General features: G+C 36.8%; 61 protein-coding genes, 1 tRNA gene and 2 pseudogenes (2 of these 64 cut by a window edge). 29 read left to right on the top strand and 35 right to left on the bottom strand.

The window, feature by feature from the left end; genetic code table 11:
• The 4 genes from ASC84_RS00505 to ASC84_RS00520 all read right to left on the bottom strand — a co-directional run.
• On the bottom strand, positions 1–1413 hold the 5' portion of the coding sequence (locus tag ASC84_RS00505) for a hypothetical protein (protein ID WP_227515069.1). 546 nt of this gene lie to the left of the window's left edge; 1413 of the gene's 1959 nt are visible here — the first part of the coding sequence; it begins with the start codon at positions 1411–1413; the stop codon falls past the left edge of the window.
• Positions 1376–1810 (bottom strand): hypothetical protein, encoded by a 435-nt coding sequence (locus ASC84_RS23015; RefSeq protein WP_201784130.1) that lies wholly within the window; start codon positions 1808–1810, stop codon positions 1376–1378. The genes ASC84_RS00505 and ASC84_RS23015 overlap by 38 nt, the downstream gene beginning before the upstream one ends.
• Positions 1811–1869: 59 nt before the next feature.
• The gene (locus ASC84_RS00515) at positions 1870–3066 is read right to left on the bottom strand and encodes a site-specific integrase (RefSeq protein ID WP_056510626.1); all 1197 of its coding nucleotides are present in this window, start codon (positions 3064–3066) and stop codon (positions 1870–1872) included.
• A 112-nt stretch (positions 3067–3178) separates the two neighbouring features.
• Complete coding sequence (locus ASC84_RS00520) at positions 3179–3802, bottom strand: hypothetical protein (RefSeq protein ID WP_056510628.1); 624 nt, start codon at positions 3800–3802, stop codon at positions 3179–3181.
• 252 nt (positions 3803–4054) lie between these two features.
• Here ASC84_RS00520 and ASC84_RS00525 point away from each other — a divergent pair, with 252 nt between their 5' ends.
• The gene (locus ASC84_RS00525; protein ID WP_056510632.1) at positions 4055–4504 is read left to right on the top strand and encodes a hypothetical protein; all 450 of its coding nucleotides are present in this window, start codon (positions 4055–4057) and stop codon (positions 4502–4504) included.
• A 123-nt stretch (positions 4505–4627) separates the two neighbouring features.
• On the opposite strand, the gene ASC84_RS00530 is transcribed toward ASC84_RS00525, so the two are convergent.
• From ASC84_RS00530 to ASC84_RS00555, 6 genes are all read right to left on the bottom strand, one after another.
• The gene (locus ASC84_RS00530; protein WP_004861155.1) at positions 4628–4906 is read right to left on the bottom strand and encodes a hypothetical protein; all 279 of its coding nucleotides are present in this window, start codon (positions 4904–4906) and stop codon (positions 4628–4630) included.
• A gap of 59 nt (positions 4907–4965) precedes the next feature.
• Complete coding sequence (locus ASC84_RS00535) at positions 4966–5307, bottom strand: hypothetical protein (protein WP_056510634.1); 342 nt, start codon at positions 5305–5307, stop codon at positions 4966–4968.
• A complete protein-coding gene (locus ASC84_RS00540) occupies positions 5282–5851 on the bottom strand; it encodes a hypothetical protein (protein ID WP_056510640.1) in 570 nt (189 codons plus the stop codon). The genes ASC84_RS00535 and ASC84_RS00540 overlap by 26 nt, the downstream gene beginning before the upstream one ends.
• 75 nt (positions 5852–5926) lie before the next feature.
• Complete coding sequence (locus ASC84_RS00545; protein WP_056510642.1) at positions 5927–6376, bottom strand: hypothetical protein; 450 nt, start codon at positions 6374–6376, stop codon at positions 5927–5929.
• Positions 6377–6403: 27 nt separating this feature from the next.
• Positions 6404–6706, bottom strand: coding sequence for a hypothetical protein (locus ASC84_RS00550; protein WP_056510646.1), 303 nt, complete (start codon positions 6704–6706; stop codon positions 6404–6406).
• Positions 6707–6725: 19 nt separating this feature from the next.
• Positions 6726–7241 carry a hypothetical protein gene (locus ASC84_RS00555; RefSeq protein WP_056510649.1) on the bottom strand — a complete coding sequence of 172 codons (516 nt, stop codon included), beginning with the start codon at positions 7239–7241 and terminating at the stop codon, positions 6726–6728.
• Positions 7242–7354: 113 nt separating this feature from the next.
• Here ASC84_RS00555 and ASC84_RS00560 point away from each other — a divergent pair, with 113 nt between their 5' ends.
• Positions 7355–7609 (top strand): helix-turn-helix domain-containing protein, encoded by a 255-nt coding sequence (locus ASC84_RS00560; protein WP_056510651.1) that lies wholly within the window; start codon positions 7355–7357, stop codon positions 7607–7609.
• Between the two features lie 4 nt (positions 7610–7613).
• Here the strand turns inward: ASC84_RS00560 and ASC84_RS00565 are convergent, their stop codons facing one another.
• Both ASC84_RS00565 and ASC84_RS22855 read right to left on the bottom strand, forming a co-directional pair.
• Positions 7614–7835: a helix-turn-helix transcriptional regulator gene (locus tag ASC84_RS00565; RefSeq protein WP_050598865.1), complete on the bottom strand. Its 222-nt coding sequence runs from the start codon at positions 7833–7835 to the stop codon at positions 7614–7616.
• Between the two features lie 12 nt (positions 7836–7847).
• Entirely contained in the window at positions 7848–8006 is a 159-nt protein-coding gene (locus ASC84_RS22855; RefSeq protein WP_171252518.1) for a hypothetical protein, read from the bottom strand.
• A 329-nt stretch (positions 8007–8335) separates the two neighbouring features.
• Here ASC84_RS22855 and ASC84_RS00570 point away from each other — a divergent pair, with 329 nt between their 5' ends.
• Positions 8336–9577 (top strand): AAA family ATPase, encoded by a 1242-nt coding sequence (locus tag ASC84_RS00570; RefSeq protein ID WP_056510654.1) that lies wholly within the window; start codon positions 8336–8338, stop codon positions 9575–9577.
• Positions 9574–10323 carry an HNH endonuclease gene (locus tag ASC84_RS00575; protein WP_056510657.1) on the top strand — a complete coding sequence of 250 codons (750 nt, stop codon included), beginning with the start codon at positions 9574–9576 and terminating at the stop codon, positions 10321–10323. Before ASC84_RS00570 ends, ASC84_RS00575 begins: the two co-directional genes overlap by 4 nt.
• 508 nt (positions 10324–10831) lie before the next feature.
• On the opposite strand, the gene ASC84_RS00580 is transcribed toward ASC84_RS00575, so the two are convergent.
• Positions 10832–10908: transfer RNA gene (locus ASC84_RS00580), tRNA-Ile, on the bottom strand.
• Between the two features lie 148 nt (positions 10909–11056).
• Here ASC84_RS00580 and ASC84_RS23535 point away from each other — a divergent pair.
• Positions 11057–11249, top strand: a pseudogene (locus ASC84_RS23535) (integrase); the annotation flags it as partial.
• Positions 11250–11652: 403 nt separating this feature from the next.
• Here ASC84_RS23535 and ASC84_RS22860 read toward each other — a convergent pair.
• Positions 11653–11799 carry a hypothetical protein gene (locus ASC84_RS22860; RefSeq protein ID WP_004721032.1) on the bottom strand — a complete coding sequence of 49 codons (147 nt, stop codon included), beginning with the start codon at positions 11797–11799 and terminating at the stop codon, positions 11653–11655.
• A gap of 311 nt (positions 11800–12110) precedes the next feature.
• Here ASC84_RS22860 and ASC84_RS22865 point away from each other — a divergent pair, with 311 nt between their 5' ends.
• Complete coding sequence (locus tag ASC84_RS22865) at positions 12111–12278, top strand: hypothetical protein (RefSeq protein WP_004721030.1); 168 nt, start codon at positions 12111–12113, stop codon at positions 12276–12278.
• Positions 12279–12751: 473 nt separating this feature from the next.
• A complete protein-coding gene (locus ASC84_RS00590; RefSeq protein ID WP_227515070.1) occupies positions 12752–12988 on the top strand; it encodes a hypothetical protein in 237 nt (78 codons plus the stop codon).
• A gap of 115 nt (positions 12989–13103) precedes the next feature.
• Here ASC84_RS00590 and ASC84_RS00595 read toward each other — a convergent pair whose 3' ends face one another.
• The 3 genes from ASC84_RS00595 to ASC84_RS00605 form a co-directional block, all read right to left on the bottom strand.
• On the bottom strand, positions 13104–13337 hold the full coding sequence (locus ASC84_RS00595; protein WP_004721027.1) for a DUF2171 domain-containing protein: 234 nt from the start codon (positions 13335–13337) through the stop codon (positions 13104–13106).
• A gap of 211 nt (positions 13338–13548) precedes the next feature.
• Positions 13549–14655, bottom strand: coding sequence for an OmpW family protein (locus ASC84_RS00600; protein WP_056510659.1), 1107 nt, complete (start codon positions 14653–14655; stop codon positions 13549–13551).
• A 466-nt stretch (positions 14656–15121) separates the two neighbouring features.
• Positions 15122–15550, bottom strand: a complete 429-nt coding sequence (locus ASC84_RS00605) for an MAPEG family protein (RefSeq protein WP_056510661.1) — start codon at positions 15548–15550, stop codon at positions 15122–15124.
• A 745-nt stretch (positions 15551–16295) separates the two neighbouring features.
• Between ASC84_RS00605 and ASC84_RS00610 the strand changes: the two genes are divergently transcribed.
• Positions 16296–16859 carry a 1-acyl-sn-glycerol-3-phosphate acyltransferase gene (locus tag ASC84_RS00610; protein ID WP_056510664.1) on the top strand — a complete coding sequence of 188 codons (564 nt, stop codon included), beginning with the start codon at positions 16296–16298 and terminating at the stop codon, positions 16857–16859.
• 106 nt (positions 16860–16965) lie between these two features.
• Entirely contained in the window at positions 16966–17715 is a 750-nt protein-coding gene (locus ASC84_RS00615; protein WP_056510667.1) for a YebC/PmpR family DNA-binding transcriptional regulator, read from the top strand.
• Between the two features lie 54 nt (positions 17716–17769).
• Here the strand turns inward: ASC84_RS00615 and ASC84_RS00620 are convergent, their stop codons facing one another.
• Both ASC84_RS00620 and ASC84_RS00625 read right to left on the bottom strand, forming a co-directional pair.
• Positions 17770–18243: a GrpB family protein gene (locus ASC84_RS00620; RefSeq protein ID WP_056510671.1), complete on the bottom strand. Its 474-nt coding sequence runs from the start codon at positions 18241–18243 to the stop codon at positions 17770–17772.
• Between the two features lie 164 nt (positions 18244–18407).
• Complete coding sequence (locus ASC84_RS00625) at positions 18408–18881, bottom strand: Lrp/AsnC family transcriptional regulator (protein ID WP_004721004.1); 474 nt, start codon at positions 18879–18881, stop codon at positions 18408–18410.
• 299 nt (positions 18882–19180) lie between these two features.
• Between ASC84_RS00625 and ASC84_RS00630 the strand changes: the two genes are divergently transcribed.
• From ASC84_RS00630 to ASC84_RS00650, 5 genes are all read left to right on the top strand, one after another.
• Complete coding sequence (locus ASC84_RS00630; protein ID WP_056510673.1) at positions 19181–19963, top strand: HesA/MoeB/ThiF family protein; 783 nt, start codon at positions 19181–19183, stop codon at positions 19961–19963.
• Positions 19964–20002: 39 nt separating this feature from the next.
• Positions 20003–21301 carry an AarF/ABC1/UbiB kinase family protein gene (locus ASC84_RS00635; protein ID WP_004721001.1) on the top strand — a complete coding sequence of 433 codons (1299 nt, stop codon included), beginning with the start codon at positions 20003–20005 and terminating at the stop codon, positions 21299–21301.
• Positions 21302–21408: 107 nt separating this feature from the next.
• A complete protein-coding gene (folB, locus tag ASC84_RS00640; protein ID WP_004720998.1) occupies positions 21409–21789 on the top strand; it encodes a dihydroneopterin aldolase in 381 nt (126 codons plus the stop codon).
• The gene (locus ASC84_RS00645; RefSeq protein WP_016539512.1) at positions 21746–22177 is read left to right on the top strand and encodes a 2-amino-4-hydroxy-6-hydroxymethyldihydropteridine diphosphokinase; all 432 of its coding nucleotides are present in this window, start codon (positions 21746–21748) and stop codon (positions 22175–22177) included. Before folB ends, ASC84_RS00645 begins: the two co-directional genes overlap by 44 nt.
• Positions 22178–22204: 27 nt before the next feature.
• Complete coding sequence (locus ASC84_RS00650; protein WP_056510676.1) at positions 22205–22729, top strand: hypothetical protein; 525 nt, start codon at positions 22205–22207, stop codon at positions 22727–22729.
• A 120-nt stretch (positions 22730–22849) separates the two neighbouring features.
• Here ASC84_RS00650 and coq7 read toward each other — a convergent pair whose 3' ends face one another.
• Positions 22850–23485 carry a 2-polyprenyl-3-methyl-6-methoxy-1,4-benzoquinone monooxygenase gene (gene coq7, locus ASC84_RS00655; RefSeq protein WP_004720993.1) on the bottom strand — a complete coding sequence of 212 codons (636 nt, stop codon included), beginning with the start codon at positions 23483–23485 and terminating at the stop codon, positions 22850–22852.
• 1 nt (position 23486) lies between these two features.
• The gene (locus tag ASC84_RS00660) at positions 23487–24806 is read right to left on the bottom strand and encodes an MFS transporter (protein WP_056510679.1); all 1320 of its coding nucleotides are present in this window, start codon (positions 24804–24806) and stop codon (positions 23487–23489) included.
• A 175-nt stretch (positions 24807–24981) separates the two neighbouring features.
• On the opposite strand from ASC84_RS00660, the gene ASC84_RS00665 reads away from it, so the two are divergent.
• Positions 24982–27726, top strand: a complete 2745-nt coding sequence (locus tag ASC84_RS00665) for an autotransporter assembly complex family protein (protein ID WP_056510681.1) — start codon at positions 24982–24984, stop codon at positions 27724–27726.
• Between the two features lie 35 nt (positions 27727–27761).
• Complete coding sequence (locus tag ASC84_RS00670; RefSeq protein ID WP_056510684.1) at positions 27762–32303, top strand: translocation/assembly module TamB domain-containing protein; 4542 nt, start codon at positions 27762–27764, stop codon at positions 32301–32303.
• A gap of 331 nt (positions 32304–32634) precedes the next feature.
• Here ASC84_RS00670 and ASC84_RS23100 read toward each other — a convergent pair.
• From ASC84_RS23100 to ASC84_RS00695, 6 genes and pseudogenes are all read right to left on the bottom strand, one after another.
• Positions 32635–32784 (bottom strand): annotated as a pseudogene (locus ASC84_RS23100) (IS982 family transposase); the annotation flags it as partial.
• A gap of 51 nt (positions 32785–32835) precedes the next feature.
• Positions 32836–33306, bottom strand: a complete 471-nt coding sequence (locus ASC84_RS00675) for an aspartyl protease family protein (protein WP_056510687.1) — start codon at positions 33304–33306, stop codon at positions 32836–32838.
• Positions 33294–33539 (bottom strand): hypothetical protein, encoded by a 246-nt coding sequence (locus ASC84_RS00680; RefSeq protein WP_056510690.1) that lies wholly within the window; start codon positions 33537–33539, stop codon positions 33294–33296. Before ASC84_RS00680 ends, ASC84_RS00675 begins: the two co-directional genes overlap by 13 nt.
• Positions 33540–33661: 122 nt before the next feature.
• On the bottom strand, positions 33662–33868 hold the full coding sequence (locus ASC84_RS00685; protein WP_056510692.1) for a hypothetical protein: 207 nt from the start codon (positions 33866–33868) through the stop codon (positions 33662–33664).
• Between the two features lie 24 nt (positions 33869–33892).
• Positions 33893–34300 carry a hypothetical protein gene (locus tag ASC84_RS00690; protein WP_056510695.1) on the bottom strand — a complete coding sequence of 136 codons (408 nt, stop codon included), beginning with the start codon at positions 34298–34300 and terminating at the stop codon, positions 33893–33895.
• A gap of 1 nt (position 34301) precedes the next feature.
• Positions 34302–35039, bottom strand: coding sequence for a hypothetical protein (locus ASC84_RS00695; protein WP_056511859.1), 738 nt, complete (start codon positions 35037–35039; stop codon positions 34302–34304).
• 239 nt (positions 35040–35278) lie between these two features.
• Here ASC84_RS00695 and ASC84_RS00700 point away from each other — a divergent pair, with 239 nt between their 5' ends.
• Positions 35279–36493 (top strand): M48 family metalloprotease, encoded by a 1215-nt coding sequence (locus ASC84_RS00700; protein WP_155860307.1) that lies wholly within the window; start codon positions 35279–35281, stop codon positions 36491–36493.
• A gap of 137 nt (positions 36494–36630) precedes the next feature.
• Here ASC84_RS00700 and ASC84_RS00705 read toward each other — a convergent pair whose 3' ends face one another.
• The gene (locus ASC84_RS00705; protein WP_056510699.1) at positions 36631–38259 is read right to left on the bottom strand and encodes a long-chain-fatty-acid--CoA ligase; all 1629 of its coding nucleotides are present in this window, start codon (positions 38257–38259) and stop codon (positions 36631–36633) included.
• 730 nt (positions 38260–38989) lie between these two features.
• Between ASC84_RS00705 and ASC84_RS00710 the strand changes: the two genes are divergently transcribed.
• The 6 genes from ASC84_RS00710 (at position 38990) to ASC84_RS00735 (ending at position 43740) form a co-directional block, all read left to right on the top strand.
• A complete protein-coding gene (locus tag ASC84_RS00710) occupies positions 38990–39202 on the top strand; it encodes a hypothetical protein (protein ID WP_056510702.1) in 213 nt (70 codons plus the stop codon).
• Between the two features lie 152 nt (positions 39203–39354).
• The gene (locus tag ASC84_RS00715) at positions 39355–40062 is read left to right on the top strand and encodes a hypothetical protein (RefSeq protein WP_056510706.1); all 708 of its coding nucleotides are present in this window, start codon (positions 39355–39357) and stop codon (positions 40060–40062) included.
• A 34-nt stretch (positions 40063–40096) separates the two neighbouring features.
• On the top strand, positions 40097–41062 hold the full coding sequence (locus ASC84_RS00720) for a D-glycerate dehydrogenase (protein WP_056510709.1): 966 nt from the start codon (positions 40097–40099) through the stop codon (positions 41060–41062).
• 172 nt (positions 41063–41234) lie between these two features.
• Positions 41235–42632, top strand: a complete 1398-nt coding sequence (locus ASC84_RS00725; protein WP_227515086.1) for a M48 family metalloprotease — start codon at positions 41235–41237, stop codon at positions 42630–42632.
• 149 nt (positions 42633–42781) lie between these two features.
• A complete protein-coding gene (locus ASC84_RS00730) occupies positions 42782–43141 on the top strand; it encodes a hypothetical protein (protein ID WP_056510711.1) in 360 nt (119 codons plus the stop codon).
• A 38-nt stretch (positions 43142–43179) separates the two neighbouring features.
• Positions 43180–43740 (top strand): GNAT family N-acetyltransferase, encoded by a 561-nt coding sequence (locus ASC84_RS00735; RefSeq protein ID WP_056510714.1) that lies wholly within the window; start codon positions 43180–43182, stop codon positions 43738–43740.
• 124 nt (positions 43741–43864) lie between these two features.
• Here ASC84_RS00735 and ASC84_RS00740 read toward each other — a convergent pair whose 3' ends face one another.
• Both ASC84_RS00740 and rpsU read right to left on the bottom strand, forming a co-directional pair.
• On the bottom strand, positions 43865–44311 hold the full coding sequence (locus tag ASC84_RS00740) for a GatB/YqeY domain-containing protein (protein ID WP_004720970.1): 447 nt from the start codon (positions 44309–44311) through the stop codon (positions 43865–43867).
• 38 nt (positions 44312–44349) lie between these two features.
• On the bottom strand, positions 44350–44565 hold the full coding sequence (gene rpsU / locus ASC84_RS00745; RefSeq protein ID WP_001136722.1) for a 30S ribosomal protein S21: 216 nt from the start codon (positions 44563–44565) through the stop codon (positions 44350–44352).
• 145 nt (positions 44566–44710) lie between these two features.
• On the opposite strand from rpsU, the gene tsaD reads away from it, so the two are divergent.
• On the top strand, positions 44711–45727 hold the full coding sequence (gene tsaD / locus ASC84_RS00750) for a tRNA (adenosine(37)-N6)-threonylcarbamoyltransferase complex transferase subunit TsaD (protein ID WP_056510717.1): 1017 nt from the start codon (positions 44711–44713) through the stop codon (positions 45725–45727).
• Between the two features lie 69 nt (positions 45728–45796).
• On the opposite strand, the gene ASC84_RS00755 is transcribed toward tsaD, so the two are convergent.
• Positions 45797–46336 carry a hypothetical protein gene (locus tag ASC84_RS00755; RefSeq protein WP_056510718.1) on the bottom strand — a complete coding sequence of 180 codons (540 nt, stop codon included), beginning with the start codon at positions 46334–46336 and terminating at the stop codon, positions 45797–45799.
• Positions 46337–46446: 110 nt separating this feature from the next.
• On the opposite strand from ASC84_RS00755, the gene ASC84_RS00760 reads away from it, so the two are divergent.
• Positions 46447–47793: an esterase-like activity of phytase family protein gene (locus ASC84_RS00760; RefSeq protein ID WP_056510722.1), complete on the top strand. Its 1347-nt coding sequence runs from the start codon at positions 46447–46449 to the stop codon at positions 47791–47793.
• A 127-nt stretch (positions 47794–47920) separates the two neighbouring features.
• Here ASC84_RS00760 and ASC84_RS00765 read toward each other — a convergent pair whose 3' ends face one another.
• Complete coding sequence (locus tag ASC84_RS00765; protein WP_004720964.1) at positions 47921–48979, bottom strand: type II asparaginase; 1059 nt, start codon at positions 48977–48979, stop codon at positions 47921–47923.
• 308 nt (positions 48980–49287) lie between these two features.
• Positions 49288–50523, bottom strand: coding sequence for a pyridoxal phosphate-dependent aminotransferase (locus ASC84_RS00770; protein ID WP_004720962.1), 1236 nt, complete (start codon positions 50521–50523; stop codon positions 49288–49290).
• 151 nt (positions 50524–50674) lie between these two features.
• Here ASC84_RS00770 and msrB point away from each other — a divergent pair, with 151 nt between their 5' ends.
• From msrB to ASC84_RS00790, 4 genes are all read left to right on the top strand, one after another.
• Positions 50675–51094, top strand: a complete 420-nt coding sequence (msrB, locus tag ASC84_RS00775) for a peptide-methionine (R)-S-oxide reductase MsrB (protein WP_004821128.1) — start codon at positions 50675–50677, stop codon at positions 51092–51094.
• Entirely contained in the window at positions 51091–51573 is a 483-nt protein-coding gene (locus ASC84_RS00780) for a glutathione peroxidase (RefSeq protein ID WP_056510724.1), read from the top strand. Before msrB ends, ASC84_RS00780 begins: the two co-directional genes overlap by 4 nt.
• A gap of 35 nt (positions 51574–51608) precedes the next feature.
• Entirely contained in the window at positions 51609–52454 is an 846-nt protein-coding gene (locus ASC84_RS00785) for an AraC family transcriptional regulator (RefSeq protein WP_056510727.1), read from the top strand.
• A 72-nt stretch (positions 52455–52526) separates the two neighbouring features.
• On the top strand, positions 52527–53147 hold the full coding sequence (locus ASC84_RS00790; protein WP_056510731.1) for a LysE family translocator: 621 nt from the start codon (positions 52527–52529) through the stop codon (positions 53145–53147).
• Between the two features lie 99 nt (positions 53148–53246).
• Here ASC84_RS00790 and ASC84_RS00795 read toward each other — a convergent pair whose 3' ends face one another.
• Together ASC84_RS00795 and ASC84_RS00800 are read right to left on the bottom strand one after the other, a co-directional pair.
• The gene (locus ASC84_RS00795) at positions 53247–56417 is read right to left on the bottom strand and encodes an efflux RND transporter permease subunit (RefSeq protein ID WP_056510732.1); all 3171 of its coding nucleotides are present in this window, start codon (positions 56415–56417) and stop codon (positions 53247–53249) included.
• Position 56418: 1 nt separating this feature from the next.
• Positions 56419–56728, bottom strand: partial view of an efflux RND transporter periplasmic adaptor subunit gene (locus ASC84_RS00800; protein ID WP_056510736.1) — the 3' portion only. Its footprint extends 884 nt past the window's final position; the window shows 310 of its 1194 coding nt (coding positions 885–1194); the start codon falls outside the window, past its right edge — the gene reads right to left on this strand; its stop codon occupies positions 56419–56421.

Consider the following 56728-nt stretch of genomic DNA (forward strand, 5'->3'; position numbering starts at 1 on the left):
ATTGCCAATGTGTTGAGCTAAGTAGACAATTTCATTCAAAATTTGGGCAACTTTGTCAGGGTAAGGAGCAGGATTGCTTCCACGATAAGCTAAGTTATTAATGTATTCCTCATCTTGCTGTTTATGCTCAATAAACTTAGTGGATAACTGCTTTAAGGATTCAGGTTTTTTTAACCCTATTTGAAAGTTTTCCAAAAAAATTTTGAGCGCAGGGTTAATACTTTCAGCATAAGCCTTGTCAGCATTAACTTTTCGCTCATCAAAAAAATGAGTGATATAGCTAGGTGTAGCTGTTGTATCTTCGCAGAATTGAATTTTACAGTTCGGCAAGAATTGCTTAATACGCCACGCCATATATTCATAGCTACTATAAAAGTAGCTTGTGTCAATTAAATACAAGGCTGAAACAAGACTGGCCGTATTCTGAATTGATTTCCCTTGATATACAGCAAAAAGTTTACAATCAAACCAATCTTTGAAACTTTCATTCATTCGATTGACTTTATCATAAATGCTTGGTTTATCATTATCTTGAAAATCAAACTTATAGTCCTCGGCTAAACTTGCTAATGCATGAGCAATATCATTGACACGAGTAATAAAGTCATTCAAGCGTTTTTGGTGCTTACGGTGTAGTTTTTCAGGGTCTTGTTCAGATCTAGTCAAACCTGTGTGCAATAAGATGTGGCAGGGTACATTTGCAATGCGCAATCGACCAATAAATTGTACCAATTCTTCAACATGAGCCTGTTTACCCAAAACAAATACTGAATCAATTTCAATTTCAGGATTATTCAGATTGACAGCTTCATCCATGATTGAGGTTGTAAATACGATATCTACACCAGTTGGAATTTTTTGTGTTTCAAAAATATCTTTAACATCTGCTAAACCCTTGGTTTTACTATGTACCACAATACAGTTAAGTTTATAGCGTTGCTCAAAGTATTGCTTAAAACTTTCGCATTTATCCCTAGAATTCACACGTACAATAACTGTTTTACCGCATTTTCCTTTTGATGAATCCGATGATTTGATAAGTTCTCTAACTTTTTGCTCAATAATTGCGATAGCTGTGTATTGGTCCCCATTTGGTAAAGAGGTAACACGGATATCACGTACAGGAGGATTTTTATGTTTCACAAAAATTTCTTGATCAATCTCTATTTTAAGCTGATCAAATAGCTCTGCCGTTTTGGTTGCAGTTAAGAATAGACTCGTAGGAATCGAACGTTTTTGTAGATGCCAAATTATAGGCGTTAAAGCATCATCCCTAAATGAACCAGCAGAATATAATTTATGGGTTTCATCAATGACGAGTAGAGCTTCTTTCTTTTGTGAATTGCTCATTAATTGAAAGATTTTGTCGAATTTATCATATGTCGCAACAATAACACCTTTCCTCAAATTCATCCTCAAATTCATCCTCAAATTCATCCTCAAATTCATCCTCAAATTCATCCTCAAATTCATCCTCAAATTCATCCTCAAATTCATCCTCAAATTCGTCCTCAAATTCGTCCTCAAATTCGTCCTCAAATTCGTCCTCAAATTCATCCTCAATATGGTTATGGGGCACACAATTAGACTCGCACTCAACCAGATATTGATTTTGTAATTCAATGACTTTAGCTTGTGTAGGTACTAGAATGAGTACCAGTTTGAATTGAGCTTTTAAGTCCTCCATAGTGAACGTAGTCTTTCCTGCACCAGTGGGTGCAACTAGAAATGTTGATTTATTTGGCTCAATTTCCAAATATAAATCAGTTAAATATTGATTTTTGCAAAGCTGTAATTGGGATTTAAGCATGAGAACTCCTTAGAGCATATCGATTTACGATATGCTCTGATAGTTATAAAAATTAAGATTTAGAGATTTGGACGAGCGCTATTTATACGTTCAGCGAGCATTTCAGAAGCATTACGCAACGTATCTTGACGTAAATGTGCGTAACGCTGAGTCGTAGTGGGTGAAGCATGGCCTAACAAATGTTGAACCACATAAATGTCACAGCCATTATTAACCGCCATACTGGCAAAGTTATGGCGTAGGTCGTGGATTCGAAAGTTTTCGATCTGAGCAGCTTCTAAAATTTTCTGAAAAGATTTGCGTATATCATTAAAAGGCAGTCCTGTTTTTGGATTAGCAAACACATACAAATACTTTCGTGACATTCTGCGAATAACTTGCTGAGCTTCGCTATTGAGCTGAATGATGCGCGGTTTACCTGATTTATTCTCATTGAGTTTCCAAAGATGGTTGTTCTCATCTAAATCACTCCATTTGAGGTTCAATACTTCGCCTTTGCGAGCACCAGTCAATAACAGCATTTCCACAATACCGACAATGATTTGATTATCGATGTCATGAGCGTGATGATTGGCTAGAATATGCATTAAACGTTTTAGCTCATCATCACTGAGATATCGCTCAATCTGATTTAGTTCAACCAATTTCTTGACACGGCTCATTGGCGATTGCTCGATAATCTCTCGTTCAAAAGCCACATTAAACATACTGCTTAATAGTGCTCGTGTTCGATTGACTGTTGCGTTGGCACGATCTTCGGTTTTGATTTCAAGCATCAAATCACTGAGCATTGCTGCTGTAATCTGATTTAATTGGATATTCCCTAGAGTGGGTTCAATATGATTCTTGAATCTTGAAACATCATCCTTCCAAGACTTTTTATTTAACTTCGCCATAGGCATGTAGACCTTATAAAAGAAATCTGCAAGCTTAGGGATATTTTCAATACGTGCTTTCTCCTCAAGAGGATTAATGCCTTTACTCAGCATAAGTTGGTAGCTATCTACAATACTAATTGCTTGCTGTAAGGACACTTCAGGATATTTACCTAATGTCGTGCTGATCTTTTTTCCCTTAAAGACAGCTCTGAACATAAAAGTCTTACTTACATTAGAAATAACAACTTTTAGTCCTTTCACATGGGGAACCGAGATTTCGACTTTGGATTTATCCTCTGGTAGCGTAAGTTGTTCGATATTGAATAACTGTGACATCCCAAAACTCGCTGATGACTTAAGTGAAAATGGTGTGTTCATGAGCTCTCCTCATAAAAAATAGGCGCACTTATTCCTGATCGTGAGACCATGTTTCAGAGAATCAGGAAATAAATACGTTTAGATAGTTAAGCTAGGCCGATGAAATTACGACTTAGAAGAAAGGTCTTGAGCTGTCATCTAGCTGCTCAAAAGTAGTTGGTGTATTCAGTCTAAGAGCATTTTCAGGGGCGATGCTTTCATCAATAAACTTGTAGACCAACTTAGAAATAAGGTTATCTGCTTCATCAAACAAATAAAGACCAAACCCAAATACAGAATCGACATGCATGTAAGGCATAAGAGTAAAATAAACAATCTTAGAAGGCTTTTGGTCACATAACACTGATGTGAAATCATCTAAAGAATGCGGAAGCGTACTAAGATCAGTATCTTGTCCATCTAACCAAATTTTTTTAAGACTGTTACCGCCAATGATTAAATGAGTATCAGCATTTTTAGCGTATTCTGAAATGGCCATTTCGACTCCAATCAGAGTACCTTCTGCATATTTCATTTGTCTATGGTCTTGAACGTCGACAGAGTAAACAGCTGAAGGTTTAACGCCAGAAATAGACTTCAGTTTCTCGTTTCGACCTTGATCAAATTGATTTCGGACATTTTTATTTCCAATATCAATTCGTTTAATGCTTTTTTGCATCTGTTCCTTACAGATTTGGTTTTCCATTACTTTGTCTTGTAAATCATCAAAGTTGGGTTTATTCGTAAGTTTTGACATTAAGATATCATCCATTCAGTTAAGTGAGTTAGGTGTTGCTGTTGGCAACGAAAAAGATAATCTCATATTGCTTTTGATTGGTAAAATCAGGGTAAAAGTTATTTATTTAATTGTATTTTATGGATATATTTTATCAAAATAATCACTGGTACTTTCTTTTGCGCAAGCATTCTCCTATGCGGACTGGATAAAATTGGTGGATCTGTCATACTTTTAAAAATCAAATGAATGACTATTTTTTAATCAATTGAAATGGCGCATATACCTCCTGAGATATTTATCGAATTAGTAAGTAACCCTGAAATGAATGCAAACCAAATTGCATATAAATTTAATACGCCTAAAAGTTCAGCTTATCGTTACATTAAAATCTTTAAAACTATTGATCTTACAGAAGAATTCTATGTAAGACATGCGACTAACTTTCATAAAAAAGGAGTGGAAGATGAGACGTTTGATCAGTTTTTATTTAGCATTTTAAGAAGAGGTGGCTTTAAAAGCACCAAAGAGCTGTATGAAAAATCACAATTAGAGTTTAAATGCTCAAGATGTACATTTAATAAGCTATTTTTGAGCTTCAGGGAAAGAAACAAAATCAAGCTCAAAAAGCTAACTTTAAGAATTTGCAGAAGTAAGCATAAAAAGGATAGAGGCTTTTATACTCAAAAGCGTGTACGCAAAATTCCTGACTATGAAGAATGAAACCCAAGGACTAGTAGAACGTCCGACAGGTTATTTGTACAAAGCATCATTGGTTGTCTCACAGAAAACGATACAAAATCACCCCAAGGCCAGAACGGTCTTGGGGTCTATTTTACGGTTAGGTCAGTAATCACTTGGCATCAACAATGTCGTAAAAGAACGATCAGCTTCCGTGATGATCCAAATTTTATCTTCAGCTATCGAATAGCTAGAGAATATCCGAGTGTCATTAATTAATGCTTCCTCATTTGATTCTTTGTCTTCATCTTCTAAATCGCCCCAATCACCAGTCTGATGACGATAAAGTAATTGGAGTAAATCAGTTTGATTTTTCTCTGCAAAAGCCAAAGCATTGGGTGTAGACACAACTTGACCCAAAGCGAATAGTCGTTGCCTTGTCATAAATAAGTCTCACATAAAAATTAATAGAAAAATGTGCGGACGGTGGTCTGTGAAGAGGTTTAGATTTGATTGATTTTATGGCGCTCTAAAATCTCAGTCGGTACATAGATCAAAATGCCTTCATTGTCGTTCAGCATGATATACACCTCATACCAATCATGCTTTTTCTCAACAAATTCAACTTCACCTAATGACAGCTTTTCAGATAAGCTGAAACTGAGCTGAGGAAAAGATTCAGTTAAATCATTGTCATCTTCACAAATAAAAAACCACCCATGCAGGGTGGCTTGATAAGGTTCATCATACTGATGTTCAAGTGTCTGTATGTGCAGTGAAATACTTGCTCGAATTGACTCATCTGATACTTGCTGTAAGTCAGATTGGCTCTTGATGTACTGCATTTTCATCCCCCACATTGGCTAAGGCATCAGAGTCATCAATCTGAGTTGATTGTTGATTCTTTGGTTTAGGACCGCGTTTCCCACTTGCAGGTTTAATATCATGAGAAGATTCAGAGGGTGATGAACTTTGTTGCACAACATCATCAAATGAAATTGGCCAAAGTTCATATTCATCATTTACTTCAAGTAATCGTGCAGTTTGTGGATGCAGTCGGATTACACCTTGATCAACTAAGGCAGCTCCTAGAAAACTTGCATTGTTGACTGACTTACCTACGAATAGTTCTTTCAATGCAACAGCATGGAATGGCTTTGCTGATTGATAAAGCTTCTGTAAGGATAAAATGATCTGATCAACTTTGATCAATTCTGTACTGAATCCCCCTGATGATTCATTCTCGCTTAGGGCAATACCAAAGCTTTGATCGTCATTATCTTGCCAGAGTTGATATTTAAGCTGACCTTTAGCTCTGTCCGATAACTTATTACAACTCCATGTTTTAATGAGAGTCTGATTCATTTTGTCAAAAATTCTTGGTTGCATAATAGCTTCCTTTAAGCATAAAAAAATCCCGATGTACTGCAAGAGCACATCGGGACCTAAATTTAAGATTGTGGGTTAGAACATTGCTTCACATGCAGCGATATGTTTCGCTACTGATTTGATGCTTTGTTGATTAGGGGTAAATGTTGTGACCTTTTTATTGTTTAGGTACACATCAATTTTTTTGGCTTTAGAAATTCCTTGTGAAAGTTCATACCAAGCATTTGCACCATTGCGCCACTTAGTAGAAGCAGATGCAGCTACTTTGCTTTTTCCATCCAATAAGAAAGTTAAAGGATATTTGGAATCAGAGTTTGCATAGCTATTCTTCGGTGTTTGGAAGCGTACAGAATGATCAAACATATCTCCTGCACCCTCGTTGCAAGTCACCCAAAGCGTATTGTCCTTGACATCTTGAATTGAATATTCAGAGAAGCCTTGAGCATAGTCAGATTGCCATACATTCGGTGCTGCATAAGTGAATCCAGTAACAGCCAATAATGCTACAAACAGTATTTTTTTCATAAATAATCCTATTCTTTAGAAGAGCTTTTACTTCTTCACGCATGGTTGAATGCTTTGAATGTACTGACCATCATTGGTATCTTTGAAAAATCCGTTTTTAGAATGAATCTGTAGACATTGACCCTTTTTAAATGGTTTCATTTGCTTTGCTACTTTGTCTGATAGCATATAAGCATTCAAAATAACTTCACCTTTGGTTGTTTGGATAATTATTGCTTCACCACTAAAAACGATGTTCTTTTTAAGGGTGACTTGTTCAGTCTTTGCTAATGCAGCATTAGAAATAACAAGACCAGTTAAAAGGCAAAATAAAAGTTTGAAATTTTTCATAAATGATCTCACGATTTAATTAATTCACTTGACGATAAATACAGTCGTTCCAAGGCGGTGTATTTTCACGATATTTTGCGCAAGCCATAACCGCACGTTCTAAACCGCCCAGTGTTTGTCCATAGGCGTCAATATCAGAGATGGATACGTCACCTTGTTTCTTGGTCTGTTGAGTTGCATACTTACGTTGAGCTTCCGCTTGTTCTGCTTGACGTTGTTGCTGTTTCAATTGTTGTGCTTTGAGCTCTTGTTGCTTTAACAATAAATATTCCTCTTTACTATTAAAGTCAGAAAAGCCAACAACCTCACCATTTCCGTTATATTGCAATGCTCGCCATACGGTGACTCCCTTTTCTGTGACTGGAATAATCCCATCTGGAGATTTCAATATACGCTCAGCCATGGCTTGCTGTTGCTGCGTTTGATAAGACACAACTAGATCATTGGCTGAGTTTGCTACACGTTGTACATCAGGATTACCTGAAAAGGTCGCTACCGCTGTCAAGGCGGAGTTAAGTAAATTAGAAAACCCCATATATTTTTCCTTTAAATATGCTTATAAAGTAATAACTTAATATCAATCCACAGTCCAAATCAAAGCATTGTACCTGATTTGGGTACACTCCACATTGTATCGATAATGAGCGCATGACAGCAAGTATCAATACGAAAGAAATGCAGGCTTTGACGAACTGGTTAAAGCAAGCACGACAGGACCAAAACTTTTCTATGCGCGCATTAGCAGAACGCATGGATAAACCACACTCGTTTGTTCAGAAAGTTGAACAAGGCGAACGCCGTTTAGATGTGGTTGAATATGTTTGGTATTGCCGCAAGCTAGGTGTTAATCCACAAGATGGATTGCTTTTGATTGAACAGATGCTCTTAGAGTCTCAAGACTGAGAGTCTAGATTGAGGTTAGATTTGATTGAATCAGTTCAATTCCGTGATTAGGGTTAATGTCTAAAGCTTTACAGTAGAATAAATACTCCACAACATCCAACTGATATTTTCCGCTTTCTACATCCTGAACATAGGTAAATGGTTTATTTAACCGATCTGCCAATTGTTCCAAACTGAGGTTTTTTGCCTGACGTTGCTCAGTCAACCATTGTTGCAAGATAATCATCGATTTCCCCATTCAAATAAACACAAGAGCAACAGCACAAAGCTTTGTTGGTAAGTCTGTCTTTTTATCATTGCAGACACGAATCGCTTTGGCTATAGATTTACATTGGGGATGTGGAAGAGTCCCGATGACTTTAGATACAGATTCAAGTTTTGGATAATGTTTTTTCATGGTCACTCCTATAGTGCTTAAAGACCATGAAAATAATATGTGTGTGAAAATAGCTTAGCTACATATTAGCGTTTCGCTTTTTGAGTTCATTGAGTCCAGAGAAAGTATTTTCCAGTTATTATTTGAGTTATGTTCTGCTAGTTCACCTTAAACCAAAACATGAAAAATACTTAGACATCCAGCTAGAATTTTACATTAGACAAAAGAAGATATATCTTTTAATTGGAAACTACATCATAAATAGTTAGAAAATTATATTTATCTTCAAACGCACAAGTATTGATTGTAAAATCATCTACTATTACTTACCTATAAGAGATTTTAACCAAGTGTCTCAAAATTATATTTCAAAATTCCAAGCGGAAAACTTTAGACAGTTTTCAAAAATTTCTATGAAATTCAATGATAAATTCAATTTCATAACAGGGCCTAACGGTTGTGGTAAGAGCAGCATTTTAGTTGGGATACATCATTGCTTAGATTATAGTTGGCAATCTTCAAGATTAAATCAAGATAGTTCATTTTATATTAAAGTATTTAAAAATGATCGATTTTATTATCTAGGCTTAGGAAAAAATACTTTTCAGAATACAAATAGCTATCGGAGAATAAGTTTATATACTTATAATTTGCCCTCAGTTGAAGGAGAAACAAGTTACACAGCATACACTCCAAGTAACATTACACCTGAAAATAAAATTTTCCCACTATTCATTGGCACTAAAAGAAGTATTGATTATATAGAAGTCGATGGAATTAAAAGAGAAGAAACTAATGTTGAGTCTTTAAGGCAACAGTATTCTAGCAGAGGAATCGAATCCAATATTTCAGATGTAAAACAATGGCTTATAAATAGATACTTTATCATCGGAAAAGATTGGGCTTGGGAAGAAAAAGAAAATTGGAATTTACTTTTAGAGAACTTACCAAAAATCGCACCATTTGGTAGTAATTTTAAATTTGTGAAAATTGAGAGAGATTTAGAGCCAATATTTACCCTATATAATCAAGAGTGTTATTTAGAGGAATTATCTGCTGGTTTTCAAGCAATATTTTCAATTATTGGAAATATTATTGAATGGATTGAAAAAACAAATGTTGAAGGTGCTAAAAATATTCAGCATGCTTATGGTACTGTCATAATTGATGAATTGGACTTACATTTGCATCCTGAATGGCAGTTTAACATACGTGATGGTTTAGTAGCTCTATTCCCTAACCTTCAGTTTATCGTTACAACTCATTCTCCTCATTTATTGGCTTCAGCAAAAGCAGGTGAAGTTATTATCATGGATCGAAAAACTGGAGTAACGGAATATTTCTTTGGACCAAGTGCTAAAACATATTCTGGTTGGAGTACTGACCAAATTTTAGAAGATGTAATGGGGGTTAAAAGTCTTGTAAATAAAGACTATGAACGATTAATTGCAGATGCGTTAGAAGCTTATAATAAAAAAGATAAACAAGAGCTTAGAGGTTTAATGGAATCTCTTGCAACTATTACTCATTCTGATGACACAATTTTACAAGTTTTAAAAATGAAGATGGCATCGTTGGAGTTGAACCAATGATAAAGCTTTCCCGAATTGAAAAAGTGCCGCAAATATTAGTTGATAATCAAAAAAAATGGACTGATAACTTACTAGCCCTTGTTACTGAACATGGGAGTTATAAAGATATTCCAAAACCTACTAAAGACGCAGCGTTGGTACATTACCGTCATCAAGATATAAAAGATATTTTATTTAGTACTACTTCAAATAAATGTGCATTCTGTGAATCTTTTCCCGCAGATAGTGGCAATATTGAGGTCGAACATTTTAATCCAAAGTCGTTATATCCTCACCAAGCGTTTGAGTGGACTAATTTTTTACCAAGTTGTAGAAAATGTAATGGTGCTAAAGATGATCATGACACGTTGAGTGAGCCAATCATAAATCCTTATGATGACAACCCTGAGGATTATTTAGAAATTGATGATATTGAATTAAAAGGTAAAAATGAGAAGGGAAATAAAACTATTGAAGTATGTGGTTTAAGCGGAATGCGAATCTGGCGACCTTTTGCAGATTTGCTGGTTCAATTTAAGACATACGAATCAAATGTTAAAACAGCAATACAGGACTACAATGAAGCTAAGACTCAACCCAACAAAAAAAGAAAAATTCAGTTACTACAAAACTCAATTGATATTATGAATGATCTTAGACGTCCAAATTCTCAGTACTCGTTTTTTTGCAACCAAATGATAAGTAAAAGCGAAATCTTTGCTCAAGCTGAGTCCCTATTGAAAGAACATGATGCTTCTCAAGTTTAGCTTATGTGGGAGTACCACAAAAAGATATTATATATAATTTTCAGGACTTCTGATTAAACCGCTTACACAGGGTTTAATCAGAAGTTCTATCCTAGTTCTGATATCAGTAAAACTAGCAATCATCTAAATGCTAAAATTTTTATTCAATCAGTTTCTACACAAGATAAATACCTTTATAGAAAACTCCCCATACATCAATTAGAAATCGCCTATGCATATAGGGGAAAAAGGTCAAACAGCCGAAAGTCAAAATCCCCCCAAGCCTAATCGTTTTCCACTCGCTTTACGCCTCGATGGTATTCATCGTAGAAGATTCATCTTCATCGTATATCGAGTGGAAAGCCGAAGTGCTAGAAAACGTTGAATGGGGGAGGAACTTGATTAAAAGTGGGAAATAGACCATCGGACTATTGAACGGATGGACCACAAAATAGACCGTAAAATCCGATGGTCTAAGAATAGCAGGCATTAAAAAACCTCATAACTCAAAGAGTTACGAGGTTAAATTTGGTGGGCCCACCCAGACTTGAACTGGGGACCAACGGATTATGAGTCCGCTGCTCTAACCAACTGAGCTACAGGCCCTTCATCAAGTGAATTGATTAATTATCAACTACTTGGAACGTGTGCAATACTATCTAAGATTTTAGAGTTTATCAAGTTTTTTTACAAGTAGACTGTAGAGAATAGCTTGATATAGTATTTAGCATTGCGACAGCTAGAGATTCTATATATGTCAACACCAAGAGTAAAGCTGACAAAAGACATTTATTGATCAATTGGAGCTTAGATCTGCGATTTATCGAGACAATAAGTTGATTGGCTTTGTTGTACGTGTAAATAACAGCGATAAAACTTATATCGCTGAAAAGAAAGTTCTCAGTCGATCTATTTGCTCAACTTCGGATTATATGGAAATATCGATCTAGACTAAGCGTATGAATTGGTAGAGAGAAAATTGCTGCAAATGGCATAAGGGATAAATCCCAACCCAGAGAAAAAGCAAAAATATCAGAGCAGCAACAACAATTAAATATCGAGAAGAAGAAGTCTACAGTAGCTAGAGCAAACGAAGTTTTTATGGATTACCTCAATTTAGAGTCTTTTCAAGCAAGATCAATCATAGACTATACAATCAAAAATAGATCGTTTAAAAAGAGGGCGGTATTTGGAAGTGTGATTAGCATCTTAATTTAAGATTTTTTATTTTAAATAGGATTTTAATTAAATTCACTATTAGAAAAGCAAGGAAACACCTTGCTTTTCTTAATCTGCTTTAAACATTTTTAAAACGCTAAGCTTATAAAAATAGCTGCAAATTACTCTAACTTAGCCTTGCCAACTCGCAAGCATATAGATCACAATCGCAAGCAAAAATAGACCCACTATGAGTAAAATATATTTTGGGATTCTACGCTTTTCTTGTGCTTTTTCTGATCTTTCTTGAGCTGTTGATGGGTTGTTATCAGGTTGCATATTAACCTCTAAGATTTATCAAGTGATTAATTTATATGGTGGACTAATCTCATCAATACTGTGTGAATAAATGTTGTTAAAAAGTGATCAATGTAGATTAAGTGAAATTTTAAGTATTAAATGAAATGATACTTTAAAATAAGGGTTAGTTATTTTAAAAATAAAAACATAGTGTTAATTGGTATTCTATATTGAGTTAAAATAAATAAGCATGACTCAAATTCACAAGAACTTACAACACTAAACAGCGAATAAAATAATCCATGTTATAAAGATAATCCTTATATTTATCGTTATATGGAGACGTGATTATGCCTATAGGAGATAAATCTGCATATACAGCAAAGCAGAAAAGACAAGCCCAACATATTTATGAAAGTGAGAAAAAACAAGGCCGTTCGGATGAAGATGCACAACGTATTGCTTGGGCGACCGTAAATAAGCAGGATGGAGGTGGGAAAAAATTACGCCACTCTTAGCTGATTCAATCCACCTCGGTGGATTTTTTATTTGTTAAATAAACTGCTAACTTTGAAAAATTAAATAATAGAGTTATAAAGATGATTTTTAAAGTTTGCCTATAGGATTATCTGTGCTCGTTATTTAAAACATTACGCCGTTATTCATTACCCATATTACTACTCATAAATTCTAGAATAGAAAATATATCAACATGCAAACCGAGCGAATATCAAAGTGTAATTTATTAGACAGATTTTAAAAAGCAAGTTCTTAGATCAGCATGCCAATCAAAATACAATGATTGATGAAGGATCTAAATCAGAAATAAGGTTGCTCAATATCAATACAAAGCCATCAATACAAAACCAATAGTGATCACTTGAAAATTAGATCCTATCTCCTATAATAAGCTATCAAATGATAATGATATGTATTCTTGATTATGTTTAAAGGTAAAAGCTTCGATAATTTTTTAAAATTTAGCTTCTTTATGTTTATGGTTTTAACCTTTTGTGCGCTCGGCATGGCGATCTATGAGAAATTCATAGGTCAAGCAGATAAAATTGTTTTAGGTCCAGCCTTAACCTTTATGTTTTTTGCATTTTTTGCAAAATATCAATATGCAATTCAATACTGGGGCAAACGCCTCGATCTTATCAATGAAGGCGAAAGACAACGCCAATTAAGATTGGATGAAGATACGAAAGTCTTAAAAAATAAGATTTAATCAAATATAAAACGCTCAATGAAACTCATCGAGCGTTTTATATGGAATAAGTGTCAATTTACTTCAGAACGTGACACACATAAATTGAATAAAACTCAGTTGTAATAGGCCAAATCTATACTTCTAGCCAAGTGTCTTTAACCTCTTGAGAATCTTTAGTTAAGATCACTTTTTCGCCTTTTATCTCACCAACCCAAGATGTTGGGATGAGATGGTGATGTCCATCTCCATGTTTGGTCAGTTTGATTTGGTCTGCTCCCACAAGGTGATCTACCTCACCAACTTTGGTTCCACAAGACGCAATAACATCGGCATGATTCTTAATACTTTCAACATTGATAGAAGTCATTTGATACTTTCCTATTGAAATGTGATTTGAATATTTACCTTATATGAAATAGGTAGGTGAGTCTTGGTCTGAAATGAAAAGGCTACAAGACATCCAAAATAATTACTTAATGAATTAAATTTTATACATGGTAATTTTTTGAAATTAATTATAAATGAAGCCATTACAGTATTTAAGTAACTGTAATGGCTTCAGGTTTTAACAGATAAACTTAGAAACGATAACCTACACCAAGGTAAGTGATCAGTGGGTCGATCTCAATTTTAGTTTTAGCCTGAATGAGCTTTGCATTGTTGTTGGTGTTTAGGACAGTAATGGTTGCCGTATTGTCTAACTTCGCATAAGAAATAGAGGCTGTAGCAAACCAGTTTTGTTTAAAGTCATAGGTAAAACCAGCAGTAACAATCGGAGCAATGGCATCAGTTGCATCTACTTTAACTTTCATGTTGCCGCTCGATGGCTTTCCTTCTAAAGAAGCACCTGCTTTACCATCATGAATGTTTTGAATCATATGTCCAGCACGTATCAAATCATTTTCAATTCCTGAATTGATTTCAATCTCGTTGAAGTAGGCATACATTAAACCAGCACCTACAAATGGTCTGAACTTATTGACACCCGATTTACCAAAATAGTACTGCGCTTGTATGGCAGGCGTCCAGGCTCTAGCAGATGCAGCAGTATTATAACTATCCAAATCTGTAATCAAAAGATTGTTTTTTAAATACAAATCGCCTACTAAGCCCTGAAGTGGCTGAGATGATGCTGAAAAGGGCGCATAGACAGTACCTTTCCCTTTTAGATCAACTTTTGGTGGAATCCCTGCAATCAATTGAACAGCAACATTGTCGGTGACATTATAAGTAAACATCATACCTAATGTGTCTACATCCTCAACTTCCAAACCAGCATCCGCTGACCAGTGAGCAATCCCATTGATTTCAGCAATTCCTGTTAATTGGTCGATTAAGGTTGGGTCGTCTGCCATGATTACATCCAGCAGGTCATCAAATAAATATCGTCCTTCTTCATTACTTGGCGCATTGAGCAAGCTAATTAGGTTGGGATCCATCGCATCAATACGAGATTGATCGACATTATTTAAAATGGTTTGGCCTGAAATTACACCCACAGCAGCTTTGGTACCATTACCCACAGAGGTATTAATCCTAAAAGGTTGTGCTTTCCCCATTGATGACATATGTAACCAACCTGAAGAAACCGAGAAGCGTTTAAAATCTTCAGCTTGGCTTATTCCCGCTATACAAAAGAGTGAGGTTGTAACGATGGCTTTTTGAAAGATCTTTTTTGTTTTCACTTGAATTCATCCTTTTTAAATACAATCACTGTCTTCTTGACAATGAGATTATTAAAATTACATAAAACAACTAATAAGTAGAGTAAAAACTCTAATTTAAAAATAGCATTAAGACTTAAAAGTTAATTAATAATGATTGAAAAGTAATATAAAAAACATAAAATCATAGAGTTGTTTGGAAATAATGTATTTTTAAGTATATTTTTCATATAAATAAAGTATTACAAAATAGTGACATAGTTTTACTTTTTGATAAATTTACTTTACTTTTGATTATATTAAAAAAATTACAGCATAGATTAGTAAATCTAAATTTAATTATTATTCATAGAATATTTTGGTGAATTATCGATATAAGTTGTATTATTTTTCCAACTATAAAATACAAATTATAAAGAAATTAACTATTATAAAATAGCGAATAAAGCATAAAATGATCAGTTAATGCCTATTGATTTGCATTTATTTAAAATCCAATACATGTGATTATGATTTGAATCGCCAAAATAATAAGACAGATTATTCCAACAGCATAAGAAATACTGCGCCATGGTTGCATTGCACTGAGATAGGTGATTGTATGTGTGATTCTTGCAATCGTAAAAATACAAAAGATCCAGACAATAAAATCACTACTTAGGTTTAATGCAATACAAAGCCCTCCAAACACCCAAAACACGGGAATATTTTCTAAATCATTTGCCCAAGCTTGGCTGGCTCTGGTTACTTGTGGCAGCTCTTCGAGTCGGGCTTGGACACTGACAAAATTAGCATCTTCGGCATTTTTAAACGCTTTATTCTTTATACGATAAAATCCTTGATAACAAGAGATTACAAGCATTTTAAAAAAAAGCAAAACCACACAAAATGCATAGATATGTAGTAGATTATTCATAGATCCCCATTTATTTTATATGCTTTAGATGTATTTAATTAAGTGTATCTATTTAAAGTGATTTTTAAACTTTGTCGAGCGAAATTTTTTAGAAGCAGTTTTAATGCTTGATGGCTCTGATTTAATTTTTGGAGGGGAGGTAAAATAAAAATGAATGATTAGAAACTTAACCACAATTGAAAATTAATCAGGGGGGTCTAACAATCATCTAAGTTTTGAGTCAGTGAGAGCTGTTGCTGAATGTGTTGCGGTATACGATGATCTAGTCAGATTTATGGCTATTGAGCGGGAATAGTATGCAGTGTTACTTTTTTCGTTTTTCTAAATAAATTTCAAATATGCTCCATGTGCAAATCAAAACAAAGACTAAGGCACTTACGCCAAAGAGAGGCATCAACATATTGCAATCCTTTTGCAGGTAAAATTTTGAGCTTATGGCGCAATTAAGACTAAAGTCTAAATGATTTTGACAAGATAAAAATATTGATTTGAGTCTTATTATTGAGATTATGATTTATATGGATGTTTTTTATGAAAAATTTATATTTTTGTTCTAGAGGAAGTTAGATGATATTGGTGAGTTTAACGATTTTCTATTTTAAGCATACATTTCGGTGTAGCAAAACAAGTGTTTAAAATGACAAAAATAAATATACAAATGTAAAAAATAAGCACAATAGAGATTGTCTTTTTAAGCTTTTACTCGGACAATTCGCAAATTATGATTTTATGATGTCAGGTATTTATGAAAAAGATGTTGGGAGAACTTACTTTTAAGCTCTCAGGTTGGTCATATGAAGTTGATCAAAGTGTATTAGAAAAAAAACAAGTCATCATCGGTTTTGAACATACATCCATGATGGATGCTGTGTTGTCATTGGCAATTTTTCAAATTCATGACATTAAAATCCATACTTTAATTAAAAAAGAATTATTTAAAGGTCCTTTAAAACCGATTTTAGAAAAAATTGGTGGTATTCCTGTAGACCGTAAGTCAAACAAAGACATCGTTTCACAAATGGTTGATCTGTTTCAGAGTAATGAAGAATTTAATTTGGTGATTGCGCCAGAAGCGACTCGCGCAGAACGTGGGCAAGCACGTAAACCGATCCGTACTGGTTTTTGGCATATCGCAAAAGCAGCCGGTGTTCCTATTGTTTTGATGTATGCAAACTCCAAAACAAAACAGGGCGGGATCTTTGGAAAAATTTACCCAACAGATCTAGATCAAGACTTAGCAGAAATTAAACGTCTATATAAAGAACATACAGGGCTCGATATTGTGATTCCTGAAGCAAAAAATTCTTAATTTGCATTAAATCTAAAAAATAAGCACTTTCTCATAAAAAAGTGCTTATGGTAGAATTGTCGCAATTTGATATGGCATAAAGCCAATCTACAGGAGCATATTTCGCATGGCGGGTCATTCCAAGTGGGCCAATATTAAGCATCGTAAAGCAAAACAAGATGCAAGTCGTGGTAAAGTCTTTACCAAATATATTCGTGAATTAACCACAGCAGCAAGACTTGGCGGTCCTGATATGGGAAGTAACCCTCGTCTACGTGCTGTTGTCGAAAAAGCACTTTCAGTGAATATGACACGTGACACGATCAACCGTGCTATCCAACGTGGTGCTGGTGGTGAAGATAACGATGACTTAAAAGAAGTCACTTATGAAGGTTATGGTGTGGGTGGTGTTGCGGTTATCGTAGAAACCATGACAGATAACCTTAATCGTACTGTGCCTGATGTACGTCATTGTTTTTCTAAAACCAATGGTAACTTAGGTACTGCGGGTTCAGTGGCATACTTGTTTACCAAACGTGGTGAGATTACTTTTGAAGATGTTTCTTTGGAAGATAAAATCATGGACGTGGCTTTGGAAGCTGGTGCTGAAGATATCGAAGTGAACGAAGATGAAATCTTAGTAATCACTACACCAGAAAGTTTTGGTGATGTACAAGATGCTTTGACTGCTGCTGGTTTAAAATCTGATAATGCAGAAGTGGTTATGAGCCCATCAACAAAAGCATTGATTGCTGATGTGGATCAAGCAAAACTCATTGTGAAAATGATTGATATGTTTGAAGATCTTGATGATGTTCAAAACGTATATACTAACGTTGAATTCACAGATGAAGTATTGGCTGAATTAGACAGTTAAGTCTGATTTGAGTTGATAAAACGCACCTTTGGGTGCGTTTTTTATTGAGAGAATTTATTGCTGATTTAAAACAGCGGAAATAAATTTATTTTTTTCAATCCGATAATCGATCATATCTAAATTTTCACAACGCTTTTTTAGATTATTGTACGTTTGCACTAGTTCAGGCGATTGCCTGAGTTGATCTCTAAACTTAATAAATGACTCAAATTCAGAACCTTTGACAACCAGTTGAAAGGCGACATCATCACCATTGAGCGATTCCAACATACACAGTTGATCCGTTCTCAGTGTTGCTAATTTTTCTTGAAAATTTAAGCCATAAAGTTTTTGAATTGCATCATTAAATTCAGATTGATCCACTGCAATATAAATGTCTAAATCTCCTTTAGAGATTGCATTTGGAATCGAAGAGGCGCCAATGTGCTCAATCTCTGCATTGGTTAAAAGTGCTTTGATTTGAGTTTGATAATACGCAAACCGTGCATGACATAGTGGTTGATATTCTTCGGCTAAATAAAATCTCATAAAAAGATCCATTCAAATACAATATGATATCTTTGATTTTTAAATTCTACTTATTTAAAACATCATAAAACCAATGTTTAAGACCAATGAGAGTAGCTTTGCTTCGTAAACTTTTAAGTCCATTCTATTCATCGTGTGGAAACTAAACGGACTCAATACATAATTTAAATTCGATTGAGTAGGCCAGTACAATTAAACACGCGTTTATATTCTTTAATCACAAAGCTTGAATGTAGTGCAACCACGTGCTCAATTTTACCAATACGTTTGAGTAAAATTTCACTGTAATTCTCCATATCTTTTGCGATAACTTCTACAAGGAAATCAGCAGTTTGCCCAGTCACTAAAAAGGCGTTAATCACTTCAGGGATGTTTTCGAGTTCTTCTAAAAATTTAGCAAAGGTATCAGTATCATGTTTACTTAGGGAAATTTGTAAAATGACATGTAATTTAAAGCCTAATTTTTCAAAATTAATATCACGCTTTAGATTGGTCATGATATCGGTTTCGATCAAGTGTTTGATACGACGATGGACAGAACTTACCGACAGGTTAATACGTTCTGACAATTCATTTAGATTGATGTCTTCATGGGTTAAAATTTCTAAAATTTGTTTGTCGTAACGATCCAATTCCATATTTTTATCCAGCTTGAAAAAATTTTCTGTATTAATGTAGATTGATTTTTATAGTTTTTCAATATTTGAATCATTTTTGAGAATAAATATCATAAAATGCTAGGTTATAGAAAAGGAATGAGTTTAAGTCTAACTGTATTCTGTGTTGAACCATATCATGATGATTTTGCAAATGACCTGTTGAAAACATTGAGCGAATTGCTAAAACTTAAGCCAAAGGATTAAAGATTATTTTTAGTTATTGCTCCTCTATAAAATTTTTACTTTATACTGATTAAAATTGAAAAGTTTATCCACCAATGCTTGAACACGATCTAGAACTTACCGAATCTGAAATGCATCTCTATTCCCGTCAAATTCTGCTGGATGGTTGGGATATTGAGGCACAGGAAAAATTAAAACTCGCCAATGTGCTGATTGTTGGTTGCGGTGGAATAGGGTGTACCACTGCCGAATTGTTGGCGCGTGCAGGTGTTGGAAAAATTAGTCTGATCGATGCTGATACTGTAGAAATCAGTAATTTACAAAGACAAATTGCCTATATTGCGCAAGATGTCGGGTTTTATAAATCGGAGATCTTGGCCAAGAGATTGCAAACAATTAATCCTTTTATCCAAGTAGAAAGCTATACCAGTAAATTGGATGAAAATAATGCGCAGGCATTGATTGCTCAGCAAGATTTAGTCTTAGATGGTTGCGATAATTTTACTACCCGTTATCTGGTGAACCACATCTGTACCCAGCTGCATATCCCGCTGATTAGTGCATCTGCGATTGGTTTCCAAGGTCAGCTTTTTATGATTGAAGGTGACTCAGCTTGTTATGAATGCTTATTTTCCAAAGCGCAACAACATAATGAAAGTCTACGTTGTGCTGATTCAGGTGTATTGGCCACCACACCCAATGTCATGGCAAGTTTACAGGCACATCATGCACTTCTATATTTAGGTTTAGCAAAAACCCCATTGAAACAAAAACTGATGCTTTGGGATGGATTAACAATGAAACAACGAATTTTAGCCTTTGAAAAAGATAGAGATTGTACAAACTGTCAGGCAAGCCATACTGCAAATGCTGATTAATTTGCTACACTTATACAAATTCAATTTAATGTTGACATTATGAAAAATAATATCTTTTTAGATGGTCTGCGTTCAGTTGCCCGAGTTGGGGAAACTGCCGTTATCGCAGCCAAAGCTGGCATTAAATACGCCACTGAAAAACCAAGTAATGCCAAACTGATGCGTGAAACTTTTGAATCATTAGGCTCAACTTATATTAAATTGGGTCAATTTATTGCCAGTACACCATCTTTATTTCCTCGTGAATATGTTGAAGAGTTTCAAGGCTGTTTAGATCAAACGCCTTATTTACCTTTTAGCTATGTTCAAGACGTGTTGGAACAAGAATTTGCTGGACGTAATTTAAGTGAAATCTTTGCATCCATCGATGAAAAGCCTCTTGCTTCAGCGTCCATTGCTCAGGTTCATGCGGCCAAATTGGTGACCGGTGAAGATGTTGTAATTAAAGTGCAAAAACCAGGTGTAGAAACTATTCTTTATACCGATTTAAATGTATTGCATTGGGCAACAAAGGTGTTGGAAAAAGCAATTCCAAAAGTAAAATTCGCTTCATTAGCCGATATTGTTGATGAAATTAAAACACGGATGGTACGTGAAGTTGATTTTATTGAAGAAGCACAAAATTTAGATGATTTTGTGAATTATCTCAATGTGTCGCAAAACACTGCAGCAACAGCACCAAAGGTCTATCATCAATTTTCAACACGTCGTGTACTTACCATGCAACGCTTGTATGGTGTGCCACTGACTGATTTTGATGTGGTGAGAAAGGTTGCGAAAGATCCATCTCAAGTGCTGATTACCGCCATGAATACTTGGTTTGGTAGTTTGATGTTATGCCAGTCTTTCCATGCTGATTTGCATGCAGGTAATCTGATGTTGCTTGAAGATGGCCGTATTGGTTTTATTGATTTTGGTATCGTTGGACAGTTAAAACCTGAAGTTTGGCAAGCATGTATGGCATTTATGGATGCTTTGCAAAAGACTGATTACAAGTTGATGGCTGAAAATATGTTGGGTATGGGCATGACCAGTACTCAAGTCGACACTCAGGTTTTGGCAGAAGATTTAGAACGTTTATTTAGTGGTGTACTGCTTGCGGATCCACAAAAAATTATGACGTCAAACCCATCTGATTTAAATGACATCATGATGGATATGGTGGGTGTGGGCGAGCGTCATGGTATTCGTTTCCCTCGTGACTTTGCCTTATTATTTAAGCAAATGCTCTATTTTGATCGTTTTATGCGTGTCCTTGCGCCATATACCGATATTTATGCTGACCAACGTTTACAGATGGTGCAAAATATTGATCCTGTGTCGCTGTTAAAACATTGATATAGATGTTTCCCCTTTGTGAAAAGCTGGCTGAGTTTGATTGTAAAATCTTACTTGGCCCTTTTTAAAAGGGCATTTTTTATTTAAATTGAGAATTTATAAACGTCATGGATGCAATTATCATTGAAGGGTTGAAAGTTGAGACGGTGATTGGCTGCTTCAATTGGGAACGGCAAATTATCCAACCTTTAATGTTGGATCTCCACATTCAAACCAGTTTAGAACAAGCGTCTAACTCAGATGAATTGGTCGATACGTTGAACTATGCTGAAATTTGTGAAATTTCTGCCAAAGTGATTCAGGATGCTGCGCCAAAATTGATCGAACATGCAGCCAAATTGGTGTTGAATACGCTTTTCTCTACCTTTCCGCCTATTGAATCGATTATGATTACGATCCGTAAGCCTGCCATTATCCCGCAAGCAAATTCTGTAGGAATTCGTCTTGAACGACACCGAAATGATATTCGCCCTAGCTCTAGCGAGTAATCGCGATCCACAACAAAATTTTCAAAAAGCATTTGCTCAGATTGCCCATTTGGGAATGGTGTCATTTTCTCCAATCTATTTAATTCCATGCCGTGATGGAATTGGTGCAGATTATTGGAATGCTGCATGTTTGGTTCAAAGCCAGCTGTCTGTAGATGAAATGCTATCTTTATTAAAAAAGATGGAAGCAGACTCAGGTCGTGTACGCCCATCACATCAAATTTCCTTGGATATTGATCTCATTGCATGGGGATCTCATTTAACTGCAATGCAATTTAATCCAAAGAAACTACCATTGGCGTTGGATGTTAAAGTGCCGATGTCTGATCTTTGGGAAGATGCATTATTCAAACATTCCGCAGATCAATTTCCAGTTATCATTTTATAGTCTTTAAAATAAATAGGTTAAAAAACAATGTATTTTAAGCCCTTGGCATTATTCAGTTGTGTGCTTTTATTTAGTGCATGTCGCCATTTACCTGAACAATCTGTTACACCAGTACAAGCTGTAAGTGAAGTGCAAAGCTTACAACAGCGGGATAACAATCTTAAGCAAAAAGTGAATGCTTATACACAAGATCAAGCTTTATTTGATGTGGCATTTGATGATCTCAATCAAGATGGGCAAGATGAAGCCATCGTGCTTTTAAAAGGGCAAGATTGGTGTGGGTCTGGTGGTTGTACAATGCTGATCTTTCAAGGAAAATCTAATCACCAGTTTGACTTTTTAAGTAAAACAACCTTGGTGGATACGCCAGTTTACTCTACAACATATATGCATAATGGTTGGAAGCAAGTGCTGGTTTATAGCCGAAAGCATGGGCAGGTGATGTTGAAATTTGATGGAACTCAATATCCGCTCAATCCATCTTTATTGCCTGTCGCAACTGCAAAATTGCCACCGAATACAGCTAAATTACTTTTGGGTGTTGCTGACTAATTTTTTATTTTAACCCACATCTCTATATCAAAATGTGGGTTAAACAGAACTTAGTAAAATGCTAAAAAACAAGCCCAGCAAGTGGGCTTGTAAATCAGTTAAATCATGCTGTGAGATAAATTAGATAAAATAACTGGTCTTGGTCATCAGTTTAGAAATAGCAGTCATGGTGATCTTCACTGGAATAGGCAGCTCTACACCACCAGCAGTTAATGCTGTATCACGATGATGCAGTTCATCTTCATTCATCTGCACCAATATTTTACGTGAGCGCTCGTCTTGAGCTGGAAGCTGACTGATATGGTGTTGTAAATGTAAACTGACTTGGCGTTCAGTTTCAGCCACAAAACCTAAACTATATTTATCGCCTGCAATACCTGCAAGCGCACCCATACCAAAAGAAAGACCGTACCATACAGGATTCAGCAAACTGGTATGACTGTCGAGCTCTTTTAAACGATCTTCACACCAAGCCAAATGATCTTGTTCTTCAATTGCTGCAAATTCCATTTCACGACGTACATTTGGAAGTTTGGCCGTTAATGCTTGCCCATGATAAAGCGCTTGAGCACAGACTTCACCACTATGGTTGACGCGCATTAAGCCTGCAACATGGCGTGCTTCACTGACAGCCAGTTTGGTTTCAACTGCATTGGACGGATTGCTTCTTTGTGCTGAAGTTGCACCAGGTACTAAACTTCTTAAAGCTTGGTCAAATGAATTGATCAATTTATCGATGCCAGTATATTGACGCATATTAGTCCTCCAAAGAAACCTGAGTTGTCGCTATTAATGGTTTTAAACGAATTAATAACCAAGTACTAAAAATAGCACTCAGCACAGCTGTGATACAGAATAAGATTTTAATATCTATTTTCAAAATACTTAAGATGAGAATAGAAAAAATTGCCGATGAAACCATGAATATTGCATTAAAAATGTTGTTTGCCGCAACCACACGTGCACGGTGTGATTTAGGGGCATAGGCTTGCATCATGGCATAAAGTGGAACGATATAAAAACCTCCACTTATACCCAATAAGGTCACCGCAAGCATGACATGATAATAAATTGCCCCTGAATTAAACATATCAGAAATTGCAATCAGATCACCTGTTCGTTCTGGAACAAAGGCCAAACTGCCTGCTAAATAAAGCGCAAATAGTGTTAAGCCAATCGCACCAAGTGGTACCATTTTGATATTCACTTCTGCACCGCCAATTTTACGGCACAGTAACGAACCTACGCCAATGCCGACAGAAAAAAATGTAAGCAATAAACTAACAACATTTTCATTGGCATGTAGGTTTTGCTGTGTTAACTGCGGGATTTGTGTGAGATAAGTTGCACCATAAAACCAGTACCAAGAATTGCCTAAAAGTACGATAAAAATTAACGGTAAACTTTTAGCATAGCGGATGGTTTGGAAACTGGTACGAAAGAAATTCCAATCGATCTCTAAGTCTTCATTTGAAGTAGATTGTTTAAGGACAAAACGACTGGATAAATAACCTACTACTGCAATAGATACGATGGTTAAGCAAATCCAGATCATATTGCCTTGTGACAGCGAAATGACTGCGCCGCCTAAAATCATCCCAATTAGAATCGCAATGGATGTGCCTGACTGAAACAGGGCATTACCAGACATCAGTTCATTGGGTTTTAAAATTTCAGGCAAAATCGCATATTTGATTGGCCCAAAAAAAGTACTATGCGTGCCCATTAAAAATAAGGCGAAGAGTAAAATCCAAAGATTACCCAATAAAAAACCTGCTGAGGCGATCAGCATGATGATGATTTCTAAAATTTTAATACTTCGGACTAAAAATGAGCGTTCGTATTTATCTGCAATTTGACCTGCGGTCGCAGAGAAGATGAAATAGGGTAGAATAAACAGTAACGCAGCGAGATTGTTGAGTGTACTGATATTGGCAGACTGATGATGAATCCAACCATAGGTAATGACGAGTAATAATGATTGTTTATAAACATTATCATTCAGGGCGCCAAAAAACTGGGTAAGGAACATCGGTAAAAAACGTCTTGTCCCTAAAATATGCTCATTTTTTTCCATTGTAGACGACTTCATTTAGTTATATATAAGAAATGTGTTGAAATGGTAACTATCTCTCAAAATCATGTATCATGTTTTTAACTTAAATCATGTGTAAAACCAATTGGTTTGGGTATTTGAAAGATTTTTAATAATTGATCTTTCTACAAATAAATTTAGGTCATTCGAGCTTGGTATGCCAGCAAAAATTAATTTTAAAAAATCTGTGCTTTCACATAGTGTACATTTACACTTTGACCGTTATCATATCAATAAACTGATATGTTCAAGTGTTTTTTTAAGTGTTTTTGCGATCCCTGTCAGTTATGCCGATCAAATACAAAGCAATCAGAACTTGCCATCAAGCTCTGAAACCATCAGTACAAGTTCTGAAAAAATCAGCAATACTCAAGAACAATTAGAATCAGCGGCCATTCAACAAGGCGTACCCAACGAAAAGATCGACCAGTTAGATCAGAAAATTCAACAAGCTCAACAAACTGATCAAGTCGATAGCGTTAAAATGCTTGAACAACAAGAAAAAAATATGGGGGTGCAAGATGATTTTAAGCCGATCCAATTTGAAGATCTTGAAGAGTTACCCGCTGTTGCTGTGGATCAGTCTTTAGCAAATGAAATTTATAAAGTTGCAGAAGATGCAAAAACGGATGCACAGAATTTTCGTAATGGGGTGACCAAAGCACCTCAAGTTGAAGTGACTAATGCGACCCAGCAAGAATTGAATGAAATTACGCAAGCGCCAGTCAATGTCGATCAGCTTATACAAACTATTCGTGCAGACAATAAAATTTCTGTAGAGGAAAATCAATCGGGTAAAACCTTGGTTGATAATACACAGAGCAATACTGATGAAGAAAAAGCTAAACCTGGTTTCTTTAAAAGTTTAGTCAATAAAATACGTGGACCGCAAGACAACGGTGTACCTATTCCAAAAATCGGTGTTTCCGTAACAGGTGCGCCTACGGTTCTTGCAACTAACTTAAAAGCAAAATTAGGAACCTTTACCCAAGAAGCATATTCTGATTTTAATGGCTCGGTGCCACAGTTAAGAACATTGGCGGTACAGGCTGCCCAAGCAGTAGGTTATTACAATGCAGAATTCAAGTTTACTAAAATTGATGATACTCATTTAGGGGTTAAAGTCACTCCACATGATCCAGTCAAAGTGGCTGAACAAAATATTGAGTTTACAGGGGCTGGCTCTAAACTGGCACAGTTCCAAGTTATTGGCGTACTTCCTGATTTAGAAGAAGGTGATATTCTCAATCATGGTGCTTATGAATCTACCAAAAGCCGAATAGTAGATGCAGCATCGAATAATGGATTTTTTGATGGTTATTGGCGTTTACATGATGTCAAAGTTGAACAACCACAAAACAAAGCCAAAATTGATTTAAAATACGAAACGGGCGATCGTTATAAACTCGAAGATGTAGAGTTCAGAATGAGTGATCCTTCTAAGCCGCTCCCAATCGATTTAAAAATCTTAAAAACCTTAGCGCCGTGGGAAGATGGTGCAGATTACACCGCATGGCGTGTCAATGGTTTGGCCAATAACTTAACCAACTCACGTTATTTTAACTATACCTTGGTTGATGCGATTAAACCGGATGCAATTGTAAAACCACTTGAGCTTCCTGCTGATCTGCAAGCCTTAGTAGATCAGCAAAAAATCACTGAAACAACATTGTCTGCGCAAACCAATGCCGATAAAGCACATTTGTCAGATAAAGAAGTGACTCAAAATGTGGTCAATGAAAATCAGTTTGCGGGAACGCAAGGTGAAGAGGTCAATCCGAACTTAAAGCAGCTTCAAGCGCAGCAGAAAGAAAAAGAATCTGATGATGATCTATTAAAAGATCAGGCACGTGAGAATAAAAAGATTCCTGTGATTGTGACTTTAAATGCGGATCGCTTAAACAGTTTAGAGACAGGTATTGGTTATGGGACCGATACAGGGGTACGTTTACGTAGCCAATATAGACGTGCGATTGTTAACCACTTAGGGCATTCTTTTGATGCCAATATGGAATTGTCACAAATTCGTCAAGCGATTGATGCTCGCTATAACATTCCTTATAAACATCCATTAAATGATTACTTCAGTTTGGTTGCGGGTTATGAACGAGAAACCCGTGATGGTATTGGTAATGACATGGATTTGGTTATTGAGTCTGCGGTAGCCGGGGTAGACCGTATTATTAAAGGTTCAAGAAAAGAGTGGCAGCATATTCTTGGTGTGCGTTACCGCTTAGACCGTGTTACTCAAAATGGTCCTGTAGATATTGCCAATATTCCTGATGCTTTTTTAATTCCTGGTTCAAATCAAGAACAGCAGTCATTGTTGTTGGGTTATGAAGCAACCAAAACAACCAGTGATAATCGGATCAACCCAACACGCGGATATAAGCAAAGTTATAAAATTCAACTTGGCAGTAAATCTTTACTTTCAGATACGGATATGGCGATCACCAGTGCAGATTGGAAAGGCTTATATTCATTTGGTCAAAATGATAATCATCAGGTGGTTGGTGGTTTGAATGTCGGCTATATTTTTGCAAAAGATTTTGAACAAGTTCCTTATAATTTAAGATATTTTGCTGGTGGGGATCAGAGTTTGCGAGGCTTCGATTATAAGAGTCTATCCCCAACGGAATATGGCTATAAAGTCGGTGGTCAAGGTTTGGCTGTCGGTTCATTGGAATACAATTACCAATTTAAAGAGGGTTGGCGTGGCGCAATATTCAGTGACTTTGGTAATGCTTACGATAAATCATTTAGTAACGATACCCAATATAGCTTAGGCTTAGGAATCCGTTGGAAGTCACCAATTGGTCCGATTCGAATTGATGTTGCATCAGGTGTTTCAGATCCTGCTCGCCCAATTCGACTGCACTTCTTTATTGGTTCACAACTTTAATTAACTAAAAATATAAGAGAATTACTGGAAATATTATGGCTGATGAAGAACATCAAGATGTTCAAAATGAACAGCAAAATGATCAACTAAAGCAAGCGCAGACGCCGAAGAAGCGCAATATATTGCGTAATATTCTGATGTCATTGCTTTTGGTCATTATTTTATTGATTGCTGCATTGGCTGTGATGTTTAGTACCGATAAAGGCAGTAAGTTTTTATTGGATCGGGTTGCTTCAAGCCAGAAAATTATTGATTACCAATATGAAAGCGGTAACTTGCTTCAAGGGATCATACTTAAAAATGTTTTGGTCACTCTCGCTGCGGTTGATGTCAAAATTGATCGTGCGGATGTTTCCTTGGGTTGGCGCGCAATATTAGATAAAGAAATTCATTTGAGCCATGCTGATGTTAACAATTTAAGAATTATCAGCAAAACACCACCAAGCGATGAACCCTTTAAGTTTAGCGAAATCAAGTTACCCTTTGTTTTACGTTTAGATGAAGCAAATGTAGATCATATGCAGTTTCAAACCGCATCTACAAAAATTGATTTTAACGATATTCATTTAGAAAATGCATTGTGGTCGGGTACAGAGTTGAAGTTTGAAAACTCTAAAATGGACATGGGCTATTTATCTGTAAAAGACGCGACAGGTAATATGAACTTTAAACAAGGCGATTATCCGCTGAATGCCAAGGCAATTTTGCGGATCCCAAGTTTAAAAAGTTTAAATGTTGAAGATATTTATGTACATGCGCGTGGCTCACTCGACACAATTAAAGCAGGTGTTGCGACTAAAACGCCCGATCTTTTAACGGGTTGGGCGGTGATCCATCCGATGCGTCATGATGTTCCAATGAATGGTGCTTTGGTTTTTAAAGATTATCATTGGCCGTTGTTGCAGGAACAAGAATTACTGTCTAAAAATGGCTTGGCGAAATTTCAAGGCGATGTTAAAGGCTTAAGCTTAGATATCAATACAGACATTAGTGGTAAAAATATCCCACAAGGTCAATATACCGCTTTAGCACATACCGATTTAACCAATCAGTTGAATATTAATAATTTAAATGGTCAATTGATGGGTGGTGCTTTAAATCTTGCAGGTTTGGTCAGCTGGCAAGATCATGTGCATTGGGATGTGCAAGGCCGTTTAGATCGAATCAATCCAAAAGATAAAATTATCCCACAAGTGATTCAAGACTTTTTACCTGTTTCCCTTGATGCCAAAATTGGTTCAGTGGGCGAATTAAAACAAGGCATGCATTTAACCGCCAATGTTGATTTTGATAAATATGAAGCTTGGAACGTTAAATTAGATCAAGCTGAACAAAAGGGTAAAAAGCCTGAACCGATGTTATTGGGTGTTAACTGGAAAAATATTGACCGAGCAGTGCCTTATGTGGGCTGGTTGAGCAGTGAACAAGGTCAGGTTGAAGTTGCACTGGTTGACGATCAGCAAAATATTCATGTGGCAACCGTTGTACGTCAACATGAAAAAGGCAGTTTACCTGAGGGCAAATACACAGCTCAGTTAGACCTAAAAGGCAATGATCTACACGTACCAGCATTTGAATATGTGGCAACGAAAGGTAGTTTATCTGGAAATGCAATCGTTGAATTACCTACTGAAAAACGCCAGTTAAAATGGAATGCCTTGCTCAATGCAAAAGATTTTAATCCACAAAGTATTGTCGCAACAGCACCAGTAGATTTAATCAATGGGCAGATAAAAGCCAATGGTTTTGCAAAACCAAATCAACAATTGATTAATTTTGATGCGATTAATTTAACCGGCCGACTTGCAAATCAAGCCAACCCTGAAACAATCCAATTGACTGGTAAAAGTACAGCCGCAGTTATTTTTAACGATGCCAATGCAGGTGGTGCTTTTAAAGGCTTTGCAGTGAATTATGATGGCGCATTAAATGCGTCACAGCTGAAACAAGGCAGTGGCTTATTAAAGATTAGAGTTGCGGGTACACCAGAGCTGATTAAAATATCTGAACTACAGCATGATGGTATTGCAGGAAAAATCTTAGCCAATGGCTTGGTGTATATCAGCAATGGCATCGGTTGGGATATCAACGCATCTTTGGTGCGTTTTAAACCGCAATATTTTGTTTCTTCTGTACGTGGTGAAGTCTCTGGGAATGTGAAGACTCAAGGTAATTGGTCAGATCGTCTGAAGAAAATTAATATTCAACAATTGAATATTGCAGGCATGATCAATAACAAGCCCTTAAGAGGACGCGGTAACCTTGCTGTTGTTTTAAATTCTGATTTAAAAGGCTTGATGCCACAGCAATTTGAAGCCAATAACTTATTTTTGTCTTATGCCAATAACCAAGTTCAGGCTACAGGAAATGCACAGAATCTACGATTAAAAGTTAATGCACCTGCATTATATGAACTTTATCCAGGATTACGTGGTACAGCATATGGTTATTTAAATTTACAAGCACAACCGCGTTTAAGTGCAACTGCAAACCTCACAGTCGATAATTTTAGTTTTAATGATAGTCTAAGCATTAAAAAATTAAGCTTAAAGGGTGAATTGCCAACCTCTGAAACTGTAGCGTCGAAAATGGTGGCGCAAATGGAAACTTTACGCAGCGGAAACCGTGAGATTCAGCATGCAGGGATTACACTTTCTGGAACACGTAAAGCACATTTATTACAGCTTCAAGCATGGAACTATTATTCTAAGTTTTATGTGCAGCTTGCAGGTGGATTTAATGCGCAAAATGATTGGTTAGGTCAGATTCAAAAAGGTGAGTTTGACTCAGTAAGAGCACATTTATTACAACAACAAAATGCACCTGTTATTTTTAACGCCTCAAAATCGGAGTTATATGTTGGACAGCATTGTTGGTCAAGTCAGCAAAGCCAATTGTGTTTTGATCAACCGATCCGCGCAAGTCAGCAAAATGGTAATGTTTCCTTTGTTACTAAAAACCTAGATCTGAATGATTTTGCCGCGTTTATGCCAGAAGGTTTGGCACTGACGGGTAAGTTAAATGGTTATGCAAAAGCATCATGGGCGAAAGGTGCACAACCTAAGCTAGATGCTAAGCTGGTTACCCGGAATGGGCAAATTGGTATTGCTGCAGAAGATCCAAATGACCCTTCAACTTCGATGAACTATGACGAAGCCAGTGTAATCGCGAAAAGCATAAAAGATGGCTTGTTGTTGCGTGTTGATTTAAAAGCACCGAATGTCGGAACAGGCTATGCCAGCGTCATTGTCAACCCATATGTCGAGTCTAAGCCGATGCGTGGTGAGGTGGCATTTAATGAAGTTCAGTTGAAAATCTTAAAGCCATTTATTGCCGATGTACGTAAACTCGATGGGACTTTGTCGCTTGCAGGAAAAATTAACGGTACGCTGACACAACCATTGTTTGATGGTGAAATGCGCTTGAAAAATGGTGAAATTAGTATGATTTCACTGCCTGTGAATTTGAATAATGTTCAGATTTACACTTCAATTCGTCAAGATGTGGCAACAGTTAACGGTGCATTTAACAGTGGTCGTGGTGTCGGTAAAATTAATGGCAGTATCGATTGGAAAAATGATCCACATATACAATTACGTCTCAATGGCGATAAATTGCTGATTCGTCAAGCACCGTTGATTACTGCGGTTGTCGATACCGATATTGAACTGGATGCTTTACCTTTAAGTAAGAAACTGACCGTGAAAGGTAAAGTTGATGTACCTAGTGCATTAATTTCAATGCCTGAATCCAGTGCAACCGTAGTCAATGTGTCACCTGATGTCCGTATTGTAAAAGAAGGTCAAAATCAGTTGGCCGTGCTTAAAGCAGCACAGCCGTGGTCTATACGTGCCGATGTTTCAGTAAACTTGGGCGATAAAGTTATTTTCCAAGGCTTTAACAGTCGTATTCCATTGGTGGGGCGTCTTTATCTTTCTCAACGTGGTTTGGAAACTGCAATGCGTGCCAATGGTGCGATTGGTGTCAGTCAAAAAGTAACCGTTGAGGCTTATGGTCAGCGCTTAGACTTAAATCGTGCCATTGCTCGTTTTAATGGCCCATTGTCTAATCCTACATTGGATGTCGATACCAATAAGAGTATTTCTGGCAGTACGGTAGGTCTACGTATTACAGGCACAGCTTCTAGTCCAAACATTCAAGTTTATAATGATGCTGGTTTGTCTGATCAGGAAGCGATGAATGCTTTAATTACAGGACGTATTAATGAAGGGTCCAGTGGTTTAAGTAATGCTGAAGGATTTAAATCGGATGTAAACAATACGATTGCAGCAGCAGGGATCAGTTTGGGGCTAGGTGGAACACGTGCGTTTACCAACCAAATTGGACGTACATTTGGTTTAAGTGGTTTGTCATTTGATGCACAAGGTACAGGCGATGATACGCAGGTCAGTTTGACGGGTTATATTACGCCAGACTTATATATTCGCTATGGAGTGGGGGTATTTACACCAGTGAATAAACTGACTTTACGTTATCAAATGAATAAACGTTTATATCTGGAAGCCAGCCAGTCTTTAGAAAAAGCCATTGACGTGTTCTATCATTGGAGATTCTAGACATTGATAAAACATTTTAGATGCAATCGGCATTGAAATGTAGTTGATCAATATTGAAAAACTCGGATTACGATCCGAGTTTTTTATGTTTATATCAAATGAGATGAATCATTGAGCTATGCAAAGCGCATCGTAAAATGCATGGAATATGAGTAGTGCAAAGATTTTGCACATGCTATTAAAAGCCAATAGGGCGTGTACCTAAATGGAATATTACTTACGAACGTCCATTAGGTGTTAAAGTTTAGGCAACCTCCTAATCCACATGAACTTACTATTATGCTGTCACAGGCTCGTATACGTAATAGTAATCTGGGTTCGAAGAAATATTTTAGCCATTTAGCATATTTCGGAAAGTTGACTTATTAGGATTTAAACAATAAGCGACTATTATAGCAGCCATCATATTCACCATAAAGTTATTGATTGAATGATGACGTGAATGTTCAAGTTGATGTAAATTTTTTAACTGATCATTTAAACAAAATGAAAGCCACCTTATCAGTGGCTTTTTCATGTCTGAATAATTTCATTACCACCAAAGTGAGAATGAATTTACTTTACCATTAATTGTAAATAAACAATGTTTTAATACATCCATTCCTAATAATCCATCTATACCTTGACCTGCCATAGAGTTTCCAGTAACTCTTAAGCTTTGATGGTGATTTAAAATAGGAGTTTGTACCGTCTGGGTTCCATCAAGAATATTATTATGAAAAACGAGTAACTGTACATCATAACAATCTACATAAAATGGAACACCATTAGTCGATGGTGTCAAAACAGGAACTTTAGATGTAGGATTTAAATTAAGGCGTTGTAAAAAAGTAGCATCTATACAAGTTCCACTCGCCCCACTATCTACGAGTAAATTTACATGTTGAGGTGGCGGAGGTGGAAGCCCTTGTCGAGTTAACTCTTCTAGTCTAGGTACAGAAGGTAAAACAAGAGCTTGTATTATTGCTGAATTATTGAAAAGTGGAAGATTTACGCTCGGCATTGCAATCCAACTTCTCTAAAAAAATTCATAGGTGTAGGGTTAATAGTAACTTGTTGAACCAAAAACGGCTCAAGACCATATTTAGCATAACCAACCTTCAAAGCATCATCATATGAGTTAAAGAAGTTTAAAGGTTCATCTTTAAAAATCAAAACATACATACCTTCATTACATGATAAGTTTGGTAGCTCTTGTAAATAACGATTAAATTCATAATCAAGTTTATTAGTCATAGTTTTCACCTTTTCCCCTTTAATAATAATTTTATCATTTTCTATAAGGTAACACATAAGTTTTAAGAATCAATTTACAATTTTGCAAAATTCTCTATCACAAAGCCACCATCGCAGTTTTACTATAGCTTCTCGATTTTTACTCTATCTACTAAGCGCAGACCAGAAGTAGACTCTCTGTGAACGATGACAATTTGAATCACTCGTTCATTTTCAAGGCTTTGTAGATAGTGATGAATGCTTTGCATTTCATTTGAATTATAACCACTTCCGATCCATGCACTATCACCTGATTGCATATTTTGAATTTGAATATCAAGATTATTCAATTTTACACCCTCTATTATTCCAATTTACTCGTACTGTTCAAGACAATCAAATATTTCCTGAACATATTGTATTGTTGTTTTAGCAGTTACATTATCCACATTTGATTCTATATGATAATCAGCAGTTTCTCGCATTCTCTTTGCTCTACGCATATTATTTACTATACGAAATAACAACTTAACTCGACTATCTGTAGGGTGTAATTTTTTTACTTGATTTTCACATGCTTCAATGAGTGCTTTATGGGATTTAGTATAACGATCATCACCATCGACATCAAAAAATAATCTATTGTCAATTTCATATTGAAGTTGGTTAAGTGCTGAATAATAAGCTTGATGAATTACGCACCTAAAATGCAACTCGTTAGATTTTTCAGACTGATTTAACTCTTGAGCGTAACTCAGTCTTTCAAGTGGCTTAAAACTCATTTTACGCTACGAACTTATGATAAATAGAAGAAACTGGAGTAAGAACAACATTAATCTTAGAATTAACATCATAAAGTTCAGGATGATCAGCTATATATTCATCAAAATATTTTAAAACAGTTTGCGTTACATCTAGTTGAGTTACCGCTTCAAAGTGCAAATAGTATTCTTCATCGATAATACTGTGACGGACTAAGCCAAATCTAATCTTTTGCGCTTGGAGTAGATTAAAGAAAACTCTCAACAAAGTTTCAGCCTGAGCAATATCAATGTTCACATCTTTAATTCGGGATTCAATTTTTGAAAGTTTTTCTTTTGTTTCTGGTATGAAATCGTATTTTTCAATTTTACTAAAAGCAAAAGTAGAAATAGCAATTCTTTCAATTTGGTTTTGTGACATTGGATCTTTGTTTAGACTTAAGGCAAAAATAGCCTCATCAATAAACCCATTTAAAAGATATTGTGTAGATTGATTCATCATTGAATATGCATCTGTAGCACCTAGCTTTTGTGCATTGGCAAAAGCATCATACATAGCTTTTGGTTGGTTAGCTAACGAATAGACAAAACCTTTACAAACCCACAGGGTTGCTATATCAACATTACTTTCAAGTAATTTTTTAATTTTAGCCAAATATTTATTTGCATAAAATTCATTCAGAACGAGATGCATTATTTCAACATTTGAAAGTTCTAAAAGTAGTTCAACTGCTTTTGTCTTAGGAACTGGGGCGACCATTAGGTTACCTTTTATTAGATTATAGCTTAATTCTATCATTCTAAAGGTTTTTACATCATACGCAAAACCTTTTCACATACTGCAATAAAATAGTCACCTTATGGTGACTTCACTTTACGTAAATGTTTTATGTTACTGCGTTTGACTAGTTTTGCTTGAATAAATATGCCCAATTAAAGTTAAATCATAAGATGGTGTATTAGCAAGTCCCATTGCTCTGAAATCATTTAACAATTTCAATGTTTCTTGCATCTTTCTCATTTCCAGTCGCACGCGCAAATGAATATGAAGCAGATAAAATTTCTGTAGAATTAACTTCTGCTGAGACAGTTGCTCAGACGTTAACGATTGTCAATGTGATTGGTTGTTATTTGAATGAAGAATTTTGGCCAACGATATTTAAACATGCAGAAGATATGCCGAAGCCAACCATTTCTCCTTATCTCGGCTACGTGAAACAGTTAAGTGAATTTACTGAACCGAATAAAACCAAGCAATGGCTAGATCAGTCATTAAGATTACAAACCAATTTTGAAGATACACATCCGTCTTTACAAGATCGCTTAAAAGCGATTGGTCAAACTGCTCATGTTGTATTTGCAGTAGCAGGACATACGGCAGATCAGCTTCTGGGTCAATGCTTAGCAGAGATTACTGTGACTTTTGATCGTAAATGGCAAAAGGATGTTTTGGAAACTTGGCAACACCATCATCAGAGCATTCAGCAACAAAAAGAATATTTAAGCCAATTGGATGAAAAAGTTGCCCAAGGTATTGAATTATCTACAGAAGAGAAATTTTCACGTGTAGAGTTGACTGAACTGACCTTGCATCAACCAGAAGCAGCATTTGAAATGATGGAAAAACTTTATCATGAAGATACAGAAACGGCTTTAGCCAATTATGTATATGGACGTTTTTTAATAGAGCGAAAAAATGAATTGGGTTGTGCGCTTTTAGAAAAATCTACACAACTGAATGAATTTTATTGTGTGAAAGTTTATGAGATGCTTTATCAATTTTATGATGAAAAGGAGGATATATTCAATGCAAAAAAATATCAGCAACTACGACAAGCGCGAGTTGAACTGGAACAGCATGCTTTAAGTGAGCGTGAACATGTATTACTCAAAGATAACTTTATTGCACATGAGCTATCAGAAGATGTGTTGAATGAACTATTACAACAGCTAAGCAAATATTCAAATATTCAACAGGTTTTTCTCGTTCAAAAGGAAATGAAATATCTGGTTCATCTTCCTTGCTATGTTTTAGGATTTAGCTTGAAAAAAGGGTTTGGGAAAGTTGATCCTGAGGCAATTGTACAAACTGCGAAAGTCTTGCATGAAAATGTCACATTTCCAGGTGAAACATTTTTATTGAGTTTTGATGTTGTGGAAAATAACAAGATCAAAAAGAAAATTAAACGCGTAGCAAATGCTAAAATTATTTAAGCTTGAACATTCAATTCAAATTTTAGATTATTGTTTATCTTGCTTTATTGTTTATAGAAATATAAAAGCCCAATGAAATATTGGGCTTTTAAAACTGATTTGAAGATGGCGTTACACCTTAAAGCACTTCAATGGTGTTATTCAGTTAATAGCACATCACCATATTGTTCACGTAAATCACGCTTTAACATCTTACCCGTTCCTGTTAAAGGAATGGATTCAACAAAAATCACTTTGTCGGGGATTTGCCATTTTGCAATCTTATCTGCATAGTAATCCAGTAGATCTTGCTCAGTAATGTGAGTACCTTGCTGTTTAATCGCAATCACCACTGGGCGTTCATCCCATTTCGGGTGGTTTGCTGCAATGACGGCAGCCATAGCAATTTCAGGATGATTCATGGCAATGTTTTCAAGCTCAACAGAAGAAATCCACTCACCACCTGATTTAATTAAATCTTTGGCACGGTCGCTTAACAGCAGATAGCCATCTTCATTAATCGTGGCGATATCACCAGTATCAAACCAACCATCAGCACTTAATGCTTTTTCTGATTTGCCATAATAAGATTCAATAATCCAATGGCCTTTTACTTGCAGATTCCCCGTGCTATGTCCATCACGAGCAACTTCGTGTGTACCATTTTCTTCATCGGTAATACGTAAATCTACGCCGAAAGGTGGGCGACCTTGAGACAGGCGAACTTTAAATTGTTCTTCTTCACTTAAATTTAGGTGTTTGGCTTTGAGTTGGTTGCCTGTGCCCAATGGACTCATTTCAGTCATGCCCCATGCATGAATAGTTTCGCAATGATAGATGTCTCTAAATGCTTTCATCATCGCAGGTGGGCAAGCTGAACCGCCAACGACATTGCGTTTAAGGCTTTCAAGAGTGCTGCCAGATTGTTTTGCTGCGGCAAGCAGGCCTTGCCAAATAGTCGGTACACCAAGTGCAATACTGACTTTATATTCATCAATCATTTGTACTAAGCTGGCGCCATCTAAACCCGGCCCCGGGAGTATCAACGTACAACCAACCATTGCTGCGGCATAAGGTGTACCCCAAGCATTGACATGGAACATGGGAACCACAGGTAACATAATATCTTTTGCAGATAAATTTAGAGAGTCGGGTAGCGCGATCGCATAGGTATGTAAAATGGTTGAGCGATGACTATACAATGCGCCTTTTGGATTGCCTGTTGTCCCTGAGGTATAGCAAAGCGAGCTTGCAGTATTTTCCTCAAAATTAGGCCACTCGTACTGAACAGAATGTTCTGCAATCAGCACATCATAGAACTTAACATCTGGGAGGGCATCGGCAATATCTTGGTCAAAAGCACCCAGATAAACGAAATGCTCTACATGAGGGGTAAGGGCTTTCACTGCTTTGATTAGCGGTAAAAATGTTTTATCAAATAACACCACTTTGTCTTGAGCATCATTGATAATAAAGATCAATTGTTCAGGAAAGAGTCTAGGGTTGATGGTGTGACAGACCAAGCCACTTCCGGAAATTGCATACCAAGATTCAAGATGACGATGATTATTCCATGCAATCGTTGCAACTCGGTCACCTAAGCCTAAACCCAGTCCAGTAAGTGCATTGGCAAAGCGTTTCGCATTCTCGCTTACATGTGTCCAATCTGTCTTTGTAATCGTGCCATCGGTATTTTTTGAAATAATCGCAGTATCACCATGATAACGCGTAGCATGCTCAATGAGGCTACTGATTAATAATGGTTGCTGCATCATACGTCCTTGCATATAAAATTCCTTTATAATCTTGTTGATAGGCTTAAATTGTATTTTTCTCAGAAGCTTTCTAAGTGAAAAAAATTGTTAAATAGAAAAAGCTATCATTTCATCCTATATAAAAGTCAGATTAAATCAAGCTTAAAAACAATATATTTTTGCAACATTTTTGTTGTTTTAACCAATAAAAAACAATAGCTTAGTTGGATTATCACAATTTGAAAATTTGATGATGAAATTTGGGATATCAGACTAAAGAACTAGGAGAAAGTATTATTCAGATATATGTATATGTGCTAAACATATTACATGTCTTGTTAAGGCATTGATGTTTTAGGATGAAACTATATTGACGTGAGATATTAAAAGGAGTTTTAGAATGTTTCAAAAGATCAGAAAATTATTGTGTATCCACAGTTTTGAATATGAGATTGGACATAATATTGTGGTTAAAGAGTGCCGTAAGTGTGGTGCTCATCATTAATTTTCTAGAAGCGATCGCAAAATATCACTGTATTATGATCATTCGATAAAATATGGTGATATTTAGAAAGCGTTATATCTCTAAATGAAAATAATAAAAATCTAGTTTTGCAAGCTGATTCATTCAATCTTATGGTGGTAGATGTCCTCGTTTGATTGCATATGGCTGTTTTATTGCTTAAGGCTGTCTTGGTTTTTTAAGTATTGCTAAATTTACGTTAGAATAATGCTACTCTTGTTTTATTGTCTTTGAATCATAATGTCTAAAGATTTTTTAGCTGAAAATTATATTGTCGATGAACATCTTGCTGATACTTTAAATTGGTTATGCCAACATCAAGATTGTTATGATGCTTTTCAATTTGATGTGTTGACTCAAGAACTCAAAGTTCATCATGCCAATGGTACAGATATCATTCGTCATGGGATGTATCTTACGGCAAAGTACGGAATTTTAATCACATCCTTATAGTGAATTGGTGCTCAACGATTGTCGCTAAAATCAGCATGTAACATATTCTTGCGCTTAAATTTAATTTATCGTGTTTTTTTACTTTGATTAGTGCGACAAAAAAGTCAAAACACAGCTAAAATATAGCTTGAATAGTGTGTATTGAATCCATAATGAATATGAACGTATCAGAACATCAGCGTAGCATTTTGGCTACGATGGGAATAGAGCTTTGGATCCCCAAGGTTGATGTTCAAACACGTCATTATGAAAATGCGCTATACCGTGATATTGCTCAAGTTGAACGGGATATTGCTGTTGTGCCTGAGTTGAACACGCATTCAACTCAATCTGATGCAAAATTAGAAAATCAAAATGTACAGCCGTCACAGATTGAAAAAGCACATCAGCCTGAAGTTTCTTTATTAAAACGAAATCCAGAAACACAGCAAACTGAAGAAATTTCAGCGCCTGAACAAATTCAGCAACAGACAAACTTTACTGTTGAGCCTGCATTACAAATTGCGCCATTTGAAATCCAAGCCTATTGCATTGAAAGCTGTGTCATCTTTGTCGATTGTACTCAAATCAGCGCTGACCAATTAACACTATGGGGCAATATACAGCAGGCGCTTGTAGGGCAATTTTATGATTTAAAATGGCCTTTTCCAATGTTGCAGCTTCAAGATGGAAGAGGGGCTGCGATGTATATCCAAGGGTTTGTTGATGCTTTAAGGCAAGAGCGTAAAGTCATCAGTCTTGGTCAATTGCCTTATTTAAACAATACTGAAATGTTTGAATTGGCAAGTTTACAAGAGATGATTGAGCAACCTTTATTAAAACGCCGTCTATGGCAATTTATGCAAAATAAACTGAATTAGTTTTCAAGATCTGTACTGAGAGGTTTTCTGGGATATGAATAAAAAAGTGGTTGTATTTAGTCAAATCGACTCAGAAGTTCAAGCAAAATTAGCAGAAAAATATCAGTTGGTTGTATTGAATCCTAAGCAAGGCGATATCAATGCACAAATTCGTCAAGCGGTTGTTGATGCAGACGCAATGATTGGTGCGGGTCGTTTGATTAATGAAAGCAATATAGCCACTGCAGAAAAATTAAAAATTATCTCCTCTGTCAGTGTAGGCTATGATAATTACGATGTTGATTATTTAAATCAAAAGAAAATCTGGTTGTCGAATACACCACACGTATTGACCGAAACGACTGCGGATTTAGCGTTTACTTTGTTGATGAGTGCTGCACGTAAAGTACCGAGTCTAGATCACTGGACCAAACAAGGTGAGTGGCAACGTACAGTCAATGCGACACAATTTGGTCAAGAAATTTTTGGTAAAACTTTAGGAATAATCGGTTTAGGTCATATCGGTGCAGCAATTGCACGACGTGGATTTTATGGCTTTAATATGAATATTTTGTATCATAATCGCCGTGAAAAAATCGAAGTTGCACAACAGTTTAATGCACAATATAAAAGTCTTGAAGCACTGTTAAAACAAGCTGATTTTGTTGTGGTTGCGGTAGACTTAAATAGCCAATCTAAAGCATTAATCGGTGCTCAAGAGTTTGCCTTGATGCAAAAGCATGCTGTTTTTGTCAATATTGCACGTGGTTCGGTGGTGGATGAACAGGCATTAACAGAGGCTTTACAGAACCGTCAAATTTTTGCTGCGGGTCTAGATGTATACCAAAAAGAACCATTGCAACAATCGCCATTGTTTGAGTTGGATAATGTCGTGACTTTACCGCATATCGGCTCAGCAACTGCCGAGACGCGCAAGAAAATGGCGGAACTGGCTTTTCAAAATTTAGTCGATGCTTTGGAGCAACGCACACCAAGATATTTAGTCAATGAAAACTTCTAGTTGATGTTGAATGTTTGCTGACAATGCAAATTCGCAATGAAATGTTTACAGCCCCCTAACACTTCATTGCGAATTTGTACTAAATTCAATGTTATATTTAGAATATTAAAATAATTGGGACGATCAATTGAACAAGACCTTCCTCAGCCTTTGTCTCTGCTTAAGCACTTCAATTAGCTCAGCTGATGATTTTCTGCAAACTCAAAATAGTACTCAATTTGAAGTACCTGAAATTGGCAGTGGGGTGGGATTTATTGATCAACAAAAAGAAAAAACCATTGGTGAAAAAGTTTATCGTCAAGTTCAACAGCAAATGCCAGTTCTGCAAGATCCTTGGCTTGAAGACCAATTTATGCTGGTTTTTTCAAAAATTCTCAGTCAGACCCAGCTTTCACAGCCAGTAGGCTTGGTGGTGATCAAAGATGCTCAGATCAATGCATTTGCAGTACCTGGGGGCATGTTTGCCCTAAATAGTGGGATGATTACAGCTTCAAGTAATATGGATGAAGTTGCTAGTGTAATGGGACATGAAATTGCCCATGTCACACAACGTCATTACAGCCGTTCGCAGGAAGCATTTAAAGGTCAAGGTTTATTGGCGCTTGCAGGAATTATCGTCGGTGCTGCATTGGCGTCCAAAGCGGATGGTGATATTGGTGGCGCGGTGATGATGGGTACACAAGCTGCATTGATGGACAAGCAGCTCAGTTATAGCCGAAATCAAGAACGTGAAGCTGATCGGATCGGCATGCAGTTTATGTATGGGGCTGGATATGACCCAGAAAGTATGGCTGATTTCTTTGAAACCATGCATCGTTCTACCAGTCGTTTAAGTTTTTTACCTGATTTTTGGTTAACTCATCCCTTAACAACAGAGCGTATGAGTGAAGCAAGATTAAGGGCAAATCAATTTCCAAAAGTTCCTTTTCGTGCCCAGCAATCTGATTTTGATATTATTAAATGGTATACCGCAGTGATTTCGGGGCAAGCCACTGACCGTCAATTGCTGGCTTTAGCACAATCGAATAATTTAGCGGGTTTATTGGCTTTAAGTGAGTTTTATTTGCTGCAAGGTGATTATGACAATGCGCAAACACAGCTGAATTTAGCCAAGAAGGTCAACGCAGAACATACTTTGGTCACTTTGATTCAAACTGATATTTATTTAGGGCGAAATAAATTAGATGATGCCTATCAAACCATCATCACTAAGCAAATCATAACCCCAGAAAATCGCGCATTAAGTTATAAATTAGCCGAAGTTTATATTCGACAGCAGAAGCCCAAAGAAGCCGAGCAATTGGTCAATCGTTTTGTGAATAAAAATAATAAGGACATTATTGGCTGGCAATTGTTACAACAAGCGGCAAATTTAGATAAAAAGAATCCAATGCGTACAGTCAATGTGCTGAGAAATAGGGCGGAAGTTCAATATTGGTCTGGTGATGAAGAAAATGCAATTAAATCACTTTTACATGCCAAGCGTTTGGCTAAAGAAAATAATGCGATGAGTGCCCGTATCGATACACGCTTAAAGGTGATGCAAGATGAACGAAAGTTAAAAATTTAAAAGCTTGATTTAAAGAACTTAAAACTTGAGTTAAAAACTAAAAATAATGGGTGATTTAAAATGTGCCATTAAAGAAAATTTACTTTCTATTCTTGCGTGAACAGGTTAAGCTAAAATCACTTAAAGTTATAATAAAGTATTTGATTCACATGAAGAAAATTTTAATCGCATGCAGCATTTTTTTCTATGCTCACTCAACATTTGCAGCAGTACCAGAAAGCTATGTTCGAGAAGTGGAGCGTATTTCGGCGCAATACAGTGCCGATATGAAATTTTTTTTACGTAGTCTAGATCCGAAATTGAGCCAGTTTAACCCGCAACAAGAGTCACAATTCTGTGGCATTGTTAAAAAATATGTCGATGATATGTATAAAACGACAGATGAAAATCGTCAATACCTCCCACCATCAGCGCAATCTATGACCAAACAAAATGTGATTGATAAAGTGATGTTGTCACCTGAAATGCAGTTACTTAAAAAATATAATATTCAGTGTGATTTGAAATAGGTTTATCTTTAACATCTTACATCTGAGCTATATTATTTATGGATTTTAGCCAATTTCAAATTGAGAATGAGCAAATTGTTCTCAACATCATTCAAGTATCTGATGCTGAAGATTTATATAGCGCAATAACAAATAGCTTAACCGAGCTTAGAAAGTTTCCTGCAAGTTTAGTATGGGCATTGGAAGAACCTAATTTGCATGCTTCAATGGCATTTTGCCAATCTCGTTTGGTGGCGTTGTTAAATAAAGAGAACTTTGTATTTATTATCCGTTTAAAAGAAACTGATGATCTTTTAGGGGTGGTCGATATCCATGAAATTGATTGGTTGGAAAATACTGCATCTATTGGGTTTTGGGGAAACTCAAAATTTAAGCAAAAAGGCTACATGTCACAAGCGCTAATACTATTTGTAAGTAGTTTATTTTCGAAATGGAATTTTGTCGGTTTAAATGCTTATGTCGATGCAGAAAATATATTGGCACGAAAATTATGTGAAAAAGCTGGGTTTTTACTTAAAAATATTCAATATCAATCTGTACGGAATCCAGTCGATGGTGGCTTTAGAGATATTTGCCATTATCAGATAGAAAATAAATGAAGTGATATTGTAGATTGACGATTTTGGGCTATTTAACAAGAAACTATTTCATTGCAAAATAATTTTTATTTAAGTTGTTAAATAGACCAAATCAAACAGAAATTCAGATTTAAGAACGTTGGGTTTAGCCAAGTTTTGCTTTAATTTTTGCAGAAACTTGTGCTGGATCGGCACGTCCGGCTATGATCGGACGTAGAGAATTCATCACCTTACCCATATCTTTCATGCTAGTTGCACCTTGCGCAGTAATAGTTTGCGCAATGAGAGAATCAAGCTCGTCCTCTGACATAGCTTCAGGTAGAAACTGAGATAACACTTCAATTTCGGCTTGTTCTTTACTAGCTAAATCTTCACGGCCTGCACCTTCAAAGGCTTTGACCGATTCTTTACGTTGTTTGATTTGCTTTTCAATGACCGCAAGAACCTGAGTATCGTCAAGCTCTATGCGCTCATCGACTTCGATTTGCTTGATTGCTGCCTGTAGACCACGAATTACCGTTAACTTACCCATTTCTTTAGCACGCATTGTTGCTTTTAAAACATCAGTTATTTGGTTTTTTAAAGTAGTCATTTATCTGTCCAGGTGAGTCAATCAATCACAAATTAATCTTAGTAAAGGCGAGTAGTACGTACTGATTCACGCGCCAATTTCTTTTGGTAGCGTTTAACAGCAGCAGCTTTTTTACGTTTACGTTCTTGAGTAGGTTTCTCGTAGAATTCACGTTTACGAACATCAGCTAAAACACCAGCTTTTTCGCATGAACGTTTGAAACGACGGATAGCTACGTCTACTGGTTCGCCTTCTTTCAATTTAACTTGTGGCATGAAGAATCCTCATTAAGTTATGGATAAGATCAGGGTCGAATTACCCTAGATCACAAGTGAAGGTCAGTATTTTACTCATTTACATCTCATACCACAAGTCTATAATAGCTTTAGCAATATTTTGAAATGGGTAAAAGGCAATTTAATGATCGTTCTGGGCTTAGAAACTTCATGTGATGAAACAGGATTAGCGCTCTATGACAATGAAGTCGGCTTAAGAGGACAGGTGTTATATAGTCAAATTAAATTGCATGCAGAGTATGGTGGTGTCGTTCCTGAGTTGGCTTCTCGTGATCATGTTCGAAAGTTAATTCCTTTGATTAATCAGTTGCTTGATCAAAGCGGTGTGAAAAAATCAGAGATCGATGCAGTGGCGTATACGCGCGGCCCTGGCTTAATGGGTGCACTGATGACAGGGGCATTATTTGGTCGCACCTTGGCTTTTGCGCTGAATAAACCCGCAATTGGCGTGCATCATATGGAAGGTCATATGCTTGCTCCATTATTATCCGAAAATCCACCTGAATTTCCGTTTGTCGCATTATTAGTGTCAGGTGGACACACTCAATTGATGGCAGCACACGCAATTGGTGAGTACGAAATTCTAGGTGAGTCGATTGATGATGCTGCTGGTGAAGCTTTTGATAAAGTCGCTAAAATGTTGAAATTACCTTATCCCGGTGGTCCAAATATTTCAAAATTGGCGGAACAAGGTGACAAAAATGCTTTTGAATTTCCACGTCCAATGTTGCATCAAGGGCTAGATTTTTCATTTAGTGGTCTAAAAACTGCTGTTTCAGTGCAGTTAAAAAAATTGGGTGAAGAACAACGTGATGCAGATATTGCAGCTTCATTCCAAGAAGCTTTAGTGGATACTTTGGTCAAAAAGTCGATTAAAGCATTAAAACAGTCGGGTTTAAGACGTTTGGTGATTGCGGGCGGTGTCAGTGCCAATAAACGTTTAAGAGAGCGTTTAGAAGCAGATTTAGCTAAAATTAAAGCAACGGTTTATTATGCAGAACCTGCTTTATGTACAGATAATGGTGCAATGATTGCGTTTGCAGGTTATCAGCGTTTAAAAGCTGGACAAAAAGATGGTTTATCGGTGACGACAACACCACGTTGGCCAATGACTGAATTGACTAAACCTGAATTAGTTTAAGTCCGATATTGAACGGATTGTTAAATTTAAAAAAGAGGCGAAAGCCTCTTTTTTTTATGGATTTAAAATTTAACGCGAATAAGGTTTCCATGTTTTGCTTTTGTTATCATAGTTATATTGAACCTGATCATCGTAATTTGATTCAAAGTTTGTATGGCCATATTGATGACTGATGCTAAAACAATTTTTAATATTGCTATAGGTTTCATGTGTGCCAGGGTGATCACCATCGAATTGTGAACCCATTAAGCATAATTTTGAGTCATTCAATGCAAATGTATAAGTGGGCTTCTTTTTGACATTGCCTTCATTATCTTCCCAACCCGTGAACTGATAATTGAGTGGATAGACAATCCCTGTTTGGGTATCTATAGCAACCATTTCTAAAGAATCTGAAGTTCCCGTATTGAGTAAAATATATTTTTTATCAAAATTAGGCTGCATTGATTTAAGCGCATTTTTGTATTTGGCAAGGTTGGCTTTAGAACAATAATCGCCATTAAAATAATCACTCTGACACTCAGAAACTTTTTTAAACGTCGTCCCAGCATATGCCAATTGTAGTGATGCAGAACAAACAATCAGCGATAGGGCAAAAAATCTTTTCATTTATACTGACTTTGAATGTGTATTTATACAGTTTATCGCATTTCTTTTACTGTGGTTTATCTGATTTCATGATAGAAAATAATCAGAATATTAAAAAATGAGATTGGCATATGGACTTATTGTCTTCTGAACAGCATATCAACCTAAGCAATATTGACACAGATCTTCAGCTTTATAAAAAATTTAGCCAAGGTGTGCGTTTACCTTATGAGGTTTTAAACATTCACAATATTCCTGATGGTGCAAAACCCGGCCATTTTATCGAGGTTCGTTGTGGTGGGTTTGGTTCAGAAATTTCAGCTCACCCTACAGAAAAGTATCAATTCTATGCACTTACAGATCGTGGGCCGAATACCACGTATAACGTTAATCAAGATCATGGCAAAATCTTTTTAGAGCCTGACTATACCCCTAAAATTGGATTATTTGAGTTAAAAAAAGATGGAACTATTCAGAAAATAAAAGAAATTTTATTAAAAGACCCAACGGGCAGAAATATTACAGGTTTGCCTAATCAGCATTTTGGCGCAAGTAAAGAAATCGCCTATGACCAAGATGGAAAGAAATTAGCCATAGGGACAGATGAATTTGGATTGGATGCTGAAGGTTTGGTTGCACTCAAAGATGGTACTTTTTGGGTCAGCGATGAATATGGTCCTCATATTGTGCATTTTAATGCAGATGGGCTAGAAATTGATCGTATCAATGCCTATGTTTTAGATGAGCGAAGAACATCGGGTTATTTATTGCCTCAAGAATATGCCAATAGACGCCAGAATCGAGGAATGGAAGGTTTAACCATTACACCCGATCAAAAAAAGCTGGTGGGCATCATGCAATCCACCATGAGCAATCCCGATGCATCGGTAAGCAAATCAGATCTTGTGCGTATTGTGATGATTGATTTAGAAAGCAAAGTCGTTTCTCAGTATTTGTATCAACAAGAAGGGGGTGCAAAGACCTATTCAAATACAGCAATTACAGCCTTGAGTTCCACGCAATTTTTGGTAGCAGAACGTGATGATGATTTCTATAAAGATAATCCTCAAGCATTTAAACGGATTTATAAAATCAATCTGCAACATGCCACTGATTTGGAAAAGCTAAAGCCAAGTTCAACGATTCGGCAAGATGAACAATTCGGTCTGTTGATAGCGGAACAAACCTTGGAACAATATGTGTTAACAGCAGGCTGGAGTGGTCTGGCTCAACAGGGTATCTACCCAGTAGAAAAAACCTTAGTGGTGGATTTGGTTGCGCGTTTACACTATCCGCACGATAAAATTGAAGGTCTATGGGTGATTGATGAACAGCATTTAGGGGTTCTCAATGATGATGATTATGCTTTTTCTGAAACGGATGGAGTATTGGAACAAAAGTATTTGGATCACGATAAAAATATCATTGATGGCAATACACTCTATATCCTTGATCAATTGGATTTAACAGTAGATTAAGTATTTATTCATACAAGATAAAATTAAACCGCCAAATTAATTTGGCGGTTTAATGAATGTATTTACGATTAACTTTGTGCTGGTTTTAAACTTGATTCAAGTATTAAGCTTGATTCAGATATTAAACTTAGTATTCCCAGAACATCCGTTGAATTTCTTTTGCATCTTTGGTTTTGGTCAGTGCTAAAGCAGCTAAAAGTTTTGCTTTTTGCGGATTTAAATCGTGAGCAACGACCCAACCATATTTATCATCAGGCTGTTCAGCATTACGTAACACAAAACCTTGTGGAACGCGCGAAGAACGAATGATTTGTACACCTTGTTGCTGGAGTTGGTTCAATGTCGGAACAATATAGTTCGCAACGGAACCATTACCTGTACCCGCATGAATAATGGCTTTAGCACCCGCTTTCGCATAGGCCACATAGGCATCTGGAAGCATATTGCCTGAACCATAAACGATTTGAACGATTGGTAACGCATCACCTTGAATATTTTCAATATTAAACTCAGAGCTATTGTTAAAACGTTTTGCAACGTTTCTAAACCAATAAGGTTTACCTTCAACCAGTGTACCTAAAGCACCCCATTGGCTGACAAAAGCATCGGTATGAATATTGATGGTCTTTGACACATCACGTGCTGCAAAAATATCGTCATTCATTAACACAAAAACGCCTTTGCCTTTGGCACTGTCTGCGGCAGCAAGCGCAACAGCACTATAAAGGTTCAAAGGGCCGTCAGCTGAAAGCGCTGAAGGTGGACGCATAGAACCAACAACGACAATTGGTTTATCTGTATGAACTGTAAGACTTAGAAAATAAGCAGTTTCTTCTAAAGTGTCTGTACCATGGGTAATCACCACGCCATTCACATCAGGCTTTTTAACCAATTCGTTCACTTTGCGTGCAATGGTTAAAAGCTCTTTGTCAGTGATGCTTTCTGAAGCAACCTGTAAAGCCTGTACGCCTGTAACATTGGCAAGATTTTGAATTTGCGGAACTGCATTCAACAAATCATCTACAGGAACTTTCGCTGCAGTATATGTTGCGCTATTTGTAGAACTTGCTCCAGCACCCGCGATCGTACCGCCAGTTGCGACGACAACGACATTATTTTTTGCATAACTCGTAAAGGGTAAAAGCATGCCAATTGCAAGTGTAAGTGCAGTAACCGTCTTTTTCATAAACTATCCTTTTCAATCATTGTTCTGGTCATAAGCATTTTTTGTACCAGTTTTTAAATCTATATAAATACTGAGCTGTTGCCCATACTTATTTAAAAATGTATTTTTTCAAATAATCACTCAAATTTATAGTTACATACTATTAAAACTGGATAAAGTGCTTGCCAGTGCGTTTTTTCAGCATTCAATGAAGATGTTGTGCAATATAACGTCAATGACTAAGTTTTTAGTTGTACAGATGAATTGAGCAATTAAAAAAGGCATTCAATTTTGAATGCCTTTTTGAGCTTATCTTTACTTTATAAAGATTAACGCATTTTTGCCAAGAAACGACTTAAGCGGTTCATTGCTTCACGTAATTCATTTTCTGCAGGAAGGAATACCACACGGAAATGATCAGGTGTAGGCCAGTTAAAACCTGTTCCTTGAACCAGTAAAACTTTTTCAGCTTTGAGGAAATCTAACATGAATTTTTCATCATCTTCAATTGGATAGATTTCAGGATCCAGCCTAGGGAAACAATACATTGCACCTTCTGGTTTTACGCACGACACGCCAGGAATATCGTTAAGCATTTCCCAAGCAATATTGCGTTGTTCATATAAACGACCACCTGGGCGGATCAAATCATTAATTGATTGATAGCCACCTAAAGCGGTTTGAATCGCATATTGGGCTTGGTGGTTGGCACATAAACGCATAGAGGCAAGCATGTCCAAGCCTTCAATGTAATCCATTGCACGAGACTTATCGCCCGTAATCGCCATCCAACCAGAACGGTAACCTGCAATACGATAGGCTTTAGATAAACCATTAAAAGAAACACATAAATGGTTTCCTGCTAATGCTGCAACAGAGACATGTTCGATACCGTCATACACAATTTTGTCGTAAATTTCATCTGCAAATAAAATTAGATCATGTTTTTTTGCTAATGCGACGATCTGTTCTAAAACATGGCGCGGATAGACTGAACCCGTTGGATTATTTGGGTTAATCACCACAATACCACGAGTATTTGGGGTAATTTTACTTTCCATATCCGCCATATCAGGATACCAATAGTTTTGGTCATCACATTTATAGTGAATCGCTGTACCACCTGATAGATTTACGGCTGCCGTCCATAATGGGTAATCCGGCATTGGAACCAGCATTTCATCGCCATCATCCAATAAACCTTGCATCGCCATAACGATCAGTTCAGATACACCATTCCCGATATACACATCTTTAACATGTAAATCCAAGATACCTTTTTGCTGATAATACTGACAGATGGCTTTACGCGCAGGAAAGATTCCTTTTGAATCTGTATAACCGACAGCATTAGGCAAATTTAAAGCCACATCATTGATAATTTCTTGCGGGGCTTCAAAGCCGAACGGGGCGGGGTTACCGATATTTAATTTAATAATTTTATGACCGGCTTCTTCCATCTCATTGGCCGCTCGTAACACTGGTCCACGAATGTCGTAGCAAACATGCTCTAGCTTTGACGATTTCTTGATTTCACGTGGGGTTGTGTTACCTAAAACGGACATAATTTTATCCAATTATTTTGAGTTAAAAAAATAGATTACTGAAATATCACAATCTATGTTGAAATTTAGCTAGAAATTTTCCAAGCTCTAGCGTAAATATGGAAGTACTGAAGCATGACATTGAATGTCAAAGATTTAAAGGAGTTTAATGATGGGAAAACTCAATAAAACAGACCGAGAATGGCAAAGAGAGTTATCACCAGAGGAATTTAAAATCACTCGACAAAAGGGCACAGAAGCTGCCTTTACTGGAAAGTATTGGAATTCCAAGCAGCATGGAACCTATGTATGTCGATGTTGTGGGGAAGAATTATTCTCTTCAGAAACCAAATATGACAGTGGTTGTGGTTGGCCGAGCTTTTTTAAACCAATCAATAATACTGTTATAGAAGAACAAGATGATCATTCGCATGGTATGGAACGTGTAGAAATTATATGCCATCATTGCGACGCTCATTTGGGGCATGTATTTGAAGATGGACCACAACCAACGGGCTTACGCTACTGCGTAAATTCCGCTTCTTTAGAATTAAAATCACAAGAAAAAGGCGACGAGGAAACGTATCCATGACCAACATTTATCAGTTTGAGGCTGAGCTGTTAGAGGGTGAAAATAAATCTTTTTCTGATTATGAAGGAAAAGTTTTATTGATTGTAAATACTGCAAGTAAATGTGGCTTTACCCCACAATTTGCAGGATTAGAAAAGGTTTACGAGAAATATAAAGACCAAGGTCTTGAAGTTCTAGGATTTCCTTGTAACCAGTTCGGTGGACAAGACCCCGGTACAAATGAGCAAATCGGCACTTATTGCCAACGCAATTATGGTGTTTCTTTTCCAATGTTCGCTAAAGTGAATGTAAAAGGACCTGAAGCGCATGTGATATTCCGTTATTTAACCAATAACAGTAAGGGCATACTCGGCAGTGGCATTAAGTGGAATTTCACCAAATTCTTAATAAATAAGAAAGGTGAAGTGATTAACCGCTATGCACCAACCACGAAGCCTGAGGATATAGAACACGATATTGAAAAAGCTTTAGCAGAATAACCTGTTGTACAGACCAAAATAAGACTGAGGATATGATGCAATTAGACACTGCAGTTGAATTTTGGACTGATCCGCAAATGCCCTATGTCGAAACACGTAGGGCATGTCAAAGCCGTATTTGCTATAGATCACATAGCCATCCGACCTTTTCGATTGGTGCTGTGGATTGTGGAATAAGTCGCTTTAGTAGCTATTTTGCCAGCGAAGAGCAAATTCAAACAGGAAGCGTAGTAATCATTCCTGCTGAGGTGGAACACGCATGTAATCCACTGGAAAATCAAGCATGGAGTTATCAAATGATGCATCTAGATGCACATTGGATTGCTCAACTTTTTTCAGAATTAGTCAAAGATATTGAGCAGCTTTATCCCCATCATATTCCGTTGCTAAAACCACAAATTTTAACAAACCCACATATATACCAAGCATTTACGCAGTTAAATCAGCTGTTATTTGATCCAACCATATCGATTTTATTCAAACAACAACAATTAATTGAAGTCCTGAGTGAAATATTATTGCCCAATTTTGAATTTACGTTATTAAAGCAGTCTGATTATTTTCAAAAGCATTTGGGTGCAATGATTGATGATATGAATCACACTAAACAGATGCTTTCTTTAGAAGATCTCAGTCAAAGTCTAGGGATTAGTCGTTATGCCATTATTCGCTTGTTTAAAAATAATTTTGGCTTAACACCACATGCGTATCAATTAAATCAAAAAATAAATATAGCCAGAAAGCGTTTGAAGTCTGGAGAAGCAATTATTCAAGTTGCACATGATTTGGGATTTACAGACCAAAGTCATTTTCATCATGTGTTTAAATCGCATACTGGAATCACACCGAAGCAGTTTCAAGCTCAGTTTGTCATGCTCTAACTGCGCAATTATCTACAAGATAATAGGTTCTAAAAATATTTAAGCTTATCTAAATATTTTTTGGATCGAGTAATGCAACTGTTCATTATTGTGATTGTCACCCATTTCATTGCTTTGCTTTCACCGGGCCCTGATTTTTTTCTTATTTTAACTTCGTTGTTTCGAAATGGACCACATGCAGCGACGGCTGTTTGCTTAGGGATCGTCTTGGGAAATGTTGCCGTGATTGGTCTTATTTTGAGCTCATTGTTTTTTCTTGGCAAACTCGATGATGAAATTTTAAAGCTGGTAAAATGGGGCTGTATTGCTTATTTAAGTTATTTGTCTTATCGGTGTTTCATATTTGCACAACAAGCTAAGCTAATAGGGGATTATCATCTAGAACACCAAAATAAACCAACCTTTGCATGGATGAAATATGTCTTACTGGGGGTACAGTCGAGTTTATTAAATCCTAAAAATATTCTGTTTTATAGCAGTATTATTATGGCAATTTATCAACACTATAATGTTGTTCAACTGACTTTAACCTGTCTGTGGATGGTGAGTGTAGTTTTGATCTGGAACTTGTTTTTGGTGCGATTGATGACTCAAAATAAAGCTATGCATTGGTTTAAAACCAAAATCAAATATATTTATTATCTTTCATCCTTTTGCTTTGGCTTATTTGCTGCGGCTTTGTTGTTGAATTAATCAAATAAAATTAGCTCAAATAAAAACATGCCTATCTAATAAAGATCTAGATAGGCATTCTCTTTTACATTATGTTGTCATCTGATTCAATTTTAAAAATCAAGAATGAGATACGCTTGCTTCGTTCGATTTATTGGCTTTATTGCGTTTGAATAACATGTTGTGAATATCATCAATAAATGTATATACAACAGGAATAACCAATAACGATAAGAAGGTACTGGTAATCAGTCCACCAATTACAGAAATTGCCATCGGTGCTCTAAAACTTGGATCTGTACCAATCCCCAATGCGATTGGCAACATGCCTGCACCCATCGCCAAAGTGGTCATAATAATGGGGCGTGCACGCTTATGGCAGGCATCCAATACCGCATTCATACGCGAATACTGCCGTTCATTGCGGGCGATAATTGCATAATCGACCAAAAGAATCGAGTTTTTACTGGCAATTCCCATCAACATGATTAAGCCAATCAAACTTGGCATCGAAAAACTACTTTTTGCTAAAAGCAGTAGCACAAACGCACCACCCAGTGCCAAAGGCAATGCCACTAAAATGGTGATCGGTTGTAAGAAGTCTTTAAACAGGAGCACTAAAACCACATAGATACACAATACGCCTGTTAGCATAGCTAAACCAAAGCTTGCAAAGAGCTGTTCCATCACATCGGCATCACCCAGATTGGTACGTTTTACTGTCGGAGGTAAGTTTTTGATGGTTGGAAGTTTATCTACAGCAGCCGCAACATCGCCTAAAGGCTGATCATTGAGCTCAATATTAAAGTTGATGTTACGTAAACGGTTAAAACGGTCAATTTGTGAAGGACCACTTTCAATATTAACTTGTGCAATGGTGCCTAACATCACTGGACCTTTACTACCAGTAATCATCAAGCGTTTAATCAGATCTTGATCTTGACGTGCAGACAGGGGCAGTTTGATGACAATTGGAATTTGTCGTTGCGAAAGGTTTAATTTTGCCAAGTTCTGATCAAAATCTCCCGCCGTGGCAATACGCACAGTTTCAGCGATATTTTGTGTGGTAATGCCTAAATCCGCAGCTTTTGCAAAGTCAGGGCGAATCACCAATTCAGGGCGAATCAATGCTGCGCTTGAGGTAATACTACCAATATTTGGAATAGTACGGATTTCTCGTTCTACTTGACGTGCTGTCGTGATTAGTACATCAGGGTCATCACCTGACAGCGCAATTTGGTATTGGCTGTTATTGCCTGCAATACCGACTTGAATTCGTGCACCAGGCAGTGGAGCTAAACGTTGGCGTAAGTCATTTTCAATTTTTTGCAAACTCGCAGCGCGGTCTGAACGTGCTGTGACTTGAATGGTTAAGGTTGCTTTTCTTGGTTCACTTGATGCACCACCCGCAAAAGGATCTGTACCTGCTGAACCACCACCAATCGTGGTATAGACACTTTTAATTTCAGGATGATCTTTAATTAAACTACGGGCGTATTCTGCTGCTTTTAAGGTGTCTGGAAATTGTGAACCTGGTGGAAGCTCTACACGCACTTGGGTCTGCCCAGTGTCAGGTGGTGGAACAAAGCCCGTAGGGAGTAAAGGGATGAGCATGAGAGACGCAATAAAAAATATGATGGCACTGCTTAAGGTGATCCAACGATGATTTAAACACCACGTGACCATCCGCATATATGCGCGCATCACCCGACCATCTTTGGCACGATCATGTTGAAGTTCAAGATCACCATGATCTTTGATTGGTTGGCTTTGATCATCTAATACTTGATTGTCATGATGACTTTCAACTTTACCAACCCAAGGTTTAAGAATATAGGCTGACATCATAGGCGTCAGTAAGCGTGCCACCAAGAGTGAGGCAAAAATAGCCAAAGCCGCTGTCCAGCCAAATTGCACAAAGAATTTACCTGCAATACCACTCATAAAGGCAGTGGGTAAGAACACTGCAATCAAGGTGAAAGTGGTGGCAATCACGGCTAAACCAATTTCATCGGCTGCCTCCATGGCCGCTTCATAAGGTGTTTTCCCCATTCGAAGATGCCGGATGATATTTTCAATTTCTACAATGGCATCATCAACCAGTATTCCCACAACCAACGACATGGCTAACAGTGTGACAATATTTAAAGTAAAACCTAAGTAATACATGCCAATTAGGGCAGGTAGAATGGACAAAGGCAGGGCAGTAGCCGCAATGATCGTGGCACGCCAATCTCGTAAAAATAACCAAACCACCAAGATTGCAAGAAGTGCGCCTTCATACAGCAAGGACATTGAGCCTTTATAGTTATCAACCACAGGATTTACAAAGTTAAATGCTTCAGTGATTTTAATATCAGGATGCGCCGCTTTTAATGTTTCAAGTGCCTCTTTTACTCCGATTTCAACATCAACTTCACTTGCACCTTTACTGCGGGTAATTTCAAAGCCAATCACAGGGTGGCCATTTAACAGTGCAGCAGAACGTCGTTCAGCAATGCCGTCGCGAATGTTGGCAACTTGATCCAGCCGAATATGGCGACCATCACTCAAGGCAATATCCATTGCTGCAATTTCAGCAGCAGTTTTTACTGTGGCAATGGTACGAATAGACTGTTCACTGCCGCCTATTTTGGTTTGTCCGCCAGATGCATCTTGTTGAACAAGGCGTAATTGTCGGGTGATGTCTGTTGCTGTGGCATTTAATGCTAAGAGTTTTTCAGGATCTAATTCAACATCAACTTGACGCGTGACGCCGCCTACACGAGAAACCGCACCAACGCCTTTGACTTTTAACATTGCACGTGCAACATCGTAATCCACAAACCAAGACAATGCTTCCTCATCCATACGAGGGGACTGAATGGTATAGGTGAGAATCGGTGAACCTGAAAGATTGATTTTACTGACAATTGGATCACGAAGATCCGCAGGTAAATCTGAACGTACTTGTGAAACCGCGTTACGGACATCATCAACAGCTTCTTGCAGTGGTTTTTCCAGTTGAAACTCTGCGGTTACGGTGACTACACCATCTTGGATATTGGTATATTGATTTTTAAGTCCCTGTAAAGTTGCAATCGAGTTCTCAATTTTACGTGCAACTTCTGTTTCCAGTTGCGGTGGTGCTGCACCGGGTAAAGCCGCTGTGACCGTGACCATTGGTAATTCAATATCGGGAAATTGTTGTATTTTCATCCAATGAAAACACATCAAACCCGCTAAACCAAGCATGATAAAAAGCAAGATACCGGGAATCGGATTTTTAATCGACCAAGCGGAGAAATTCATGTTATTTCTCCTGCGTGCTAACGAGTTGTTTGGTCAATGGTGTATCTGGAATCGCTTGACCACGTTTGATTAAATCACCATCTGACAAGAATCCTGTTCCAGAGGCAACCAGTTGAGTGTTTGCTGCTAAATCAACAATTTCAACACGATCATTTAAACGTCGACCAAGTGTGACTTTCTGTTGAGTTACTCGATTATCTTTATTGACAATAAACACATAAGAGAAACCATCACGTAAGAGTACTGCGGTTTGAGGCACTGTTAGTGCTGGCTTTTCGCCTAGATCAAACTCACCTTTGACAAACATACCC

The sequence above is a fragment of the Acinetobacter sp. Root1280 genome (genome assembly GCF_001425285.1).
GTDB classification, from domain to species: domain Bacteria; phylum Pseudomonadota; class Gammaproteobacteria; order Pseudomonadales; family Moraxellaceae; genus Acinetobacter; species Acinetobacter guillouiae.

What these genes read in the sequence shown, in the direction of transcription:
- ASC84_RS00785 (WP_056510727.1), top strand. Translation starts at nt 51,609, where the DNA reads ATGCAATTAGACACTGCAGTTGAATTTTGGACTGATCCGCAAATGCCC.
- msrB (WP_004821128.1), top strand. Translation starts at nt 50,675, where the DNA reads ATGGGAAAACTCAATAAAACAGACCGAGAATGGCAAAGAGAGTTATCA.
- ASC84_RS00735 (WP_056510714.1), top strand. Translation starts at nt 43,180, where the DNA reads ATGGATTTTAGCCAATTTCAAATTGAGAATGAGCAAATTGTTCTCAAC.
- ASC84_RS00560 (WP_056510651.1), top strand. Translation starts at nt 7,355, where the DNA reads ATGACAGCAAGTATCAATACGAAAGAAATGCAGGCTTTGACGAACTGG.
- ASC84_RS00720 (WP_056510709.1), top strand. Translation starts at nt 40,097, where the DNA reads ATGAATAAAAAAGTGGTTGTATTTAGTCAAATCGACTCAGAAGTTCAA.
- ASC84_RS00610 (WP_056510664.1), top strand. Translation starts at nt 16,296, where the DNA reads ATGAAAAAGATGTTGGGAGAACTTACTTTTAAGCTCTCAGGTTGGTCA.
- ASC84_RS00680 (WP_056510690.1), bottom strand. Translation starts at nt 33,539, where the DNA reads ATGACTAATAAACTTGATTATGAATTTAATCGTTATTTACAAGAGCTA.
- ASC84_RS00690 (WP_056510695.1), bottom strand. Translation starts at nt 34,300, where the DNA reads ATGAGTTTTAAGCCACTTGAAAGACTGAGTTACGCTCAAGAGTTAAAT.
- ASC84_RS00555 (WP_056510649.1), bottom strand. Translation starts at nt 7,241, where the DNA reads ATGGGGTTTTCTAATTTACTTAACTCCGCCTTGACAGCGGTAGCGACC.
- ASC84_RS00650 (WP_056510676.1), top strand. Translation starts at nt 22,205, where the DNA reads ATGTATTTTAAGCCCTTGGCATTATTCAGTTGTGTGCTTTTATTTAGT.
- ASC84_RS00660 (WP_056510679.1), bottom strand. Translation starts at nt 24,806, where the DNA reads ATGGAAAAAAATGAGCATATTTTAGGGACAAGACGTTTTTTACCGATG.
- ASC84_RS00530 (WP_004861155.1), bottom strand. Translation starts at nt 4,906, where the DNA reads ATGACAAGGCAACGACTATTCGCTTTGGGTCAAGTTGTGTCTACACCC.
- ASC84_RS00760 (WP_056510722.1), top strand. Translation starts at nt 46,447, where the DNA reads ATGGACTTATTGTCTTCTGAACAGCATATCAACCTAAGCAATATTGAC.
- folB (WP_004720998.1), top strand. Translation starts at nt 21,409, where the DNA reads ATGGATGCAATTATCATTGAAGGGTTGAAAGTTGAGACGGTGATTGGC.
- ASC84_RS00705 (WP_056510699.1), bottom strand. Translation starts at nt 38,259, where the DNA reads ATGCAAGGACGTATGATGCAGCAACCATTATTAATCAGTAGCCTCATT.
- ASC84_RS00755 (WP_056510718.1), bottom strand. Translation starts at nt 46,336, where the DNA reads ATGAAAAGATTTTTTGCCCTATCGCTGATTGTTTGTTCTGCATCACTA.
- ASC84_RS00635 (WP_004721001.1), top strand. Translation starts at nt 20,003, where the DNA reads ATGAAAAATAATATCTTTTTAGATGGTCTGCGTTCAGTTGCCCGAGTT.
- ASC84_RS00780 (WP_056510724.1), top strand. Translation starts at nt 51,091, where the DNA reads ATGACCAACATTTATCAGTTTGAGGCTGAGCTGTTAGAGGGTGAAAAT.
- ASC84_RS23015 (WP_201784130.1), bottom strand. Translation starts at nt 1,810, where the DNA reads ATGCTTAAATCCCAATTACAGCTTTGCAAAAATCAATATTTAACTGAT.
- ASC84_RS00565 (WP_050598865.1), bottom strand. Translation starts at nt 7,835, where the DNA reads ATGATTATCTTGCAACAATGGTTGACTGAGCAACGTCAGGCAAAAAAC.
- ASC84_RS00630 (WP_056510673.1), top strand. Translation starts at nt 19,181, where the DNA reads ATGCTTGAACACGATCTAGAACTTACCGAATCTGAAATGCATCTCTAT.
- coq7 (WP_004720993.1), bottom strand. Translation starts at nt 23,485, where the DNA reads ATGCGTCAATATACTGGCATCGATAAATTGATCAATTCATTTGACCAA.
- ASC84_RS00765 (WP_004720964.1), bottom strand. Translation starts at nt 48,979, where the DNA reads ATGAAAAAGACGGTTACTGCACTTACACTTGCAATTGGCATGCTTTTA.
- ASC84_RS00545 (WP_056510642.1), bottom strand. Translation starts at nt 6,376, where the DNA reads ATGAAAAAAATACTGTTTGTAGCATTATTGGCTGTTACTGGATTCACT.
- ASC84_RS22865 (WP_004721030.1), top strand. Translation starts at nt 12,111, where the DNA reads ATGCCTATAGGAGATAAATCTGCATATACAGCAAAGCAGAAAAGACAA.
- ASC84_RS00695 (WP_056511859.1), bottom strand. Translation starts at nt 35,039, where the DNA reads ATGGTCGCCCCAGTTCCTAAGACAAAAGCAGTTGAACTACTTTTAGAA.
- tsaD (WP_056510717.1), top strand. Translation starts at nt 44,711, where the DNA reads ATGATCGTTCTGGGCTTAGAAACTTCATGTGATGAAACAGGATTAGCG.
- ASC84_RS00590 (WP_227515070.1), top strand. Translation starts at nt 12,752, where the DNA reads ATGTTTATGGTTTTAACCTTTTGTGCGCTCGGCATGGCGATCTATGAG.
- ASC84_RS00595 (WP_004721027.1), bottom strand. Translation starts at nt 13,337, where the DNA reads ATGACTTCTATCAATGTTGAAAGTATTAAGAATCATGCCGATGTTATT.
- ASC84_RS00515 (WP_056510626.1), bottom strand. Translation starts at nt 3,066, where the DNA reads ATGAACACACCATTTTCACTTAAGTCATCAGCGAGTTTTGGGATGTCA.
- ASC84_RS00540 (WP_056510640.1), bottom strand. Translation starts at nt 5,851, where the DNA reads ATGCAACCAAGAATTTTTGACAAAATGAATCAGACTCTCATTAAAACA.
- ASC84_RS00550 (WP_056510646.1), bottom strand. Translation starts at nt 6,706, where the DNA reads ATGAAAAATTTCAAACTTTTATTTTGCCTTTTAACTGGTCTTGTTATT.
- ASC84_RS00740 (WP_004720970.1), bottom strand. Translation starts at nt 44,311, where the DNA reads ATGACTACTTTAAAAAACCAAATAACTGATGTTTTAAAAGCAACAATG.
- ASC84_RS00710 (WP_056510702.1), top strand. Translation starts at nt 38,990, where the DNA reads ATGTCTAAAGATTTTTTAGCTGAAAATTATATTGTCGATGAACATCTT.
- ASC84_RS00715 (WP_056510706.1), top strand. Translation starts at nt 39,355, where the DNA reads ATGAATATGAACGTATCAGAACATCAGCGTAGCATTTTGGCTACGATG.
- ASC84_RS00615 (WP_056510667.1), top strand. Translation starts at nt 16,966, where the DNA reads ATGGCGGGTCATTCCAAGTGGGCCAATATTAAGCATCGTAAAGCAAAA.
- ASC84_RS00520 (WP_056510628.1), bottom strand. Translation starts at nt 3,802, where the DNA reads ATGTCAAAACTTACGAATAAACCCAACTTTGATGATTTACAAGACAAA.
- ASC84_RS00700 (WP_155860307.1), top strand. Translation starts at nt 35,279, where the DNA reads ATGTTTCTTGCATCTTTCTCATTTCCAGTCGCACGCGCAAATGAATAT.
- ASC84_RS00625 (WP_004721004.1), bottom strand. Translation starts at nt 18,881, where the DNA reads ATGGAATTGGATCGTTACGACAAACAAATTTTAGAAATTTTAACCCAT.
- ASC84_RS00575 (WP_056510657.1), top strand. Translation starts at nt 9,574, where the DNA reads ATGATAAAGCTTTCCCGAATTGAAAAAGTGCCGCAAATATTAGTTGAT.
- ASC84_RS22860 (WP_004721032.1), bottom strand. Translation starts at nt 11,799, where the DNA reads ATGCAACCTGATAACAACCCATCAACAGCTCAAGAAAGATCAGAAAAA.
- ASC84_RS22855 (WP_171252518.1), bottom strand. Translation starts at nt 8,006, where the DNA reads ATGAAAAAACATTATCCAAAACTTGAATCTGTATCTAAAGTCATCGGG.
- ASC84_RS00770 (WP_004720962.1), bottom strand. Translation starts at nt 50,523, where the DNA reads ATGTCCGTTTTAGGTAACACAACCCCACGTGAAATCAAGAAATCGTCA.
- ASC84_RS00795 (WP_056510732.1), bottom strand. Translation starts at nt 56,417, where the DNA reads ATGAATTTCTCCGCTTGGTCGATTAAAAATCCGATTCCCGGTATCTTG.
- ASC84_RS00535 (WP_056510634.1), bottom strand. Translation starts at nt 5,307, where the DNA reads ATGCAGTACATCAAGAGCCAATCTGACTTACAGCAAGTATCAGATGAG.
- ASC84_RS00730 (WP_056510711.1), top strand. Translation starts at nt 42,782, where the DNA reads ATGAAGAAAATTTTAATCGCATGCAGCATTTTTTTCTATGCTCACTCA.
- rpsU (WP_001136722.1), bottom strand. Translation starts at nt 44,565, where the DNA reads ATGCCACAAGTTAAATTGAAAGAAGGCGAACCAGTAGACGTAGCTATC.
- ASC84_RS00525 (WP_056510632.1), top strand. Translation starts at nt 4,055, where the DNA reads ATGGCGCATATACCTCCTGAGATATTTATCGAATTAGTAAGTAACCCT.
- ASC84_RS00605 (WP_056510661.1), bottom strand. Translation starts at nt 15,550, where the DNA reads ATGAATAATCTACTACATATCTATGCATTTTGTGTGGTTTTGCTTTTT.
- ASC84_RS00670 (WP_056510684.1), top strand. Translation starts at nt 27,762, where the DNA reads ATGGCTGATGAAGAACATCAAGATGTTCAAAATGAACAGCAAAATGAT.
- ASC84_RS00790 (WP_056510731.1), top strand. Translation starts at nt 52,527, where the DNA reads ATGCAACTGTTCATTATTGTGATTGTCACCCATTTCATTGCTTTGCTT.
- ASC84_RS00675 (WP_056510687.1), bottom strand. Translation starts at nt 33,306, where the DNA reads ATGCCGAGCGTAAATCTTCCACTTTTCAATAATTCAGCAATAATACAA.
- ASC84_RS00665 (WP_056510681.1), top strand. Translation starts at nt 24,982, where the DNA reads ATGCCAGCAAAAATTAATTTTAAAAAATCTGTGCTTTCACATAGTGTA.
- ASC84_RS00620 (WP_056510671.1), bottom strand. Translation starts at nt 18,243, where the DNA reads ATGAGATTTTATTTAGCCGAAGAATATCAACCACTATGTCATGCACGG.